Below are 57671 nucleotides of genomic sequence, written 5' to 3' on the forward strand. Positions count from 1 at the left end.
CGTAAAATGCACCCCGCAGTCAAGGAGAGGTGGGTGAGTGGCTGAAACCAGTTCCCTGCTAAGGAACCATACGCATATACGCGTATCGAGGGTTCGAATCCCTCCCTCTCCGCCATTATTCGTTGGCAGTGACGGTCAACAACAAGTTTTGCGCGTGTGTAGCTCAGCTGGATAGAGTACCTGGCTACGAACCAGGCGGTCGGAGGTTCGAATCCTTCCACACGCGCCACTTATTTTAAAGCGTCACCTTTTGAGGTAGTACTCAAAAGTCTACAGATTACGCGTGTGTAGCTCAGCTGGATAGAGTACCTGGCTACGAACCAGGCGGTCGGAGGTTCGAATCCTTCCACACGCGCCACATTGGAAAGCCCACCTTAATGGTGGGCTTTTTCATTTCTAAATCTTTTATTTTCTTTCTCTCCACTTTCGTCTAAGCGCGCTGTTTGAATTTTGAGCTAAACTTAAGGTGTATAACAGCAGTAAAGCGCGAGGTACCCTATGGCACATCCAACCACCACTTTTCGATTTTTGGCTGAACCCACCGACGTTAACTTTGGCGGCAACGTTCATGGCGGTATTGTTATGAAATGGATAGATCAAGCCGCATATGCGTGCGCTGCACAGTGGTCGAAGTGCTATTGCGTTACCGTGTCAGCTAACGGTATTCGGTTTATAAAGCCGATAAAAGTAGGGCAGCTCGTTGAGATAACGGCATGTTTGGTTCACACTGGTGCATCAAGTATGCACATTTACGTTGTAGTTAAATCGGGCGACGCCACGGCAAACACAACATCCGTAGCGAATCGTTGTTTCATTACTTTTATGGCAGTAGATTGTGATGGAAAACCTGTGCACGTGCCATCATATGTACCGGAAGACGAGCAGCATATGCAGTTAGAGCTAGTGGCGATGCATGCGAAAGACTTCGCTAAACAGCTAGACAGTGACTTTACTGAAAATATAGGTGTTCATTAACGTGGGTAGTCAATGAGGCTACTGCGTGTGGAAAAACTGACACCCTAAGACCAATATTAATAACTTGCTATGTTGCAAATATATTAATAAATAGTGCATTAAGTTTCATTTATATGGGTTTTATTGAATTTTAAGTGGTTTTTTATGCTGCTTTGTTGTGTTTTGAAAAACCACGTGATACTTATTCAGGTACAAAATAACAACAGGATTGAATATGAATTCAGAATCCGTCGCTAACCTGCTTATTGAAGCAGGTTCTCTTATGCTCATAGGAATGGTATTTGTATTTTCATTCTTAGGGCTTCTTATAGTTGGTATTCATCTTATTGCCCGATTTTGTGAAGCCTTTCCCGGTGAAACATCAGAGCCATCAGCTCATTTAAAAGAGCCATCAGCGAATTTAAAAGGGCCTTCAGCTACTTCGGCTAACTTGGGCCCAAGCAATCAAGCGGTACAACCTGGCATAGATGGAAGCGTTGTCGCCGCTATTTCTGCCGCCATTCATACTCATCGTCAAAATTCTAAATAATAAAGCCTAATCAGGAGTTATCATGTCCAAGCCTCTGGCCCTTACCGAGCTGGTCCTGCGAGATGCCCACCAGTCGCTTCTTGCTACGCGTATGCGTATTGAAGATATGCTTCCCATTGCAGAAAAATTAGATAAAGCAGGCTTCTGGTCTGTCGAATCTTGGGGCGGTGCTACCTTTGACGCCTGTATTCGTTATTTAGGTGAAGATCCTTGGGAGCGTATTAGAAAATTAAAGGCAGCCATGCCAAATACGAAGCAGCAAATGTTGTTACGTGGTCAAAACCTTTTGGGCTATCGCCACTATGCTGATGATGTTGTAACTCGCTTTGTAGAGCGTGCTCATGAAAGCGGGGTAGATGTTTTTAGAATTTTTGATGCTATGAACGACATTAGAAATTTAAAAACCGCAATAAAAGCGACCATCGACAGTGGTGCTCATGCACAAGGGACAATTTCTTATACAGTAAGCCCAGTGCACAACCTTAAGCTTTGGCTAGAAATGGCGAAACAGCTTGAAGATCTGGGGGTTCATTCCATCTGCGTTAAAGATATGGCTGGCCTTTTAAAGCCGTACGAGTGCGAAGCGTTGATTACAGGCTTAAAAGAAACGGTCGATGTTCCTATAGCCATGCAGTGCCACGCCACAACCGGCTTGAGCACAGCGACGTATCAAAAAGCTATCGATGCCGGTATTGATATGTTGGACACCGCTATTTCTTCAATGAGCATGACTTATGGCCATAGCGCAACGGAGACCATGGTTTCTATCGTGGAAGGTACTGAGCGCGATACGGGTATTTCATTGCCTGAGCTTGAAGACATCGCTAGTTACTTCAGAGATGTAAGAAAGAAATACAGCAAGTTCGAGGGAAGCCTTAAAGGAGTGGATGCACGTATTCTTTTGGCGCAGGTGCCAGGCGGAATGCTAACCAACATGGAAAGCCAGCTCAAAGAACAGGGCGCCGAAGATAAATTCGAACAAGTGTTAAAAGAAATTCCGCGAGTAAGGGAGGATCTTGGGTTTATCCCTCTCGTTACGCCAACCTCACAAATTGTGGGCACGCAGTCAGTGCTTAACGTACTTACTGGCGAGCGTTACAAAAGCATAACCAAAGAAACTGCAGGCGTTCTAAAAGGTGAATACGGCGCTACCGCCGCGCCAGTAAATAAAGAACTGCAGGCTCGCGTGCTTGACGGTGCTGAGCCTGTAACATGCCGACCCGCCGACAATATTGCCCCAGAGCTAGATGCGCTGAGTAAAGAGCTTGATGAACTGGCTGAGAAAAAGAAACTATCATTGTCAGACGATAAAATTGATGATGTATTGACTTATGCCTTGTTCCCGCAGATTGGCCTTAAGTTTATTGAAAATCGTGGCAACCCTGATGCATTTGAACCTGCACCTAGCGTACAAGAAACGCAAAGCTCAAATGGGCTTAATCCTGCCGAAGCGAAGCCAAACTCATTAGAGGCTAGCGCGAGTGAAACTTACGACGTAAACGTAGATGGCAAAGTTTATCGCGTAGAAGTGGCACCCTCAGGTACGCTAACTAGCGTTACGCCTGCAAGCAGCTCTGGTTCTCAAGCACAGACCCAAGCCAGTAGCGCGGCGCCGTCTGCAGCGCCTTCGACCCAGTCCATTGATGCACCACTTGCGGGTAACGTGTTTAAAATTTTGGTAAGGAATGGCGACAGCGTGTCAGAAGGCGATGTAGTGTTGATCCTTGAAGCCATGAAAATGGAGACAGAGATCCGCTCAGCATTTACCGGTACGGTTACCGACATTACCGTTGGCGAAGGCGATGCCGTAACCAGTGGCCAACCGTTAATCTTATTGGGGTAGTACATGGATAAGTTAATGGTACTTTGGGATAGTACCGCGCTTGCGCACTTTGAAGCCGGCCAGATCATAATGATGGCCGTGGGCTTCGGTTTGTTGTACTTGGCCATTGTGAAAAAGTTCGAACCTTTACTACTACTTCCCATCGGCTTTGGCGCATTGCTTACAAACATCCCTATTGCAGGGTTTTCAGAAGCGGGTGGCTTACTTCACTACATCTATAAAATTGGTATAGATACTGGGGTATTCCCCTTGCTTATCTTTATGGGCGTTGGCGCAATGACAGACTTTAGCGCTCTCATTGCTAACCCCAAAATGCTGTTACTTGGCGCAGCAGCGCAGTTCGGTATTTTTGCTACCTTATTTGGCGCTATAGCGTTGAATCTCATACCTGGTTTTGAGTTTACGTTAAAGGATGCAAGTGCCATTGCTATTATAGGTGGTGCTGATGGGCCTACTGCCATTTTCCTCGCGTCGCGACTTGCACCTGACCTACTTGGTGCGATTGCAGTTGCTGCATACTCTTACATGGCATTAGTGCCTATTATCCAGCCGCCAATCATGAAGGCGTTGACCACAAAAGAAGAACGCGAGATAAAAATGGGGCAGCTTCGACCTGTGTCAAAGAGAGAGAAGATTATCTTTCCTCTCGCCGTGCTGTTTATGACCATCTTGTTTTTGCCGGCAGCAACGCCGCTTGTGGGTATGTTTTGCTTTGGTAACTTAATGAAAGAGTGTGGTGTTGTAGACAGGTTAAGCAAAACAGCCCAAAACGAACTCATCAATACAGTTACTATTTTTCTGGGTCTAGCGGTAGGCTCTAAGCTATCTGCAAAAGCGTTTCTTACGGTTGAGACGTTAGGTATTTTGGGCCTTGGCGCTATCGCATTTGGTATAGGCACCGCTGCGGGCGTACTTATGGCAAAACTGATGAGTAAGTTGTCGGGGGGGAGTATTAATCCATTGATTGGCGCTGCTGGCGTTTCCGCTGTACCAATGGCGGCCAGGGTGGTTAATAAAGTTGGACTGGAAGCAAACCCTCATAATTTCCTACTCATGCACGCCATGGGACCTAACGTAGCGGGTGTGCTAGGTAGTGCGGTTGCTGCGGGCATATTGCTGGCGCTGGTCGGTTAATAGGGGGGCTTTGAGCATTCAAAAAAGATAACGTTGCTATCTATGTGACTGTTCTCAAGGGCCTAAATTGGCCCTTGTTACTATGCAATTAAAATCACTCTGTTGCTTAAACTGCGTCTGTGATATGCATTTTTTTACAACAGCATACCCATATCGTTTTCATGCTAGCGAATTGTTGTATTGGGCACGAGCGATTGATATGCCGTGACGAGCTTTTTGGTTCTAGAATGTTGGGGCCATCTGAATATTGTTTCAGTTTTACCTTCTTCAACAATTTCACCGTTTTCCATCACTATTATTCTATCTGCAATGTGTCTAACTATACCGAGGTTGTGGCTGATAAATATAAACGCCAAGCCAAGCTCTTGCTGCAGTTCAAGAATGAGGTTTACAGTTTGAGAACGAATTGAGGGGTCTAAGGCAGCAAATGGTTCATCGGCGACAAGTACTTTGGGTTTGAGAACGATCGCCCGAGCAAGCGCAACACGCTGTTGTTGACCATCAGACAGCATGTGTCGATAAAAATAATAGTGCTCACGCAGTAGCCCTACTTTGACTAACATGTCCTCAACAATGGGCTTGCGCTCGTCTTCAGATAGCCCCGTGTTAAGACGTAATGGTTCATCTAAAATTTTGCCAACCGGTACAGCCGGATTCATTGATTCGCTGCTGTGCTGCAGAATCATTCGAATGTCGTGTGTACGTTTATTTTGAATTTCTTTTGACTGATATTTAGCCAAGTACTTGTGCGTATTGATTTCTATTTCTCCTGCATCGGCAGGTAACGCACCAACCAAAAGTTTTGCTAGCAATGATTTTCCACTTCGATTTTCACCAATAATCGCAATTGTCTCACCACGTTTAACATTTAAGTCTACTGGACCTAGCTGAAACAATTCAGGTCGCTTTAGCCAACGTTTTCTTTCGTTATGAATAAATGTCAGCTGACGTACTTGCATAATATCCATTATAACTTCTCCATATGAAGTGGATAATGGCAACTGTAGCTGTGGTCGTGGATCTTTCTGACTGATGGGGTTTGCACGCAAGCCCGCTGTGCTCTAGGGCAGCGTGGCCCTAGTCGGCAACCAATCGGTAGATGTTGCAGTGTGGGTATAGAGCCACCAAGTGTGGGTAACATGGATTTAGGTGGCAAGTCCTTTCTAAAACTAGGTGCACTGTCAAGTAGCGCTTTGGTATATGGATGAAGAGGGCGTTTTTTGATGTGTTTCATCTTACCAGACTCTACCGTTTGACCGGCGTACAGCACCGTCATAGAGTGAGACATACTAGCGATCGCGAGTAAGTCGTGACTTACAAACAAAATCGACAAGGAGCGTGTCTGATTTAATCGAGTAAACAGTTTAAGAATCTGTGTTTTTGTCGTCGGTTCCATGCCGCGCGTTGGATCGTCAGCAATGAGCAGCTTCGGCTGAGACACCAGTGCCATCGCAATCATAAACTTTTGTCCAATATCTGCAGGGATCTGATGTGGGAAGGCGCTTAAATAATGCTTGTGATGCTTAATCCCCACCTTATGCACGGTACTGATTGCTATTTTTTTGCGATGCTGTGCACGTTGCCAGAACCACTGACCTTGAACGAACTCACTTGGAATACTTTCTTCTAACTGTTCCCCTAATGTAGCAGAGGGATCAAGGCTGGCCTGCGGATTTTGGAATACCACTGCTATTTCTCGTCGCATAACCTCACGACGTTGCTGTACGGACATACTCAATAGATTCTCACCGTTCCAACTCATTCGGTCGGCGGTAAGGTTCCATTGACTGGGAAGCGCGCCGCAAATAGCAGAAACAATCAAGCTTTTGCCTGAACCGGATTCGCCCACAAGCGCTCTAATCTCTCCACTACTCACTGATAAATTGACTTTATCGAGTGCTTTTATCGTAGATTCACCGCTATGCATTTCAAGGGTCAAATTTTTTATATCGAGCATTGGCATTTTAGTGACTCACTCTTTTTCTTAATGCTGAGCGCAATCCATCACCGACGATATTAATAGAAAGGACGATGAAAAACATGGCCATTCCAGGCACTGCAACATTCCAAGGCGCAAGATAAGCCACGTCCAGTCCATCGGCTAAAATCACGCCTAATTCAGGTAAAGGAGATTGGGCTCCCAAGTTAAGAAAGCCAAGTGCTGAAATATCAATAACCGCTATTGAAAGCGCAAGTGTGCCTTGAACAACAAGCATTTCGATCATATTCGGCAGTATCGAGTGGACAAACAATTGCCATTTATTTGCTCCGTCCAATTTAGATGCCACGATATATTCTTTTTTCATCTCGCTGCGCACAAAGCTGCGGGTATAGTGGACAAATTGAGGAATGAGCGCCAGCGTTATTGCCCACATACTGTTGACCAGACCCGCGCCCAAGATTGCAACAATGATGATAGCGATCAGCAATGTTGGAATTGCCATAAGAGCGTCTAGAAGGTGGTTTACTATGCTTGAGCGTACGCCCCGCAGCATCCCCGCGAACGTCCCCAAACTTACGCCCACAATCATTGCCAGAACAACCGTGATGAAAGCAGAACCCAGCGTGACCCGACAGCCATATACGATCCGGGTGAATATGTCTCTGCCGAGGGCATCTGTGCCAAGCAAATGAGAAATAGAGCCACTAGTGACCCAGCTTGGCGGTATTAATAGCCCATCAATATTTTGTTCAATAGCATCATAAGGCGTAATAAATGGAGCAAAAATAGCAAAGAATACGAAGATACCTAACAAAATTAAACCAACCATTGCGATATGACTGGATTTGAAAGCCGACCATGTGCGTTGCCATGGCGACGGGTGAAACTCTTCTTCGTACAAACTAAACTGTGGCACGTTCGTATTTCTCTCTACTAGGGTCGATCATTCTGTTAAATAGATCGATGAGAATAGTCAGTGTGATAACAAGTGTAGATACAGCCAACATTCCAATACGCAGGGCAGGATAGTCCCGTTGATAAATTGCCTGAATTAACCAGTTCCCGATACCGGGCCATGAAAACAAAGTTTCAACAATCATCGCATTTGTGATGAGTGTTGTAATTTGAATAGCCATTAATGGCAATATGGGGAGCAGCGCATTGCGCAATACATGTCTAAAGAAAATTTGCCAACTTGACAGCCCTCGAGATACTGCTGCAGCAATATAAGGACGGTGCTTAACGTCAATAACTGAACGACGCGTAATTCGTACCATTGATGCAGTCGCAATAGCGCCAATCGCCAACGTTGGTAACGCCATGTGTGAAATAGCGTCTTTAAATGCTAATGATTTGTCTGCAATGTCAGATAAAAGAATGTCAATGAGTATAAAACCTGTTGTTGGTTCAATATCGTACAAAAGACTTATACGACCTGATAACGGGGCGACGTCGAGCCTAAGACTGAAAACGAGGATCAGTAGTAAGGCAAACCAAAATACAGGAAATGAGTAAGTGGTTATACTTACACTATTTACAATATTATCTGTGGTCGAGTAGCAGCGAGCACCCGCATAATAACCAAGGGGTACGCCTAAAAATAGCGCCATGAACATCGCATAAGTAGCAAGTTCTATTGTTGCTGGTAACGCTATTCCAACTTCGTCTCTAAGAGGGAGCCCTGAAGTAAAACTGTACCCCCAATCCCCGGTTAACAGGTTTCCTACATAGTAAAAAAATTGAGAAATATATGATTGGTCAAGTTTAAACTGTTGTTCCAGAGCGTGACGTTGTACATCATTTTGTGGGACTAATCCCGTCAAATTCTCAAGTGTATCGCCGGGAAACAAATAAGCCAGCGAGAAGGAAATTATCGCTAATACCAACAAGGTGAGAATAAATAAAGTGCTGTATCTTACAAGTATGTGTATCACAATTTTTTCTCTACCCCACCGAAGCGAACGCCACCAAATGGATTTATATTCATGCCTTCAAGCTCGTATCGATATGCTTGATAGCGATAAGCGTGTGCAATGGGAACTAACGGTAATCGCTCATATAACAGTCTATTTACTTGGCGATAAATAGCGTTTCGTTCATCAATATCATCTGTTTGCAAAGCGTCATTAAGTAAGCGGTCATAGTCTTGATTACACCACATTGCACGGTTAGTACCGGAAGGAATGGCACCACAACTTAATAAAGGACGATAAAAATTATCTGGGTCGCCATTGTCAGCTGACCATCCAATCAGCACGGAGTCATGTAGCCCTTCTTGAAGATGACGTCTGAACGTTGCCCAGTCGTAACTGACAATAGTGGCTTCTACGCCAACTTCTTTTAAATAACGTTGAATGAGTTCAGCCATTTTAGTTGCATTGGGGTTGTATGCTCTTTCTACTGGCATAGCCCAAATTGTCATGGAGAAACCCGGCTCAATTCCCGCATTTGCTAACAGTTTTCTGGCGAGTACAGGATTGTATGCCGTATCGTCGGCGTCGTTTTGAAATGCCCAGCTTGCCGCAGGTAGAAGAGTTTTAGCTCTAGTTGCACTATCAAAATAAACGGCTTCCAATAAGGTATTTTTATCGATAGCTGATGCAAACGCTCTTCGCACATCAGGGTTGTCAAAAGGAGGGCGCTGTGTGTTAAAAGCCCAAAAGCCAATATTCAGGCCCGGCTTTTCTGCTAATATCAAATCATCACGCGAGCGAATCACCTCAAGTTCGGTTTGCGCCGGGAACGCAGTGGCGTCACATTCGCCGGTCATCAATTTGGCGAGGCGAAGAGAGCTTTTCGGCGTGATGTCAAAGATAAGTTGATTAACGGATGCTGTAGTGCTTTGTAAATTTCTATCTGTACTGTCCTCGTTGCCAAGTTCTTCACGCCAATAGTTTTCATGTCGAAGATACTTTATAAAATGGTCTTTACGAAAACTATCAAATTTAAACGGGCCTGTGCCCACTGGAAGTTCGTCAATGCTGCTAGGGCGACCGTCCCTGAGCAGTTCTGCTCCATATTCTTCTGACAATATCACGGCAAAATCTGTTGCCAGGTTAGCAAGGAACGAACTATCACGACGTTTTAACGTAATTTCTACCCGATAACCGTTTATCCTTTCAACAGATGCAATGTTCTTTGCAAGCCCTATGCTCTCGAAATAAGGGTACCGGCCTCCGGAAATGTAATGGTATGGATGAGAGGTTAGGCGCCACCTGTTGATACTGAAAATCACGTCGTCTGCGTTGAATGTGCGCGAGGGTGAGAAGTATTCGGTTGTGTGAAATTGTACATTTTTGCGTAACTGAAACGCGTAAGTTAGACCATCATCACTGGTTAGCCAACTGCTGGCGAGGCTAGGAACAATACGTCCGGTTTCAGGATCAAAATCGAGTAAACGATCGTAGAGTTGATGGGAGGACGCGTCTGAAGTAGTGCTTGTGGTATCTAATTGCGGATTGAAGGTGACGGGGTTGCTTTCAGAGCAGTAAATTATGCCAGAACTATAAAAAGCGTCTTTGTTCCGTTTTACACAAGATACAAGAAGCAGTGGAATGCATAACAAAACCAACACACGCTTCGCCAAACTTTTGGACATGCTTTACGCCTCAACGCCTTCAGCGGAAGAATCTAAGAGATTATATTTTTTAAGGTACCCACGAAGCTGATGATACGTCAGACTTAACTTTTCTGCCGTTTTCTTCTGATTAAACTGACTATCAGCAAGTGCCTGTTTTATCATATCTATCTCGTGTTGTTGAGAGCGTTCTTTCAAATCTATCGGGTAATTTATGATTTCCTGTGAATTAGGGATACTCGGTACTACAGGTTCAACTTGAGCAGTAGGTACGGTTGGTGTTAAAGGTACTGAAGGTGAAGACGAAACTGCCGTCTGTCTATCTTGTGTTTTAATTCTATTTTGCGGGCGAAACGCCGATTCAAACGGATCGAGAACGATTTCATGAACAGGAAGGTGAGGATTGTTGGTTCGATAGACAGCACGTTCTACAACGTTTTTAAGCTCACGGATATTGCCTGGCCAATGATAGTCAAGAAGGGTTTTTCTGGCTTTTTCTGTAAAACCGCTAAATAACTCCATGTCCATCTCTCTCGCCATATTAATGGCGAAATGTTCAGCTAGCATCATTATGTCTTCCCGTCGTTCGCGCAACGGTGGAATTGTTATAACGTCGAAGGCTAGCCGGTCAAGCAGGTCTGCTCTGAATTCACCTGCATCGGCTAACGCTGGTAAATCCTCGTTCGTTGCAGCGATAAGCCTTACATCAGTCTTGACTGACTTACTGCCGCCAACACGCTCAAACTCGCCATATTCAACAACGCGAAGTAATTTTTCTTGAATTAAGCCAGAGGTGTTAGCTAACTCATCTAAGAATAAGGTCCCATTATGGGCCACTTCAAATCTTCCCTCGCGACGCTTTTGAGCACCTGTAAATGCGCCGGCTTCATAACCGAATAATTCACTTTCTAGTAAACTTTCGCTTAATGCTGCACAATTCAGCTTGACGTAGTTTTGGTCCCAGCGCTTTGACAAGAAATGCAAGCGAGCAGCGATAAGTTCTTTCCCCGTTCCTCGCTCGCCAATAACCAATACGGGTTTATCTAACGGCGCTATCTGTGATATTTGCTCTAAAACTTCTAAAAAGCTATTTGCTTGACCAAGCAAATTATCCTGTTGGCGATACCTACTCATTAAATCCCTCAAAAATTGGTCATATCGACTAATTAATAGTGTAGAACAAAAAATATTGATAGACGAGCATTATTTACTACATATTAAAATGCATATAAATTAATGACTTAGAAGATTTGCTAACATGGCAAGTAAATTGAATACTCTTTCACACAGACGTAACACTGTTAATCAGCGGCCAATGATCAAATTGCGCCAGATTCTTAGCAAGAGGTAAATATTATGGGTATCTTCTCGCGTTTCACTGATATTGTGAATTCGAATATAAATGCGCTTTTAGATAAAGCGGAAGATCCTGAAAAAATGGTTAGATTAATCATTCAGGAAATGGAAGACACATTAGTTGAGGTACGCTCTGCATCTGCAAAGACCTTGGCGAGCAAAAAAGAAATAGTAAATCAGATTTCAAAGTTCGAAACCGATGCGCATGACTGGGAGTCAAAGGCGGAGCTTGCTCTTAGCAAAGACCGAGAAGATCTCGCTCGTGCAGCGCTTCAGGAGAAGAAAAAATCGTCCGAAGCCGCTGAAGCATTGCGTAAAGAACTTGCTATAGTAGAAGAGCAGATAAGTAAGCTTCAAGATGAAATAGGTCAGCTGCAAGAAAAACTTGCTGATGCCAAAAACCGTCAAAAAGCCATTATTATGCGTCAAAAAACAGCAAGCTCGCGTCTTGAAGTTAAGAAGACGCTTGATAGCAGCAAAGTTGATAATGCAATGGGGCGCTTTGAGCAATATGAGCGGAAAATTGATGATTTAGAGTCTCAAGTCGAGGCTTATGATTTAGGTAAAAAGACGCTTAACGATGAGTTTGCAGAACTTGAAGCAAGTGATAAAGTTGATGACGAATTAGCTGCGCTTAAAGCAAAAATAAAAGGTGCAAAGAGCACCACTGAAAAATCAGAATAATAATAGAGCAGCGCCCTTTGTGAGGTTAAATTATAGAGGGCGCTAAGATCAGAGTTTTTTGGAGAGTTCATTATGGACGAGGGTACTATTGCAGTTTTGACAGCACCGCTCTTTGTGTTTTTAATTTTCGTTGCTCCTATATGGCTGATATTGCACTACCGAAGTAAAAAGCAGGTAAGCCAAGGGTTGAGTGCGGAAGAGCACGCATCACTGCAGAATTTGGCCGAGCAAGCAGAAAAAATGTCTGAACGTATTGAAACATTGGAAGCGATTTTAGATAGTGAGGCGCCAGAGTGGAGGAATAGAGCATGAGACATGGTAAACAGCTCTATCGCAATCCTCAAAATGCAAGAATTGCAGGTGTGTGCTCAGGGGTTGCAGAGTATTTTGGTCTTGAGACGTGGCTGGTGAGAATTTTAGTAGTAACAGGCTTTTTTCTTCTTGCTGGACCGTTTATCTTTGTCGCCTATATTGCTGCTTGGTTTATCCTTGATAAACGACCTACCCACGTAGAAGCGGCGCCTCCGCCCCCTGTTTTTTCTAAAGGAAAAGGGTGGAGAAACCCAAATGCGGGCCAAGTTAAAAGTACAAAAGTAGAGGTGAAAACGAAGGTATGGCAAGCTGGCGAGCCCCCGAAACAAGCGTTTCATGATATTCGAAATCGTTTCGAGAAAGCGGAAGAAAGACTGCGTAAAATGGAAACGTACGTCACGTCTCGCGAATACCAGCTAAACAAAGAAATTAGCCGATTGTAAAACAACACACTTCAAAAAGCCGCATCTTTAAGCGGCTTTTTTAATTTACATTCAATATGTTACAGGTTCCTGTAAAAATGTTGTTACACCTTTTTGACTCCTCCAAATTTGCCCTCTACTTTTCCATTTTCGCAATTTCATTAGACTAAAGGGTAGTCTTTTTAAGAAATGTTGGTTTGAGATGTTATGCCAAAAGTAACGAAATATCAGTCGAAATCATCCGATGACAAAGGGTATATCGCGTGGTCGACTGAGGAGAATCAAATTTGGTCTGAACTTTACGCTAGACAGCTGCCTTTGGTAAAGGAGCGAGCGTGTGCAGAGTACCTTGAGGGCATTGAGCTGCTCAAATTGAGTCACGACAGCATACCCCAACTCCCAGAGATAAACCGTGTATTGAAAGCGCAAACAGGGTGGCAGACAGCTGAAGTTCCTGCACTTATCAATTTTGGAGAGTTTTTTCGTTTGTTGGCAAACAAACAATTCCCAGTAGCCACATTTATTCGAACTCGAGAGGAGTTTGATTACCTACAAGAGCCAGATATTTTCCACGAAGTGTTCGGCCATTGCCCTCTACTGACTAATCCAGCCTTCGCCCATTTTACGCATACCTATGGAAAACTGGGTTTAGCTGCGAGCAAAGAAGATAGGGTATATCTAGCAAGACTTTACTGGTTTACCGTTGAGTTTGGATTAGTGAGAGCGAACGGTGACTTAAAGATTTACGGGGGAGGTATTCTGTCTTCGCCAGGCGAAACGCTTTATGCACTTGATAGTGACAAGCCACTTCGCAAGCCCCTTACTGCTATAGACGCGCTGAGAACGCCCTACAGAATAGACATAATGCAACCCCTTTACTACATATTACCTGAGTTTGATCACCTATTTGAATTGGCGGAGATGGATATCATGGCCCTAGTTCAAAAAGCAAAATCACTCGGGTTATTTACCCCACTTTTCCCGCCTAAAGAAAAGAAAGCAAGTTAATAGCCGGTTGTTAAAAAAATGTATCAAACAAGATGCTCGTTTAGCGCATTTTGTTTGTACATTACTATGATCGCACGTTGCGCCTCTCGCTGGCTTAGCGCCTTTTTGATTGATAGTATTTATTGATATTTAACCTTCTGTAACAAATCTCTTGTTATCTTTTTGTAAAAGTGTGGTATTCTGTACAGTAATCTTTACAACAATCCTGTAGTACCCTATGCGTTTAGAAATTACTTGTCAGGACCGCCTTGGCATAACCCAAGATGTTCTTGATATCCTTGTGACGAAAGAAATCGATCTACGCGGAATTGAAATTGATCCTGCGGGAAAAATTTTCCTTAATTTTCCCAACATTGAGTTTGCTGATTTTCAGCATCTGATGCCGCAAATTCGCAGAATAGACGGAATAGAAGACGTGAAAACCACGTTGTTTATGCCCGGTGAGCGCGAGAAAAACCAGCTTTCGGCGATTCTAAGAACGTTGCCAGACCCTGTTTTCTCGATCGACACCAAGGGAAATATTTTACTATGTAACGAAGCGGTTTATTCGGGGCTTGAAGTATCAAGTGATGATATTCAAGGTTCTGATGTGAGTGAGCTTGTTAAGGGGTTCAACTTTACCAAATGGATGGACAGCAAAGCACCAAGCCCTCAATCATCTAAAGTAAAGTTTATTCAACAAGATTACTTGGCTGATATGTTGCCGATTACCGTGCCTGATGGTGAGCAACAGATGATTATGGCTGGCGCTGTGGTGATATTGAAATCTGAGATGCGTCTTGGACAGCAGTTTACCGCTTTTCATCAATCGCCTACTAATAGTTTTGACCGCTTCATAGCGCAATCACAGTTAATGAGTCGCGTCATACACGAGGCAAAGCAAATCGCCGATCTTGATGCGCCCATATTGATCTTCGGTGAAACCGGTACAGGAAAAGAGATGATAGCGAGGGCGTGCCATCAATCAAGTCGACGCAGTGACGGCGCTTTTTTAGCATTAAATTGCGCCTCTTTGCCTGATAGCGTGGCAGAAACCGAACTGTTTGGATATGCCGCTGGTGCCTATAATCAGCCAAATGCAAAAGAGGGGTTACTAGAGCAAGCGAAAGGAGGCACGCTGTTGCTCGATGAAATTGCCGACATGTCGTCACAGCTACAGGCAAAACTTTTGCGTGTATTAGAAGATGGAGAGTTTCGACGTGTGGGCGACACCGAACCTGTTAAGGTTGACGTGCGTTTCATCTGTACGACCTGTCGCGACCTCGGTCAACTAGTTGAAGAGGGGCGTTTCAGAAAAGAGCTGTACTATCGTTTGAATGTTTTGAGCTTAGTGATGCCGTCACTGAAAGACAGAAAACAAGATATTGTTCCACTAGCGGAGTCTTTCATTGTTCAACACAGCGCTAAGTTAGGCCGGCGACCCGCTAAGCTTAGTAAGTCTTGCGTCGATTTTCTTCAGCAATACCCGTGGCCGGGTAATGTGAGACAGTTACAGAATGCGCTTTATCGTGCTCTGTCGTTGCTAGATGGCAAAGAAATTACCAAAGAAGATATTCAGTTGCCCAGTTGTGCACCGAGCGTAACTTATATCGATGAAAACTTTGACGGTACGCTCGATGAGGAAGTGAAAAAGTTTGAGAAGGACTTGCTTAAAAGGCTTTATCCATCGTACCCCAGTACACGTCAACTAGCCAAAAAGTTAGGGTTAAGTCATACGGCGATTGCCAATAAGTTACGCGAATATGGCATTAATAAAGCAACGGTTAAGCTTTAATTGCATTGAATTTATGAACATCTTTGAGGGCAATAATCTTGATTAAGCTTGATTGTTGCCCATCAATTCAAGCTAGCTTGCGCTGTGTATATAAATTTACAGTCTCGCAAACAAGCATGGAAAAGGGTGTCGCGCCATTTGAACATGGATTCGCCGTACACCCTTTCTTACAGCAGCATAAATCTTCGTTACACAAAAATTTCTCAATTAGACCTATCTAATGGCATAACTAAAGCATATTACCTACAAATTTTTGAGGCGATGATGAAACTAGCAACTTATAAAAACGAAACGCGTGACGGGTGTTTGATGGTCGTATCTAAAGATCTTTCTCGAGCTTGCAGCGCTCAAGATATCGCTACGTCAATGCAACAAGCACTAGACCATTGGCAAGACGTCGCTCCCCAGTTACAGCAGCGCTACCAAGAACTGAACGACGGTAAATGTGAAAGTGTGGTGTTTGACGCAAGTCGCTGCGAATCTCCGTTACCCAGAGCCTATCAATGGGCTGATGGTAGTGCATATGTGAATCACGTGGAACTCGTTCGCAAAGCTCGTAACGCCGAGATGCCTGAGAGTTTCTGGACTGATCCTTTGATGTATCAAGGTGGCTCGGATGACTTTATCGGGCCAAATGACGACATTATCTTACCGAGTGACGATTGGGGAATCGATTTTGAAGGCGAAGTTGCAGTTGTGACTGATGATGTTCCTATGGCATGTACACCGCAAGCTGCAGCTGAAAGAATTCGTCTAATCATGCTTGTAAACGATGTTTCGTTGCGTGGCCTTATACCAGGAGAACTTGCTAAAGGGTTTGGCTTTTTTCAATCAAAACCAGCTTCAAGTTTCTCTCCGGTAGCAATTACACCAGATGAACTCGGGGATAAATGGAGGGATAACAAAGTTCATCTTCCTCTTCGCTCGACATACAATGGTGAGTTGTTCGGTCAAGTTGCTGCAGGACAAGATATGACATTTGATTTTGGGCAACTAGTGGCCCATGCAGCCAAAAGTCGTAATTTGGGTGCCGGTGCAATCATTGGCTCTGGAACAGTTTCAAATAAGCAGGGTACAGAGCACGGTTCAGCAATTTCTGAAGGCGGCGTGGGATACTCTTGTATCGCAGAGGTTCGCATGATTGAGACAATTAGAGATGGAAAACCATCTACACCATTTATGCAGTTTGGCGACCGTATTCGCATAGAAATGTTTGACGAAAACGGGTGCAGTATTTTTGGTGCGATAGATCAACAAGTGAAACCTCTGAACTAAGCGTCAACAAAAAGCGGATACAAAGTTATGCATATAAAGCTTTATGGATACTGGCGTTCAACGGCCTCTTATCGAGCGCGTATTGCGCTTAATTTAAAAGGCGTAGATTATGAATACGTCCCGGTTCATTTGGTCAATAATGGAGGTGAGCAGCATAGTGAGCAATACACTCGCTTAAATCCCGCGCATCTTGTACCGACATTGGTTGACGAAGACGAGGATATCATTCTAAATCAATCGCTCGCCATCATAGAGTATATTGATGAAAAGTATGATAATGGTGTAAGGCTCGTGCCAGAGCACTCAACAGAGCGTGCTCGAGTACGTGCATTAGCGCAAGATATCGCATCTGATATTCAACCGCTTGGTAATCTGCGAGTTCTCAATCTATTAAAAGAAAAGTACCATGCCGGTCAAGAGGATGTGGCGCAATGGGCTGCACATTGGATAAAGCTTGGCTTTGATGGAATTGAACAGCGCTTACAGACACAAGCTGGAAAGTATTGTTTCGACTTTGACGTTACGCTAGCTGACGTGTGTCTTGTGCCACAAGTTTATAATGCAAGACGTTTCGATATTGATATGCAGACGTATCCGCTTATTAATAGAATTGCTCAAAATTGCGAAAAGTTATCGGCGTTTGAAAAGGCGCGACCCGAAAATCAGGTCGATGCTACATAGCGTACCAACTAGCGAGGAACCACCTTGTGTGTGTTCCTCTTCGCTTGTACTGTTGTCTTACAAAATTGTTTATTGACGCTTAATTGGAAGCTCGGTTGTATTTTTGACTTGCTTGAGCGCAAATGTAGAGCTGATATGGTCCACAAGCGGCAAATGGGTAAGCTTAGTTTTCAGCAGAAATTCATATTCTTCTATACTTTCGACAATGACCTTCAAAAGGTAGTCTTTTTCACCGCTGGTGGTGTGGCACTCTACAATTTCATCGATGTTTTGGACTGCGTTTTCAAAGTCAGTTAACGAGTCACCATCGTGGTTTTTTAGCGTTACATAGATAAATACGGAAACCCCTAAATTAAGCTTTTTGCTGTTTAAAAGCGTTACTTTGCCTAGTATTATGCCGTCTGCTTCCATACGTTTAACGCGTCGCCAGCAAGGTGTATGTGACAGTCCTACACGCTGACTTAAATCGGCCATAGATACGGTCGCGTCTTGTTGCAGAACGCGTAAAATTTCTCGGTCAAACTTATCCAATTTCATTAACATTTATTCCATCGTTTTTATGATGTTTATTATATATCAAAATAAATTCTAGGATAGCTGTCCTAGAAAAAATGTAATCATTTCGACCTTGTTTCAGTTTGTAAATTTCATTAACAAACTAAGCAAAGCTTGTCCTCTGAGTTTCTCGATAAACTCTTTCTAAAATTAAGGTTGGCGCTATTCACTAATTCTCGCGCACATTGGCGACGGCTGGAGCGAGAGAGTCATGCTGCAAACAATTATGCAAGCACGCTACCTTTAGTTCCTTTTCATACCATTTTAAATAGGGAATGTATGTCTGTTTTTGATCACTCAGAATTTGATAAGCACGAGCATGTAGCTTTTTATCACGATGAACAATCTGGCCTTAAAGCCATTATTGCGGTTCATAATACGAATTTGGGTCCCGCTCTCGGTGGATGCCGGATGTGGCCTTATGTAAACAGTAGTGAAGCACTCACCGATGTTTTGCGCTTGTCTAAGGGCATGACTTACAAGGCAGCGATGGCCAATCTGGAGTTAGGAGGGGGAAAGTCAGTCATTATTGGAGACCCCAGAAAAGCAAAAACACCCGACATGATGAAAGCCATGGGCAAGTTTGTAGAGTCATTGGGTGGGAAATACTTCACAGCTGAAGACTCAGGAATTTCAGTAACAGATTTACAAACCATGGCAACTGAGTCCGACTATATAGCCGGTGTAAAAGCACAGTATCATTATGCAGGCGAGATCCCGGATGGAAACCCCGCTCCGTCGACAGCATACGGTGTATTTGTGGGTTTGAAAGCGACAGTTGAGTATGGCCTAAAGCGTAGCTTGGATGGTGTTACTGTTGCCATTCAGGGAATGGGACACGTTGGCTACCGCCTTGCCAAGCACCTTCATGAGCATGGCGCTAAACTTTACGTTGCCGATATATATCCTGAAGGTATAAAAAAAGCGGTGGCTGAATTCGGCGCAACGGCTGTGGCGCCAGAAGAAATACTAAGTTTAGACGTAGATGTATTGGCGCCATGTGCACTGGGTGCAGCCATCAACGATCAAACACTACCGGCGATTAAAGCCAAGGTAATTGCAGGTGCTGCCAACAATCAATTGGCGCGTGAAGATATTGGGGAGTTGCTTCAGCAGAGGGGGATCTTGTACGCACCTGACTACGTTATTAACGCGGGTGGGGTTATCGACATCTTCCATCAGCGTATGGAATCAAGTTCCAATGAAGCGCTGCGTGCACATATTGAACAAATCGGTGAAACGCTAAAAGAAATTTATACCCGCGCAGAGCAAGAGGGTAGGGCAACAAACCGCGTAGCAAACCTTATCGCTGAAGAGAGATTTTCTATAAAGGGTTGAAAACTCAAAGCCAAATAGTCATAATGCGCCCCGCACTCAGGCAGGGGCTCAAAACCTAGCTTTGAATGCGAGTTTCTATGGTGGGCTTTTGGTCCTCCCGCAATGATACTCTGTGAACCCGGTCAGGCCCGGAAGGGAGCAGCCGCAGCAGACGACTCATGTGCCGGGATGTGGCTGGAAGCCCGCCACCCAATTTTCATTCTCCTTCAGATTCCTTTTTACTACTCATATCATCGAGATACCGTATAGCCTTACTTATTGCATGCTCTACATTCATCTCCATTTGATTTCTCTCACTTTGCGGTAAGTAAAAAGCCATATCCACCTCATAGCGAATGTATCTAGGGGGAACTTGATTTAACGCCAAGCAGCAGAGGTCTGCTAAATAGTCTGGGCTCTTTGTTTTATCTAGACCAATTTTACTTATCCGTTCCAGCACAAGGTGTTCATAGTAATTGTGAATATCGTCGTCTAGTTTCATGCTGTGCGCCTTTATTTTAAATATATTAAGTATGAAGCTGCTACTGGACAATAAACTGTACAGATTAAAGCTAAGCTACTCAATGCTTTCCCGTGTTCTTAGTAAGGTATAGCCTGTATTCTGTCAATGTCGAGTACTGAAACGTGCATTGTTTGATTAACCGAAAGAGATAATAGGCCAGTTTCCAATGAAGAAAAATGTAGAGCCCTGCTATTACGGAGATTATTTACAACTGGAAAAAATTTTAGGTGCACAATCGCTGCAGAGCGAGAAGTATGGTGATGCAGCACATGAGGAGATGCTTTTTATCGTCGTACATCAAGTTTATGAACTATGGTTTAAGCAAATTCTCCATGAGCTCAATGCAGTCATAGATTGTTTCAATCAAACGGTTGTCAGAGATCAAGAATTACCACAAGTCGTTCATCGTTTACATAGAATCATTCAGATTCAAAAGTTAATGAATGACCAAATAGCCATTATGGAAACGATGACGCCTCAGCAATTTTTGTCTTTCCGTGACTATTTAGTACCTGCTTCGGGTTTTCAAAGCATACAGTTCAAAAGGCTAGAAATCTCACTTGGCCTAAAAAGAGATTTTCGGATAGATTTTGATAAACAAAGTTTTTATAACCGATTAACGGACGCCGACCGTGCGACACTTGAATCTTTAGAGAGCAAGCCAAGCTTATTTGAGCTCGTTGACAAGTGGCTAGCTCGTATGCCCTTACTAAAAACAGAGGGGTTTGATTTTTGGATATATTACAAAGACGCGGCGGACACCATGTTGGATGAGGATTATCACACAATTTTGACTAATCCAACGTTAACTGAAAAGGAAAAGCGGCAGGAGCTGAAAGAGTGGGAGGCGACAAAACGTAGCTTCGATGCAGTTTTTGATGAAGGGCTATTTGAAACCTTGCGTGCAGACGGAAAATTTCGATTAAGTCATAAAGCGCTCCTCTCTGCCTTATTTATAAAGCAATACTCAGAAGAACCTGTATTTAACTTACCATTCCAGTTAATAACGGCTTTAACAGAGATCGATGAACAACTGACCATCTGGCGATACAGGCATGCGATGATGGTGCAACGAATGTTGGGTACTAAAATCGGAACAGGCGGCTCGTCGGGTCATCATTATTTAAAAAAAACAACGGAGTCCAATCGTATTTATTTGGACTTCTTTAACATGGCGACATTTTTACTGCCGAAGTCGCGCCTTCCGACATTGCCTGTATCAATATGCAAATTATTGGGGAACTTCTATTCAAGCAGCGCTGCAAAAACGAAGTGGCCACAACTATGAAATTTGAATGAATTGTGCGCATGCTTTGAAAAACTAGAAAAATTCTTAAAAAAAACATGTTGTAAATGTCGTGTGCTGGTATGACCTGTTAAACAAGGTTTGTAATTTTCAACTGTTTAAATGTAACTTTTGAGGTGTTTTTGTAAGTAAATGTTAATGCACGCTTTTTTTATTCTATCAGCGTTTTTTTCAAACGGATTAATTCCTCAATTCCAACATTGCTGTAACAAATGCTTTACTAAAATAGGGTTTAATAAAAAAAAATTGAACTTTAAGAGTATCGTGCAGTCGCGACCGCTGTTGACCCCTATCGTTTGATGTGGTTATCATCATTATGAGGTTTAGACCTTTCTAATAACAATTCGTTTTAACGATATCTAACCACACGAGACCAAACGAGAATTTTCTTGAACTCGTGGTCCAGGGAGACAGTTCATGTTTACAACATCTAAGTTGGCTTTAGCAGTAAAGTTAGCTAGTGTGATCGGTGCAGCATCTTTCGCACTTTCATCACCAGTATTGGCTCAGCAAAATCAAGGGTCAGATACGGCTGCGGAAGAATCAGTTGAGAAAATCCAAGTAACAGGTTCGCGTATTCGTAGTCCGAACGCTGTATCTACAAGCCCAATCCAAACTGTGGGCGAAGTGCAAATCGAACAACTTCAGCAACCAGAGCTTGAGCGTGTTCTACGCCTTATGCCTGGTGTTATCCCAGGCGATAACAGCAGCGTAAACAACGGTACTGGCGGTGCTGCTACGGTTAACCTTCGTGGTTTAGGTGCTAACCGTAACCTAGTATTGATGAACGGCAAGCGTCTTGTGCCATACAACACGTCAGGTACAGTTGATACATCAATTATTCCAACAGCGCTAATTAAGAACGTTGATATCGTGACCGGTGGTGCATCTGCTGTATATGGTTCAGATGCGATATCTGGTGCCATCAACGTAATGCTTAAGGACGATTTTGAAGGTGCTGAATTAGAAGTTTCGCATTCTCGCACAGACAGCGCTGACGCAATGACTAAAAATATCTCTTTAACCGTTGGTGGAAACTTCGATGGCGACAGAGGTAACGCTGTTGTTTCTGCTAGCTGGTTAGACCGTGATCCGCTTCTTCTAGGTCAACGTGACCTGGGTAACTACGGTATTTCTACCAGTTCTGGTGCCAACTACCAGCAATTTCTAGACGGTGCTCCACCGGTTGCGCCTCCGGCGAACTGTGGCGACCAAACACCTAACGTTGTTGCGCCAGGTGGTGGTTCTGGTACTACCATGCCAACTCGTATGCAAATTCCAGGTGTACCTGGTGCAAACGGTCAGTTCCGTGATGATGGCACATGGGTAAATGGCCCAACGTGTAGTGCGTTCAACTTCAACCCGTTCAACTACTATCAAACGCCTGCTAAGCGTTGGTCTGCAACAGCTATCGGTCATTACGACATTACCGATGAGCATACAGCGTACTCAACTATTTCATTCACTAACACGAATGTTAAACAGCAAGTTGCACCATCGGGCATATTCGGTAGCGTATTTGACATCCCACTTGCTAACCCGTTCATGAGTGACGCAGCGCGCACAGCGTTCATTACTGCAGCTAATGAAAACATTGGCGCACTGAATGAGCAAAATGCAGTGGCAGCGGCTGCTGGTACTCCGCTAACATGGACTGATGTTAACGGTAACGGCGTTGTTGATGCTGAAGACCGTATGCGTACAACGTTCTTCCGTCGTACATTAGAATTAGGTCCTCGTTCTACTGAGTTCAACACTGATCAATTCCAGATTGTTGTAGGTATGGAAGGTTACTTGAACGACGAGTGGGCATACGACGTATCATTCCAGCATGGTGAAACAAACCGTGTTAACACATTTGCTGGCTACACAAATGTAGACAACATCGCAAACGCCTTGAACGCCGTTGAAACTGACAGATGTTTAACTGGCGGTGACGGCTGTGTACCGCTAAATATCTTCGGTGGTTTCGGTACTATCACGCCTGAAATGGCGGCCTATGCGTCTGCGACTGCTTTGTCACGCACTGAATACCAACAACGTGTGTTTATGGCAAACGTTGACGGCCCAATTGACAGCATCGTTTCTCCGTTTGCTGAAACGCCGCTACTAATGAGCTTTGGTTACGAGTATCGTGAAGACGCTTCAAACTTTACTCCTGACGAGTGTTTGAAACTTGCTCCTCGTAGCTGTCTTGGTGGTGCGGGTGGTAACTCACTTCCAGTAGGTGGTAGCTTCAAAGTTAATGAACTATTTGGTGAAGGCCGTCTAGCGCTTATTGAAGACGCTGATTTTGCTGAAGTACTAGAACTTGAATTTGGTTACCGTCACTCTAACTTCGACACTGTAGGTGACGTAGGTGCTTGGAAACTAGGTCTTGCATGGCGTCCAACTAGCGAGCTTCTTGTACGTGCAATGAATCAGCAAGCGACGCGCGCACCAAACGTAGGTGAGTTGTTCGCGCCTTCTACAGGTTCACTAGACAACGCTGAGTCTGACCCTTGTTCAGTAGCAAATGCAACCGAGCTAGCAGGAAATGCAGAACTTCGTGCACTTTGTGTTGCAACAGGCATGACTGAAAGCCAAGTTGGTCAGGTTGAAGATATCATCGAAGGGCAAATTAATACCTTCTCTGGTTCAAACCCTGCGGCGCTACCTGACGAAGAAACTGCGAAGACATTTACTGCGGGTCTTGTTTGGACGCCAGAAGTGAGCTGGGCGACCTCTGCACTTGTGTCAGTTGATTACTATGACATCGACGTAGAAGGTTACATCGGTACTAACAGCCCTCAAGAAGTACTAGACGGTTGTTACAACCTTGGTAACTTGGCACAGTGTGCTCAAATTAATCGTGTAGGCGGTGGTCTACTGTTAGACGGTTCTGGTATCTCTACGTTTACTACAAACCTAGAGTGGCTAAGAACACGCGGTCTTGAAGTTAGCTACAACTTTAACTTTGATATAGGTGAGTACGGTAACTTAAGCCTGAATGGTAACTTGAACCACTATCTTGAGTCTGAAAGCTTGAGCGCACCGACGTCTGAAGTAATCGACTGTAAAGGTTATTACGGCTCTAACTGTAACCCTCAGCACCAGACTCGCTCGGTTAACCGTGCAACGTGGAGCTATGAAGATTACTCTGTTTCAGTACTTTGGCGCTACCTAAGCGACATCGAGCGTGAACCAGGCGTTATCGATAGCACTTTTGCACCGTTCCAGTCTATCGGTTCATTTAGCTACTTCGACCTGTTCGCTAATTATCAGGTTACTGATTATGCAACGCTAGCATTCGGTATCGACAACATGTTCGATAAAGCGCCGCCAGTTGTTGGTGGTCAGGCTGCTGCTACGTCATACAACGCGGGTAATACATTACCTGCTCACTATGACACATTGGGACGTACATATCGTTTCACACTTACTATGAGCTTCTAAAGTTTAGGTAAGAGCAAATGAGTAGAGAGCCCCGCGATTGCGGGGCTTTTTTTGTTATGTGCGAAAAATATGGTGATGCGAATCGCTCAAGCGGAGTTGTCGGTGGTTTGTTCCTTGATTGATAGATTAAAATAAAGCGTAATCAACGCGTTAACGCGTTGTATAGCGATTGAAAAAAATAACAAAAAAGCGATAGCGTTTTGTGAACGAGAAGCGGATGGCCGCTTTCTTATTCTTATGTAAGAGCAAGGGGCTACTTAATTGTTTATTGAATGAGCAATCAGTTAAATGATTTATAAAGCACAGACCCTGCTAACTTGACTCTAGGCGCTAATCCATGTGAATATACAACGTTCGTAGTGTCTGTTATTAATACGAACGCTACATTCCTGAAACAAAATTGTGAAAGTTTTATACGCCCCTTGCCCGAATAATTTCCTATCGGCGAGGATTCAAATAAGAAATTTGGTTGGGAACTATGTCCAAAATGAGCAAGAGAACTCTTATTGCTTCTACTGTTATGGGTGCCTTCGCACTAACAGGTAGCGCAGTCTCTGCAGATACGCTAGAAGATCTTCATAAAGAAGAAGCGAAAATCCACGCGGCTGCAGCGAAATCTCAAGAAAAAATCAATACGTTGTTTGAGCAGTCTCAAGAACTTCTTGTTGAGTATCGTCAAACAGTCGATGAGACAGAAAACCTTAAAATCTATAACGATTACATCGCAAGCCTTGTTGCTGATCAGCAGCGCGGCATAGACTCACTTCAACGTCAAATCGACAGCATCGAACAAACGAAGCAAGGTATCGTGCCGCTAATGTTCCGTATGATCGATAGCTTAGAAAAGTTCATCAAGTTAGATCGTCCAATCCGTTTAGAAGAGCGCCTTAACCGCGTAGAACGTCTTCGTGATTTGATGGCTAACTCAAACGTGACTGTTTCTGAACAGTTCCGTCAGGTTCTAGAAGCTTACCTTGTAGAAGTTGAGTACGGTACAAAAATCAATTCATATCAAGGCACTATAGACGACGCTGGTACAGAAGTAACGGTTGACTTCTTTAACCTAGGTCGTACAGCGCTTTTAGCGCTTTCTCTTGATCAAACTCACGCGTGGGTTTGGAACAACGAGAGCCGCTCTTGGGAGAAGCTGGGTGACGAGTACCTATCTTCGACTATTGACGCAGTGAAGATGGCCAACGGCACCATTCCTGCAGAACTAATTAAACTACCAATTAGCGCAGCGGAGTAATTGTTAATGAAACCAGTATTCAAAACTCTTTTAGCCGCTGCGGCAGTTGCAGTTGCGGCAACCGGAGCGCAAGCTCAGGAAGCAAAGAGCCTTAAGGACCTTTTAGAGCAAGTGAAACAGAACCGTGTTTCTGAGGCGCGTCTAGACAAGCAGCGCGAAGCTGAGTTCCAGTCAGCGCGTGCTGACAAGCAGGCTCTTTTAAGAAAAGCACAAGCTGACCTTAAAGCAGAGCAGGCTCGTGGTGACCGTCTACAGAAGCAATTCTCAGACAACGAAGTTACACTAAACGAGAAAGCTGCTGAGCTTGATCAAGCAACAGGTACACTTGGTGAAATGTTCGGTGTGGTACGTCAAGCTTCTTCTGAAGCATACGGCCGTATCTCTACGTCTATCGTAAGTGCACAGTTCCCAGGTCGCAGCCAATTTTTAGCTGAAATGTCAGAAGACTCTAAAGGTCTACCTAACATCAAAGAGCTAGAAGACCTTTGGTTTGCGTTACAAAAAGAAATGACTGAAGGTGGTGAAGTTGTTAAGTTCACAACTGAAGTTGTTAATCTTGACGGTGGGTCGTCGCAACAAGAAGTGCTACGTGTTGGTACGTTTAACCTTGTAGGCGAAGCAGGTTACCTAGCTTATGACGCTGAATCTGAGGTTGTTCAACCACTAGGTCGCCAACCAGACGGTCACTATGTTAGCTCTGCAAAAGATCTAATTGATGCTACATCTGGCTTTACTCCGTTCTACGCTGACCCTTCTCAAGGTGGTATTCTTGGACTATTGAAGCAAAAAGCAACAATGTCTGAGCGTTATCATGCTGGTGGCCCAGTAGGTTACACAATTACGCTTATGCTTGCTGTAGGCCTATTGATTGGTCTTTACAAGATGATCACGCTAACAATCACCGGCGGCAAAATGCGTTCACAACTTAAGAACGTGAATAGCCCTTCTGAAGGCAACCCGCTAGGTCGCATCCTTAAAGTTTATCAAGAGAACAAAACTGCTGATGCAGAGAACCTTGAACTTAAACTTGATGAAGCGATTCTTCGCGAGCTTCCAAAAATTGAAAGCGGCATCAACGTAATCAAGATTTTCGCAGCGATTGCGCCACTACTTGGTCTACTTGGTACCGTACTTGGTATGATTGAAACTTTCCAAACCATTACATTATTCGGTACTGGTGACCCTCGTATGATGGCAGGAAGTATCTCAATGGCACTTGTAACTACAGCTCAGGGTATTATTGCGGCACTGCCTCTAATTCTTACTCATAGCATCGTAGCTTCTCGTAGCAAGTCAATCATCCACATTCTTGATGAGCAAACTGCGGGTATCGTAGCTGCTCACACAGAGTCGGAGAAGGCGTAATATGAATTACCTGATTGGATTATTTGAATCGGTCAGGGACTTTATCGCTACCGGCGGTGACGTACTTTATTTCGTTGCTGCCGCGCTCTTTCTCATGTGGGTTTTAATGATTGAGCGTTACTGGTATTTAACCTCGGTCTTTCCAAAGGTGAAGAAAAACATCATCGCAAATTGGGATGCCCGAGCTGATACCACTTCATGGTATGCGCATAGAATCCGTGACGCGTGGATTTCTCAAGCGTCAGACGACCTAAACGCTAGAATGCTGATTATCAGAACTATCATCGCAATGTGTCCTCTAATAGGACTTCTTGGAACGGTGACAGGTATGATCAGCGTATTTGAGACAATGGCAACACAGGGCACCAGCAACGCCCGTCTAATGGCAGCTGGTATCTCTATGGCAACTATCCCTACTATGGCAGGAATGGTTGCAGCGCTATCTGGGCTGTTCATCAGTTCACGTCTTGAAGCGAAAGTGAAGCTGGCAAGAGAAGGGCTAGTCGATAGCCTGCCACATCATTAGAGAGAGAGATTATGGCTCGAAAAGTCAGAACCGAGGAAGAAGATGCACAGATTGATATGACGCCCATGCTGGACATCGTATTTATCATGCTAATCTTCTTTATCGTTACCACTGTTTTCGTTAAAGAAGCAGGGATTGAAGTTAACAAGCCAGATGCGAGCCAGGCCGTTCTTCACAAGAATGCAAACATTTTCATTGCTGTAACCGAAGATGGAAATGTATGGCTAGATAAACGTGAAGTAGCGCCGGACAGCGTTAGAGCGAATATTGAACGACTGCTTACCGAGCAGCCAACTGACTACGTAATCATTCAAGCTGATATAAAAGCGAAGCATGGTTTGGTAGTTGAAATTATGGATCAGGTTAAAGCCGCTGGCGTTAACCGAGTCTCGGTAGCGGCAAGGGGATAAGATGTTACGTATAATTGTATCTATATTATTAGGTGCTGGTGTTGCATTTGCCCTTTTCGTTCTGATGGCTAAGTTGATTGAGAACTCATCTAGACCAGCAGACGAAGTGCCTCCTGCACCGGTCATCGATATTGTAATGCAGGAACCCGACGATCAAACGCAAACGCGTACTCGTGTTCCACCACCACCGCCTCCTCAGCCTCCTAAGATGGAGCAAGTGGAGCCGGAAGCAGCAGAACCTGATGCTGATGGATTTAGTCTAGCTATTCCGTCTATAGACACAGGTGGTGTTGGTATTAACATCGGTGGAGTTGGCGCAATGCAGCGTGATGGTGAAGCTACACCAATCGTTCGTATAGACCCGAAATATCCACCTGATGCGGCTCGTGATGGGCGCGAAGGTTGGGTTAGGCTATCTTTCACTATCAATGAAATTGGTGGTGTTGAAGATATCGAAGTTATTGAAGCTGAACCTAAGCGAGTATTCGACCGCGAGGCACGTCGTGCTTTACGTAAGTGGAAATACAAGCCTAAGATTGTTGACGGCAAGGCGGTTAAACAAACCGGTATGTTCGTTCAACTAGACTTTAAACTGGAGCAATGATCATGATGAAACGTAAATTCAAAATGTCAGCTGTTGCTTTAGTGCTAGGTGCAAGTGCGGTGCTTTCAGCACCTGCTGCCCTAGCGCAAACTGCGCCAATTGTTTGTCCAGGTTATGAAAAAGACAAGACTAACTTGGTTGGCGAGCGTACCGGTAAAAAAGTCCAGAAAGCATTCGAACTCTACAATGAAGAGTTAGTTAATGAAGCGCTAGACGTCCTTTATGAAATTGATCCTTCTGACGATTTTGATAAAGCGTACGTTAACCGCTTCATTGGTAATCTTCTAGCTGCGATGGAAGGTCAGGGCGGAAAGGCTTATACCTATCTTGTTAAAGCAGTAGAAAATAAAGCACTTAACGACCTAGAGCATGCTCAAACACTTAAATTGCTTGGCGATTTGAGTATGCAGGAAGAAAAGTACAATGATGCAGTAAATTGGTATGATCAGTGGATGGACTTTACGTGTAAAGAAGATGCTGATGTGTACACGCGCTTGACCCAGGCTTATTACGAATCCAAGCAATTGGATAAGATGATTGAGCCTGCGGATAAAGCGATTGCATTATACGAAAAGCCCAACAAAAACCCATATGTTTTGAAGCTTACGTCGTATTACGAGCGTAAGATGTATAAAGAAACTGTTGAGGTTGCTGAGGAGCTTGTTCGTAACTTCCCTGAGGAACCACGTTGGTGGACTCAGCTTGGTATGTTTTATCTTCAGGTAGAAGAGTACAAGAAAGCACTGTCAATTTTCGAGCTTGCCGATATGCAAGGGTTTCTTGAAAAGGAAAGTGAAGTTAAGGCCTTATCGCAGCTTTATCAAAGCAATGGTATGCCTTACCGTGGTGCCAAAACACTTGAAAAGTTCATTAAAGCCGGTGTTCTTGAAGAAGACGCTGAAATGACTGCAAGTATTGCTAACGCTTATCACTCTGCGAAAGAGTTCAAAACAGCTGCAAAACTATACGGTAAAGCTGCTGCTGCAAGTTCTGATCCAGAGTATTTCCGCAAGCAAGGCACGTTGCTTTTAGTTGCTGAAGACTACAAGGGCGCGGTAAAGGCACTTGAAAAAGCGCTTGAGCGTGGAATTGAAGATCCGGAAAAGATTCACTTCACGCTTATGGAAGCGAATTTTTATGCTGGTGATTATCGCGCCGCATATGCTCATGTTAAAGAGGCAAGAAAGGACCGTTCTTTACGCAGAAATGCGGATGCATGGGAACCTTACATTAAAGAAAAAGCTAAAAATCGCGGAATTAAATTATAATTCGCCGATGATTAGTCTAAAAAGCCTCCAGTTTGGAGGCTTTTTTTTGTGGGGGACCGGCAAAAGCGGAAAGCCCGCACTTTTTGTAGAGTTCTAATTTGGAGAGGAACTACTATAGTAATGGTAACCCACAGTGAATAAGAACTTTGTATGTCTCCTCTAGCGCATAATCACAGTAGCTGACTAGCATGTTTATGTTATTAAGTCCCTGAACTTGGTGACAGTTTGTTTATATCCTTGCACGTCTAGCAGCTTAGCTAGTACTTGCATGTCTGGTTCTTGTTGTGTAAACAGCGCTGCGATTTCTGGATGAGATTTAAAGACTGAAATGATTTTTTCGATTTCATCAGTGTAGAGCGTTAGTCTAGAGTTTTTGCTTGCTAATGCTTCTATGGATATTGCTTTCAGTGTGGGCCAAACGTCATCTATTGTTCGTGTGCCGCGCAAAAATTGCGAGAGCTTTTGCGTATGAATGTAGGCAACGTCTCTACAAAGTTCGCCAAAACGGACATGGGTAAGATTAGACGACAAAAGCGACGCGAGTTGTTGCGTAACATCGACTGCGCGTTGTGAAATAGGATAGATAGCAAGCGCGCTGGTCTCTCCGCTGGCTTTGTTTGGTTTTCTGCCATTATCGACAATAGAAAAATCGTTTTTTGACCAAAATGAATTCAACGATTTTGTTTTTCCATATGAAGTTGTAACAGCATCAATACCTTGTTCACTCGCACATTTTTTTATCTCGTCAACAATGCGACAGCCAATACCTACACCTTGAAAATCCGGCGAGACGGCTATTCTGTTAATTCTCCAATAACGATACGATGCATGCCTAGCGTTTGCTGTAAGCAACGCAATACGTTGCGCACTCAAGTGTCCTTTTGGCCTGCGCTCTCCAGAAGCAATTTTTTCAGCTAAGTTCTGTAATCGCTCAGTTCCTTCTATATTAATTACCGCGGCACCCAAAATCATATTGTTATGTTCAACAATCTGCAAAATCACATCTGGGCTATCTATTATCCGCATAAGGTCATCGGGTGTAGTTTGGTAATGAGCAAGAGAAAGTATCGACATGACTTGTTCGATAGCGTTGTTTTCAAGCTCTTCAAACCCGGTTTGCCTAAGTGCTGGAGCGTTGTTATTTATTGTTGTAGCGGATGTGGGAAGTGCTTTTTCCATTAAAAATACAGAGTTGATAAAGTGCTCTAGCACGTCATCAGGAAACCAGCGAATTGGGGTTAATAGAGAGTATTGTTTAACCGTGTTGCCTGCGCTTTGACAGTCAGTTTGTTCTAACAATCGGGGAAGTAGCTTTTGAACAAACCCTTTTCCACTGCCTTCATAGCCTTGCACTGTTGTGCTTAGTAACCATTGCTTATTTGCTTGCACTATATTGTTAACAACGTTGATTGGCAAAGAAGCAGCTTCATCGACAATAACTATGTCGAATTCTTTATTGGTCTTTAAGAGTATTGGGTTATCGGGAGCCACCCACTTTACGGCTCCAAAATTGTCAAGATGATCGCCCTTTGTCGGTGCGCTAATTGCGTCGGATGCTTGTGTTTGATTTACTGGATATAGGTGTTCAAAAACCTTTGAAACATTTTCACGTAAACTACTCGTTATAAGTACATGTTTACCTTGCTGCAGCAAATGTTGTGTGAATAATGCGAGTAATGTGGATTTGCCCCGTCCTCTTGGTGCCGTCAAAGTGGCTTGCAGCGTGTTGGCGTGTTCTTCCTTTACAAGCTGTTCAAAAACATGTTTTTGTTCAGCAGATTTAAACATTGTGCTACAAAATTTGGTCACGTCATCACGATGGTACGTCTTAGTTTTCGGGCGAGTAAATGCGCCATTCTCATACATCGCAATCCATTTGTTTTGCTTAATAAGTTCGATTAAACGCAAAATGTATCTGCTTTTTTGCTGTGAAAAGCCATGTGACGTTGATAGTGGAGTAAAATGAAAGGGCCACTTTGAAAAGTCAGGACATACGATTATTAAGCAGCCTTCTGCTCTTATGGTGCCAGCGACTGCTGTAATGATACTTGGGCTGAATTTTTCACGACAATCTATTATCGCAATATCATTTTCACTGCCTAACGCCCGCTGGCGCTTTTTGCCTGACAGTTCGTCGTAACTAAAAAGTTTTAAACATACACCAGAGGGTACACAATCTGTGACGGTTTTTATTGTGTTATCGCAGAACGTATTAGAACCGGATATAACTAAGAGCCGTCGATGGTAAAACGCAGTTTGTGCTATTCGTTTAGATGAGTAGGGCTCAAAAAGCCATCTAGTATATTGTTCTAGCGCCATGTAAGAAATTTTTCGGTATAATATTGAGATATAGTAGCGATTTATACAGAGGAATTCGAATGCGCTTTCTTTCTCGGCGTCTTGTTATGCCAAACGACCTTAATTACGCCAACTCTTTATTCGGCGGCCGCGCGTTAGAATGGATAGACGAAGAAGCTGCAATTTGGGCGATTTGTCAGCTAGAAACTAATTGCTTGGTTACCAAGCATATTGGTGAAATTAGCTTCGAATCTCCGGCTATGCAGGGCGATATTGTCGAGTTTGGACTTCAAACTAAAGCAGTTGGCCGCACATCCATTACCGTCAGCTGTCTGGTGCGCAACAAAGCGACGAAGAAAACTATCTGTTTTGCCGATGATATCGTATTTGTTAAGGTTGACCCAGAAACACGTCAACCAACGTCACACGGCAAAACATTAGAAGGCCTAAAAGCCCAGACTGATGATGAAGTACGTCGTCTGAATATGAATACTGAAGCTTAATAGACTATAAACCTCAAAGCCTTATATCATATAAAAATTATGACGTTAGCTTAACGTCTTATCCGCTTGACGGCGTATATCTAACTGGTAGACTCCGTCGCAGATGTTGACGTTGCTAGTTTTAGTCGCTCAACGCTATACCAAGGGGTGTCCGTTTTCGGTCTGAGATCCACATTCGTGGGAACCCTTAAACCTGATCCGGATAATACCGGCGTAGGGATGGTTCACAACATAGCCTTATCACCTGCCGTTAGACCCGGATCCTTTTTCTTAAATAAGAACAAGAGATCCCATGTATAAAACACTTTTCACTCTTTCACTGCTCGCTAGTTCTGTTGCGGCTTATGCGCAAGAAACTGCAACAAGTGACACTACAAATAGTGCACCTTCGGATATAGAACGCGTCGTCGTATCAGGTGATTTTCGTCAAACCACTTTGGATCAGTTAAGTGCTAGCGCGACTATTTTAGACCAAGAACGTCTTCGCAGCAGACAGCCTTCTCATATTGACAGCGTGCTAAACAGTATTCCAAATGTGAACTTTGCTGCTGGCGCATCTCGTGGCCGCTTCATACAAATACGTGGTATTGGCGAGCGTAGTCAGTTCGCCGAGCCTATCAATCCTTCGGTAAGCTTTATCGTCGATGAATTCGATTTTTCAGGTCTAGCTGCAGCAGGCCTCATTTTCGATACCAAGCAGCTAGAGGTCTATCGAGGCCCTCAGGCTACCTTGTATGGTACAGGTGCATTGGCTGGTGCAGTTAAACTCTCTAGTAATGATGTGGGTAGCAACTCCCCAGACTATGTTGAAGCCCGCATTGGGAACAAAGACAGTTACCGTATTGAGGGGGCCACTGGAGATGATATAAGTGCTGATTGGGGATATCGCGTTGCACTTGTACATAACCGAAGCGATGGCTTTGTAGAAAATACCTTTTTAGATAGAAGTGACACCAATAATATTGACGAAACCGCGTTGCGGTTCGCTTTAGAAGGTAACATAGACAAGCGGACTACGCTTGCGCTTACCTATCGCTGGTACGATATTGATAATGGCTATGATGCGTTTTCGCTCGATAACGACAATAAAACGCTTTCAGACGAGCCTGGTTTTGATGAGCATCAAACCCACGCGGTAAGTGCCCGTTCTACCACGTCGACATCAGGTGGTGACTTTATCCTTATAGCCACCCATGCTTCTCACAATATTGCTTATGGCTACGATGAAGATTGGACATTTACAGGTTTTCATCCCGATGGTTACACGTCTTTTGACGCGTATTACCGCGATGTTGAAACGCAAACTGGCGAGATCCGTTTCGTATCGTCCGAAGAAGCGGCGCTTTTTGGCGGCATGACTGATTGGACATTAGGTATATTTTACAAAAGTACGGAAGAGAAGCTACGTCGCCAATACACGTATTTAGACGGTGATTTTGCGAGTAAATATTCGCCAACCACGACTGCTATTTATGCCCAGACAGAAAGTGATCTGAACGATAATTTGGTACTCGTTGCCGGATTGAGGCTAGAAAACTACGACTTTGACTACGCGGATAACAATCAACTAGCACGCGCGTTTGATACAACTATGGTTGGCGGTAAAGTTGCGCTTCAGTATACGCAGGGCAACCACTTTTATTACGGCAGTATTTCACGTGGGTTTAAAGGTGCGGGCTTTAACCCTGACAGCCGAGTAAACGATAATCAGCGATTCTTCGACGAAGAATACAATTGGAACTATGAGGTAGGTGTAAAAGGACCGCTGCTTACGCCTGATCTTATTGCTCGAGCTGCAATTTTCTACATGGATAGGACAGACACGCAGGTGAGTGATTTTGACGTTATCACCCGTGATGACGGCACGGCAGGATTTGTAGACATTATAGATAATGCAGACTTAGGCACAAACAAAGGGGCGGAACTTGAGCTTACTTGGTTTGCTAGCGATGCATGGCAGCTAGATGCAAGCGTTGGTTACCTAAGCGCTACATTTGAAGGATATACACTCGCAGACGGAACTGAAGTGACTGAGCAAAGACAGGCTCAATCACCTAAATGGACGGCAAACGTTTACAGTGAGTACGCATTTACAGACACCATGCTTTGGCGTGTAGATGTAGACTATAAGAGCGAATACCGTTTTTCTGACGGACATAATGTAACCGCGCCAAGTACAACACTGGTTAATTCTGAAATTGTAGTGTTACACGGCGATTGGCAGACCTCACTTTGGGTTCAAAATGCATTTGATCGCGAATACTATACTCGTGGATTTGGTGGTTTCAGCAACGACCCTCGCGATGGGTATGCTTTTGAAGAGCCGTATTACCAAATAGGTAACGGTCGTCAGTTTGGCGTTACTGTTAAGTACGCGTTTTAAAATAAAAGGAAACAGGCATGCAAGTTATGGTTGAACTGTCGTTGTACCCTTTGGTTAACGAATATATTCCACCTATTCAAAATTTTATCGATAGGTTAAATGGCTATAGTGATATCACGGTTTCAACAAGTTCAACCAGCACGCAGGTTACGGGTGATTACGGTGTGGTTATGAAGGTACTTGGTGAAGAAATGCAAAGAACCCATGAAGAAGTGGGGCAGGCTATTTTCGTGGCTAAGTTCTTAAACTTCGATGCCATGCAATCACGAAAATCCTCGTAATGGCTAGCTTCTTATCTGAGTTTACCTCACAAATTGCCGCTACTTCGCTTTTAGAGTGGGTAGCGGTTGTCCTCGCGATTGCCTACGTATTATTGGCTGCAAAACAAAATAGCTGGTGTTGGCTGTGCGCTTTTGTAAGTACTGCAATTTACACTTGGCTCTTTTGGCAGGTAACCTTGCCATTTCAGTCGGCGCTAAACTTCTTCTACATGATAATGGCGGGATACGGTTATTATCAGTGGTCGAAAGGCGCGGAAGACGGCGATGTTAAGCCAGTGCTGCATTGGCCGCCTTGGGCACATTTGCTCATTGTTCCGAGTATGTTATTGCTCGCTTGGGTTCTGTCTGAGGTGGCAGGCTCACAGTTCAATAGTGAGTACCTACTACTAGATGCGAGCATTAATTTATTGAGTGTAGTCACAACATTTATGGTGGCGCATAAAATTCTGCAAAACTGGGTTTATTGGTTTTTCATTAATTTAGCGTCCGCTTATTTATACCTGCAAGTGGGTTATGCATTATCTGCTTGCCTGTTCTTAGGCTACGTAGGTTTTGCGGTATTTGGGTATTACCAGTGGCTGGTACAATATAAAAAACAAGGTGAACAGGTTGGGTATCATCGCCACGCTGCAAAAGGCGCTTAATCTTAGTGACAGTGCGAAAATATCGGTACACCCTGCTGGTGCGGTAAACCATGTTTACCGTGTTCAAGACCCGTTGAACAATCTATTACATGTAATTAGTGAAGATAACCTTCAAAGTCGTTCTCAGTATCTTACCGACACCCCTGTCGATTTGGCCGTTAAATGGATGGGTAATGATGACTTTAGTGGAGTTAATCGTGAGCACCAATTTGCGTTGCAGCAACAGCTTTATAGGTTGGGAGTAGCGCCGCAACCTATATGGTTAAGCGATGATGAAACCATCTGGGTTGAGCAGTGGCTAGAGCACAGTGACAGTGCGACGCTTTCCATGCTTGAGCTGGCCAACATCCTCGCTCGTATTCATTCTTTGCCCATTACCGCTAGGCCATTAGATTTAGCATCAAGATGGCAGCACTATATTGATGTTGCTCAGTTCGATATAAGCAGTGAGCTTTATTCAAAAGCCCAATCATTGCACAAAAAAGTAATAAAAAGTGAACAAGACGATGACGACTATGTGCTATGTCATAATGACTTGCTAACTAATCACGTATTACTGAGCGTAGATAACTCACTCAAAATTATTGATTGGGAATATGCCGCCATGGGAAACCGCTACTTCGATTTAGCAAGTTGCTGCCTCATCAATAAACTTGAAATCAATGAAAGTAGAGAGCTCGTTAAGCATTACGCCAAGAGCATGAACATTGATGAGCACAACGCGATAGCGAAATTTGATCTGCACAGCGAGATTGTCGCTGTCACTAATGACCTGTGGTTTGCTGCGCTTAACGCCCATAAAGTTTAATGGTCATAAACTGCTCCGCACTTAAAACTGACATAATATAAAAGTCAGTGTAAAGCGGGCAATAAGACAAAACACAAGTTGTGGATAACGCCTATTTGGTGTTATTCGATTGAAAAAACAGCGCATTGCGTGTTAATTAAGCATGCAGTGCATGGTAGTGATAAAAAGGCTTTACCTTTTTAATGTCATCCGTATAATGCACAGCGCGCTAGGGGTGTAGTTCGAATTGGTAGAACAGCGGTCTCCAAAACCGATGGTTGGGGGTTCGAGTCCCTCCACCCCTGCCACTTTCTCTTCTTGTGAATGTTTACGTTCCAATCCTAAATCGTTTCTTTTGCTAAAATCTTCTTAAATTTTCTTGGTTTCTGTTGCTAGTGCTTGAGTTTTCGCTGCAGCTGTTTCATTTCTTTTTATACCAAAAGCTGAGTATTCTAAATTACGTGAGTAACACTGAATAATTAAGGCTTGTGAAATAAAGAGCGAGTACAATCCAAGCAAAAGAGCGCGATAGTTATTCAACCAAGCCTGCAACTTTAGTAAACTAATCAAATATAATGAACTATCCACGTTAGGTTTTGTTACGCAATGTCTCTTACTTCATATCAGCAGGCGGTTTTACAGGAAATGGAGATCCCGGTTTGGATCACCAAAGACGCCCACACTGAGCTAAAGCGGGAAGACCAAGCGAAACAACATAACACTAATGCAGCACAACGCAACGTTGGCACTGCTAGTAGTTCAGCGACACAATTACCCCACAGCCAAAACGCTCAGACTAATAAGCCGCCTTCAACGCCAATTTCTCAAGAAGAAAAACAGTCACGGCTTGCTCAGTTGAGGGCAAATGTTGGCAGTAGTAGCGCGAAAGATAAAGCTAAGCCTAAAAACAGTGGGGCAGCTAAACTTTCTACGCATGGCACGTCGCACAATGAAGAGAAAGTAGGGCAAACCGAAACAGGTGCTTCACAGTCACACAATATTTCACCGTCTTACGACAATGCAGTTGCCTCGCATGAGTCTTTAACAAAATCTACTGGCGCAAAAGGGCCGGTATCGCCAGAGGGTATCCCGTTAAGTGCTGAACAGAAAGCGAAATCACAGCAATGGCTCAAAGACTTGCAGCTAGCCTGTGTTCAGTTAGGTATACCGTCACAGTGGGCTAGCACCATAATGATTGGCCGTACGCTATCGGTAACCGAAACCGCCATTATATTGCCAGCTACACCGCTTAAACTCACAACTGCGCAAAAGCGTGAGCTGTGGGCGCAGCTTATCAGCGCAGCAGGCGCATTAAACCACTCCGCTAACGGCCAGTAGTCTTGTCGATGAAATTGACCATCGTACCGCCGCAAGGCTTTAACGAGCACATAGAACAAGCGCACGCTATCCATCAAGAGGCGCAAGTGTCGCCTTGGAAACTAAGTACCTTCGCAAACTGTTTCACCAAACCCTATTACGGGGTATTCGCCTTTGATAACGACAAGATTGTTGGCTATGCCATTATGCTTGAAGTCGTGGATGAAGCTACGCTGATGGATATTGCGGTAGACAGTGGCGCTAGGGGCAAGGGTATAGGTCGCGCTTTAGTTGATTTTGTCATTGAGACATCGGTGAAAAATGCAGTGCGTGAAATGTGGCTAGAAGTGCGTGAAAGTAATCATACTGCTATAGCGCTTTACGAGAGCTCGGGGTTTGAGCATATAGAAACCCGCAAAAACTATTACACCGTAAAAAGTAATGATAGCGGTAATGACAAGAGTAATGGAAACAGCGCGCAAAAAGAAAACGCTAAAATCATGAAGTGGACAAACCTCACCTTAGCTTAGTTATTGTATCCCTAGGCATATACGTTTCGCGAATATCAAAGCACTATCTGAACTCAGCATACGCTTTCAGACCATAGCGGCCCGTGTTTAAATTAAAACACGCCACCATCAAGCAAGGTAGAAATAGCATGGCTAAAGTGCTCAACAAAGCGATAGTCTCATCAAAGCGATTTGCTATTAATGTGGTTACCTACAAAGAGGGTCATAGCGTGTTAGAACACAACGACCCTATGGGCAGCGGGCGTTACTTTAAATTTAATGTGGTACTAAAAAAGCCGAATCGCGGTGGTCAATTTTGGGCAGAGAAAGTCATCTTTAATCTCTTCAACCGCATCTACTTTTTTCGGCCAGATAAGTACATGCACAGCGTTAGCAAAATAGAAAAAGGGGAGCGGAAGCTGCTGTCTGTTGCATTGTATCTGTAAGCCAACGTGTTTATCAGTGATTAACCTCCCGTATAGCAAAGTTTCCACAAGGTTTTAAAAAGTTGACCATTTGGTCGATAAGTTGGCGTGTTTGCACGTTCAGGAAGGTTTTAATCCCTTGCTAATTCACTTATATTTGCGCCCGTAAAATTCTCCGCCTACATTCAGCTTACCGGGCGGTAGAAACTTCTCTCAACGCAGTTCGTGTAATTGGATTTTTTAAAACGCATGTCTTCATCATCGGTGGCGGAAAAAGAGCAATCAAAAGGCATTAAAATGCTATTGGTTGCGGTGTTGTGTTTAGGACTTAACTGGCCAGGCATGAAATTAGGGCTTGAGGTTGTAGGGCCTGTATGGATGGTGTGCTTGCGCTTCTTGTTAAGCCTTCCCGTACTCGCGCTGTTTGTACTTATCACCAAAAAACGTTTACCAGTGCTTAATCGTAAAGATCGCTCGGTGGTGTTTGTGGTTGCCTTTTTCCAGTTTATCCTATCAATGGGGCTTATTACTGTCTCGCTGCAGTTTATCCCCGCGGGCACGGCCAGTATTCTTATTTACACCACACCGCTTTGGATGCTGCTTATCGACACCCTATGGTATCGACAACGCCCGCCCTCTAAGCGGTTAATTCTTACCGGTATATCTACCATTGGCTGTGCAATGATTTTATTTGCTTCGGGGCAACCAGGCGCATGGCTACCGCTCTTTGGTATGTTGCTGGCATCTGCATTGTGGGCGGTAGCTATTCGAAGAGTGTCTTTTCACAAGTGGAAGGGAAGCGTCATTGAAGCTGTATTCTGGCAGTTTACCATTGCAGGTTTCGCCATGCTCGCTATTGCGCTTATGATTGAACCAACACCTAATTTTGGGGCTTATGATATAAGCGATTGGTTGTTACTGACGTATATTGGCCCTGTGGCAACGGGTCTAGGCTTTGGGCTTATGGTAGCAGCGGGGCCTAAATTACCCCCAGATAAAATTGTTCTTATTAGTACACTCACTCCGATAGTGGGTTATGTAAGCTCTGTAATATTGCTTAAAGAAACGCTACTGCCTATGGTTATGGCCGGTGCAATATTGATGATAGCCGCGCTAATAGTAAATGGCCTTCCTCAAAGCACACTTAAAAAGATATTAGGCAAAGGCCACGCGAAATAAAGGTAGCTTAAAGGGTTAGTCGGGGCTGTATAAAATCTAAAAACGCAGAGATACGAGACGATACCGCGCTATTTTTATAGTATACCGCTTGTACTGACTCTCTACGGTTTGGACTGACAATATCATCGCTAAATAGCTCAACCAGCGAGCCTGCACTGATATCTTTGTGTACCATAAAGTGAGAAAGTAACGCGATACCTTGACCTGCCAAGCACAGCTGGCGAATAGTTTCGCCGCTTGACGCACGAAGACTGTACTGCAAGTTGATATCTTGCTTGAGCGGCCATTTATTTAAAATCGGTGAGTCACTAAAGCCAATCAGTTTGTGTTTGTTTAGCGTGCTAATTCCACTTTCGTCTTCAGATATGGGATATTTTTCAAGATACTGTGGGCTTGCCACAATATGCAGCTTACTTTTTCCTAAACGTCTAGCGTGCAAGTTAGAGTCGCTTAAATCACCAATACGTATTGCAATATCGGTTTTGTGCTCTAACAGGTCGATAATGCTGTCATGACTGGTGATATCGAGCGTTATGTCAGGAAATGCTTCTCGAAATTCACCCACTAACGGCGCTAGCTGGTGGAATACAAACGGGCTCGCGGCATCAACCCGAAGTTTTCCAGAAGGGGCGCGCTTTAATAGCCGTAATGCTTCTTCACCTTTTTCTAATGTATTTAGCCCGTCTCTGGCATATTGCAGGAAAAGCTCACCTTCTTCTGTTAGTTCCAGCCGTCTGGTAGTGCGATTCAACAGGGTTACATCTAAGCCATCTTCAAGACGAGTAACCGCCCTGCTGACCTTCGCAACTTGCTGATTAAGTAGATTGGCGGCACTGGAAAAACTACCTGTATCCACAACGGTTAGGAACGCTTCTAAATCTTCAGTTTTTGATGAGACTGGCATCGCACACCTTATATTTTCAAATATCGCAAAAGTATTTTGTCATTAGTGCTGTTTTTTGCAAATAAATTTATCGTCAAACTGTACGCACTTTATTAATGGCTTTCAAAAAACGGTGTAGTTGTTCGTTCTAGAGGCCAATGGTGGCGTTGTTAATCAAGCCATCTCGTTAATTACTTTTTGAGGATAATTGAAATGCCTATTGCATTATTTGCGTTAACGTTAAGTGCGTTTGCTATTGGCACAACAGAGTTCGTGATAGTGGGGCTTGTCCCCACCATTGCTACCGATCTTGGCGTTACGTTACCGAGCGCAGGCTTACTGGTAAGCTTGTACGCCGTTGGTGTTGCCGTTGGCGCACCGGTTCTTACCGCCCTTACGGGAAAGTGGAATAGAAAGCATGTTCTGCTTAGCTTAATGGCGCTATTTGTGGCTGGTAATATTCTTGCTTGGCAAGCGCCTAGCTACGAGAGCTTAATTTTAGCTCGCATTTTGACAGGCTTAGCGCACGGTGTGTTCTTTTCCATAGGATCAACTATTGCTACAGGGCTAGTGGCGAAAGAAAAAGAAGCCAGTGCTATTGCCGTTATGTTTACAGGCTTAACCGTAGCCTTGGTTACTGGCGTACCTTTGGGTACCTGGATTGGTCAAAACTTCGGTTGGAGAGCAACCTTCCTTGTGGTTTCTGCGCTTGGCACGCTTGCGCTAATTGGCAGTGCGTTGCTGGTACCGAATAATCTTAAACAAAGTAAACCGGCCACCATGAGTGAACAAATGAAGGTATTGGTTCAGCCTCGTCTGGTATTAGTGTATCTAATGACGATTTTGGGCTATGGCGGTACGTTTACGGCATTTACGTATCTAGCGCCTATATTGCAAGAAGAGGCGGGGTTTGCGCCCTCAGCCATCAGCTTAATTATGCTGGTTTACGGTGTATCTGTTGCGGTAGGCAATATTTATGGCGGCAAGCTTGCTGACAAAAAAGGTCCAATTAGCGCGTTAACAATCATCTTTTCAGCCCTTGCGGTCATCTTATTTGCCCTGACGTTTACCATGGGCAGTAAAGTTGCCGCAGTGATCACTGTTTTAGTATGGGGCGCCTTTGCCTTTGGCAATGTTCCAGGACTTCAGGTGTACGTTGTTCAATTAGCAGAGAAGTTTACCCCTAATGCTGTTGATGTGGCGTCAGGTTTAAATATCGCGGCATTTAACATTGGCATAGCAGTGGGTTCAATTCTAGGCGGTGCAATTGTAGACGGCATGCAGTTATCTGATACCGCGTGGATTGGTGCAATCATTTCTGTTGCAGCGTTACTTGTTACACGTTACAGCGGCCACTTAGACAAGCGCGCACTCAGTACGGCGGCGAATAACACAACGAGCGCGTAGGGAGGTCACAATGACGACAAATACCTTTGATAAGCTTGCACAACATACGTTCTCAGTAGGTGTAGAGCTTCCGCTAGATAACGACTGGGCGCATTTCGACGCCACAGAAGGTACGCCATTCGGCGTACCTGATATGACCGAGCATCACAGCCGTATTCAGCTAGCCGACAAACTAGGGTTTAAAGCAGCGTGGGTACGAGATGTACCAATTTACGACCCTAGCTTTGGTGATGCAGCTCAGGTTTTCGAAACCTTCACTTACTTGGGCTATTTAGCGGGTATCACAGACAATATTCTATTAGGCACAGCCGCTGTTGTTTTACCTCTTAGGCAGCCATGGCTTGTTAAAAAGGCGGCAGCAACGGTGCAGCAGCTAAGTAACGACCGCCTTATACTCGGTGTAGCCAGTGGGGATAGACCGGTTGAGTATCCGTTGTTCGATGTCGATTTTGACAGTCGTGGCGAGCAATTCAGGCAGTCACTTGAAATTGTAAAGCACGGTGAGAATTCCCTTAAGCCTGGCATGTCGCTGTTACCACGTTCAACCACGCCGCCATTGTACGTTGCAGGGCTCGCTCAGCAAAGCCCTCAGTGGGTTGGAGAAAATATGGATGGTTGGCTGGCGTATCCAGGTACACCGAACGACCATGTAAAGCGCGTAGAACTATGGCGAAATGTCGCAGGCAATAAGCCGTACGTTAGTTTTATTCATCTGAACTTGGTTGAAGACGATGAAGCGCCCATAAAACGCCACCGATTCGGGGTTGAAACTGGTGTAAATGGGCTTATCAAAGAACTCAATGCAATGAAAGAAGCGGGGGTTGATCATATTGGCCTGCACTTCAGACGTAATACGCAACCAGTAGAAGACGCGATGCAGCGCATTGCTGACAACGTATTACCTCACTTTCATAAATAACGGAACCAACAAGGAGGCATCATGCCGAATGTAAATCAGTCACAATCTAAAATTCCTTCGCTAGGTGTAGGCACGTTTCGCTTAAAAGACGATGAAGCCTATAACAGCGTGACAATGGCACTTGAAGTGGGTTTCCGTCACATTGATACGGCGCAAATTTACGGCAATGAAGAAGCGGTAGGTCGCGCTATTAAAGACGCTATTGCAAATAATCTTGTTGCACGTGAAGACCTTTACGTCACCACCAAGGTGTGGAATGACAAGCTGAATAAAGCAAGCTTTGTGGATAGCGTAAAAGAGAGTTTGGAAAAGCTTCAACTGTCGTACGTTGACCTGCTACTTATTCATTGGCCGTCACCGGAAAACGGCGAAAGCATGGAAGAGTACCTAGGTGAATTGCTGCGCGTTAAGGAACTGGGACTCACAAAAGAAATTGGTATTTCTAACTTTACCGTGGCACAAATTGAAGAAGCGGTGAGTATCTTGGGTGAGGGCGTTATTTCCACGAATCAGGTAGAGGTACACCCTTATCTTACTAATGAAAAAGTGCGTGCAGCGTGTGAGAAACACGGTATCACAGTGACAGGATATATGCCGTTTGCTGTTGGTAAAGTGTTAAAAGATGAGACCATCATTGCAATTGCAGATAAGCACGGCGTGAGCACTGCTGAGGTAGTGGTAGCTTGGGAGCTGGCCCATGGTTTAGTCACTATTCCATCGTCGACCAAGCGCAAGAACCTAGAAACCAATTTCAAAGCGCTTGAACTTATCTTAAACGCTGACGATATCGCAAAGATTGACGCGCTAGATTGTGGCGACCGTCAAGCTAACCCAGATTTTTCACCTGCGTGGGACTAATTGGATAAATCACCGTGTTAAGGAGCTTTTATGCAAGCTAACGTTTGGCAATTTGAACAAGCTGGCGCACCACTGATACAAAACGTACGTGAATTCTCTGAGCCGAAGGCAGGGCGTATTGTCGTGCGCAACTATGCTATTGGCATTAACCCAGTTGACTGGAAGTTTATCGATGATAACCCGCGCGACTGGGAAAAAGGGCATATTCCCGGTGTGGACGGTGCGGGTGTTGTTGTCGCTGTAGGTGAGGGCGTTGATAACAGTCTATTGGGTAAGCGTGTGGCTTACCATCATAGCCTAGGTGAAAACGGAAGTTTTGCCGATCATAGTGAAGTGTATGCAAGCCGTGTAATGGTGGTGCCAGAAAGCGTTGATTTTGCCCTAGCTGCTGCGTTGCCATGCCCAATGCTTACTGCTTGGCAAGCGTTTAGTAAAGTGCCGGTTCGAGAGGGGGCTAACGTGCTAGTCAGCGGTATGGGCGCCGTTAACAAATTGCTGGCGCAAATGCTTTATCAGGCTGGTTTTAACGTGCATGTTATCTCAGGTAGCTTTACGCAAGAGCAAGCTGCTGAGATGGGCGTAACAACCATTCATCGCAATAAGCCTGAAGGGCAAACTTTTTACGCGCTTTTTGACGCGAATGGTCCAGACTATGCGGCGTCACTTGTACCGCTTCTTGAAGCTAATGGTCACGTAGTGAGTATTCTAGGTCGTATTGAAGTACCTGTTGATGCGCCTTTCACGCGCACTATTTCTTATCATGAAATAGCCCTAGGCGCGCTGCATGATTATGGCGATTTATCACAGTGGCAGCGATTGGTGAAAGACGGTGAGGCTCTACTTGAGCAAATTGCTGCGCAAACGCTGGTTGTCGAAATACCTAGCGTGTTTGACTTCGATAATTTGAACAAGGCGCTGCAATTTTCAAAAGAAGACAAACGAAAAGCTGTGGTTACGGTGTCATAAAGCCGGAACGATTAGGTTTCTTCCTTTATCTTTGGCTACGTAAAGGGCTTTATCAGCTCGCCTAAAGGCTTCGACAATATCGTCGGAGCCTTTACATAACGTCCAACCTATACATGCACCTATCTTCCTGTCATCAAGTGAAGCGATGTCTAATTGGTTTATTCTGCCATGCAATACAAAGAGTTCGTTCGCAAACGCTTCAGTTTGTTGTTGGGTATTCGCTGTAGGGTCGAAGCGTCTTACAATCGCAAATTCTTCTCCACCGTATCGAGCGGTGAGTTGGGTTGGGGTATTTAGGGGCAAAAGAACGCTGGCAATGGCTTTTAGAACATCGTCACCGACCTCATGGCCAAATGTATCGTTGATGCGCTTGAAATGGTCTAAGTCGATAAGGGCTAGGGCAAGTGTTCTATCAGTCTGTGAGTGCTTGTCAAAGGAGTTGTCCACAAATAAATCCAATGTACGTCGATTGGATAACGCAGTTAAGCTATCTTTCGATGCAAGCTCAGCAAGCGCTTTGTTTGTTTGCTCTAATGCAAGCGTTCGCTCTTTAACCAAAGCTTCTAGTTTTGAGGCTTGTTGACTTTTCAGTACCGCAGTTTCTCGCTGCGCGTCTCTTTCACGTTGGACCATTTTCACCATATAGCGTGCCGCGAGCGAAACCATAAATAAGCAAGTCATTACTAACCCAGTCATAAATGTGGCGATTGGATCAATAAAAAGCTCGACGTCAAAAAGAGCAACGACTGTAAGTATTAGCGTACTTAAAACAACGGGAAGCATGGCAGCGGCAAGCCATTTAGCCCTATCTGAGCCGCGTTTATGCTCGATGTAAATGACCACGCCCGCCATACATGTGTAGGGGAAAAACATCAGTACAGGCAGTTTCAATGCGATATCTAACCCTGCAGTATGCCAAAGTAAAAGGCCAACGAAGGGTAAAGAAATGCAAACTATTTTGGCTGTTGTGGTGCCGTAAACAGCGTGTTTTTCTCTAGCAAGTGTTTGAAAGAGGATCCAAAAAGCGGTGATCAGTACAAGATAAACACTTACCGCATAGCTTATGTCGTTGATGTCAGGTGTATTAGGCCACAGTAATTCAAAGGCATATCCAAACACGCGGAAAAACCAAAATGTCGTAGCAAAAATAAATGAGGCAAAACTTAAGAAAACAAGATTACGACTTGCAATGTAACCCAAAATGCTCAGCGCTGTTAAAAGCCACATTGCGCCAAAGAAAGTCATGTCACGTTGAAGCGTTTTTACATATAGGTTGTTAAAATATTCTGGTGTAGCAATAGAGAAGTTATATCTGAGGATTTCGCCAGACATGTAGCCACTAAATTCGGTATAACTTTTAGGCGACAGAATAGTTGGAAAATGGTAATTAGGTGCAGCGACTGGTCGCGAGTGGTAAGGCAAGCTATCACCCGATATCCACACTTGTTCGCCATCCGTTACCATCAGCTTTTTTACTGCAGGAAAGCTTATTGAGAACCAGACAGGAATCGGTTTCTCGAGTTGATTGTCAATGCGAACTTTAAAATGTAAATACTGTAATGGTGAACGTTCAAGCAAGCTTGCATCGCTGACCCATTTTTCATTGCCAGTGAGTATTGGCCCTTCGGAAACCGCAAAAGTTACATCTTCATTCAATTCAAGCGGTTGGGTTGGGTCAGTGAAAGCAACTGCAGAAGCGAATGGACTGTGTGTTAGCACTATAAGCAGCAATATTAGTAAACGCAGCATCTTACATCCTTGTGAGCTATACAGTCGACTTGGCCTAAAGGCAATATACTACAATGTATTAAATTTTAAGAGAATACTATCTGAACTGTGAAAGTCCTCAACGTTTATTGGCTGTTGCCCAACTAATACTAGTTCAAAAAGACAATTACACTCTCAACGAGTTGTTATCCATGCGAATTGGTATGAAGAGTCTTGGCTTTAATAAGGATTAGATAAATAAGTGATTCGCTCTACTGTTACTGAGCGTAAAATGCTAAAATCCGCGCAATTATTTACCAAGCCGTATCAAGCGTTTTACCGCATTACTGATTTTGCGCGGAGAAGCATTGCTTATCCGTTATAAAACGCGCCTGTAAGTAATTGGTTTACAGGGATAATAGATAACGAAGATAAGTATTGATGTCAGATAAGAAGCTTCTAGAAGAGATTAAAAAGCGACGCACGTTCGCAATCATATCGCACCCGGATGCGGGTAAAACCACGATTACTGAAAAAGTATTGTTATTCGGACGTGCCCTGCAAACTGCCGGTACCGTAAAGGGTAAAAAATCAGGTCAGCATGCTAAGTCTGACTGGATGGAAATGGAAAAAGAGCGTGGTATCTCGGTAACCACCTCGGTCATGCAGTTTCCATATAGCGATCACTTAGTAAACCTGCTGGATACCCCAGGACACGAAGACTTCTCTGAAGATACCTATCGTACACTGACGGCGGTTGACTCATGTCTTATGGTTATCGACGCAGCGAAAGGTGTAGAAGACCGAACCCGCAAACTTATGGAAGTCACACGCTTGCGCGATACGCCAATTGTAACGTTCATGAACAAGCTTGACCGCGATATTCGCGACCCTATGGAACTACTCGATGAAGTAGAGACCGAGCTTGATATCCTGTGCGCGCCAATTACTTGGCCAATTGGCTGCGGTAAGAGTTTTAAAGGTGTATATCACCTTCACCGCGATGAAACGATTTTGTACCAAAGTGGTCAAGGCCACACTATCCAAGACGTGCGAATCATCAAAGGGTTAGATAATCCTGAGTTAGATACTGCAGTAGGAAGTGATCTTGCTGAAACCTTGCGCGACGAGCTAGAGCTTGTACGCGGTGCATCTAACGAATTCGAACAAGAGCTTTTCTTGGAAGGCCAGCTAACGCCAGTATTTTTCGGTACAGCATTAGGTAACTTTGGTGTTGATCATATGCTTGACGGTTTGGTTGAGTGGGCACCTGCGCCACTTGGCCGCGAAACCGAAGAAGGGACTATCGAAAGTACCGATGGTAAGTTCAGTGGCTTCGTATTTAAAATTCAGGCCAACATGGACCCGAAACACCGTGACCGCATCGCGTTTTGTCGTATTGTGTCGGGCAAGTACGAAAAAGGCATGAAAATGCGCAACAGTCGTTTAGGTAAAGATGTGCGTATTTCGGATGCATTAACCTTCTTGGCTGGTGATCGTTCACTGCTAGAAGAAGCCTATGCCGGCGATATCATTGGCCTGCACAACCACGGTACCATTCGAATCGGCGATACTTTCACGTCAGGCGATAACTACCGCTTTACTGGTATTCCAAACTTTGCCCCTGAGCTATTTAAACGCATCCGCTTGAAAGATCCGCTGAAGCAAAAGCAGCTGCTTAAAGGGCTTATTCAGCTTTCTGAGGAAGGGGCAGTACAGGTGTTTAGACCCCTTGCCAACAACGATTTGATTGTGGGCGCAGTAGGTGTGCTTCAGTTTGACGTGGTAGTCGCTCGCTTGAAAGCCGAATACAACGTAGACGCGCTTTATGAGCATATTAACGTGAGCACTGCCCGCTGGGTTTACTCTGACAATGAGAAGAAGCTTGATGAATTCCGTCGTAAAGGTGAGCAAAACCTTGCACTAGATGGCGGCGATAACTTGACGTACATCGCACCTACTATGGTGAATTTACAGCTAGCGCAAGAGCGCTATCCTGATATTCAGTTCAAGAACACGCGCGAAAATTAAGCTAATAAAGATTAAACAAAGACACAATATATTATGAATATACATGCACTATTAGTTAACCGTTTCACTGAAGCTCTTAAAGAAATGGGGGTAGAAAATGCACCGGTGCCAGTTTCGCGCAGCGCTCGACCTGAATTTGGTGAGTATCAGTTTAACGGCGCGATGGCGCTAGCCAAGCAGCTTAAGCAAAAGCCGCGCGATATTGCAGAGAAAATTGTTGAGACTGTAAAGCTCGACGATATTGCCAGCAAGCTAGAAGTGGCGGGCCCTGGTTTTATCAACGTTCATTTAAATGACGGATGGCTGTCTAATCAGTGTGAGCTGTCGCTAACCGACCCACGTTTAGGTATTGCTAAGTCAAAAGAGCAGAACATTGTTGTTGATTACTCATCGCCTAACCTGGCCAAAGAAATGCACGTGGGCCACCTGCGTACTACTATCATCGGCGATGCCGTGGTTAAAGTGCTTGAGTTCTTAGGCCACAACGTTATTCGTCAAAACCACATGGGCGACTGGGGCACACAGTTCGGCATGCTACTTGCCCACCTTTCAGACAAGCTTCAAGACGAAGTAGCTGAAACGGCGCTCTCTGATCTTGAAGACTTTTACCGCGAAGCCAAAGTACGCTTTGACGAAGAAGAAGGTTTTGCCGACCGCGCCCGTGAATACGTAGTTAAACTGCAGGGTGGCGACGCTCAGTGTTTGGCGCTGTGGGAAAAGTTCATTGACGTGTCTATTGCTCACTCTGAAGAGGTTTACGACAAGCTAAACGTAAGCCTGACTCGTAAAGATATTATGGGTGAGTCGGCTTACAACGACGATTTAGCCAACGTAATCAGCGACCTTAAAGCGAAAGGTCTTGCAGTAGAAGACCAAGGTGCACAGGTAGTATTTATACCTGAGCTTGCTGATAAAGAAGGGAACCCAGCGGTTTACATTGTTCAAAAATCCGGTGGTGGATACCTGTACGCAACGACTGACCTCGCGGCAATGCGCTATCGCAGCGACAAACTAAACGCTGATCGTACGCTGATTCTTACTGACGCGCGTCAGGCACTGCACTTCAAGCAAACTGAAATTGTGGGCCGTAAAGCAGGCTTTATGAAAGAAGAGCAAACTTACGAGCATTGCCCATTTGGAATGATGCTAGGCAGTGACGGTAAGCCATTTAAAACCCGTACTGGCGGTACGGTTAAACTGGTCGAGTTGCTTGATGAAGCCGTTGAGCGTGCGGGTAAACTTATTGCAGAGCGCGACAACGATTTAAGTGAAGACGAGCTTAAAGAAGTCGCTCACAAGGTGGGTATTGGCGCTGTGAAATACGCTGACCTTTCTAAAAACCGCACAACGGACTACATGTTCAATTGGGACTCCATGCTAAGTTTTGAAGGTAACACAGCGCCTTATCTTCAATACGCCTACACCCGAGTGAAAAGCTTGTTCAGAAAAGCGGGTGTGGATATGGCCAACATGCCGGTAGATATCAATATTGTTGAGAAACAAGAGCATGCGCTTGCCGTGTTGCTTATGCAGTTTGAAGAAGTGATTGGTACAGTATCTCGTGAGGCCACGCCTCATGTACTGTGTACGTACCTCTACGATGTGGCTTCGGCATTTATGTCATTCTACGAAGCCTGCCCAATGCTAAAAGACGGTATTGAGCCAGCGGTACGCGATAGTCGTCTGGCGTTGTCAGCTCTGGTTGCCAAAACGTTAGAGCAAGGATTAACCCTACTTGGTATCGAAACACTAGAAAAAATGTAGTGTTCGCGGTACAACATAGGCATTGATATTGAAAAGGCTGACATTGATTGTCAGCCTTTTTTTTATGCGAAACACAAGCGTCAACTATACAGCGCTCGACTGCGCAAATCGTGATCCTTATACCAGTGGGCACAGATAATAGCGTACTCAGCGCGATTTGAAATGTTTGTAATCGCGGCGTGTTACCGCAGGTATAGCGGTATTACATTTCAATTTGCACCGATAGAGCAATAGCACCTTATAAACTAAACAAGTAAAAACTATTTTAATTAACGACAGGAAACTCAAATGACTAAGATCCTTGCTTTTGCAGGTAGTACCCGTAAAGGTTCATTCAACCAAGCGATTATGGAGGTTGCCGCTGACGGCGCACGCGAGGCTGGCGCCGAGGTTACCGTTATAGACCTAGCCGACTATCAAATGCCGTTGTTTAACGAAGATGAGGAAGCCGAGTTTGGCATGCCTGAAAAAGCGCAGGCGTTCAAAGAATTACTAATGAATCATGATGGTTTTCTCATTGCTTCACCAGAATACAACTCAAGTTATCCTGCATTACTAAAAAATGCTATTGACTGGGCATCGCGTATGGGCGAAGGCGAAAAGCCATTACAGGCATATCGGGGTAAAGTAGCTGGTATTATGGCTGCGTCGGCTGGTGGGCTAGGTGGCATGCGCGTGCTAGTGGTACTCAGAATGTTGCTTGAAAACCTAGGTACCATGGTACTGCCAAATCAAAAAGCAATCGCGAAGGTAAACACGCTTATGGAAAACGGCGTTATTACAGATGAAAAGACTATCAAGCAGCTTAAAAACTTGGGTAAAGAAACGGCAGAACTTGCGGCTAAAATACGTGATTAAAGCTTCATTCTTACTGGAATTATAGAGATATGCGAGCCCCTTATGCTTGCGCTTGGGGCTCGTATTTATCAATTCCGCAGGGGTTAACGTTTCGCAGGTTTACGATAGTAGAATAAACCAGCTAGCATTAATCCAGCGAGTATTGCTGTACTAGGCGCGCTGACCGATGCTGTTTTTATTTCAGGTGTACCTACGCTAACGCCTTCTAATTCAAAGCTGTCTATATTGCTAAAAACAGCACTGAAGTTCGCGGTGCCATCATCTTGAGCTAAGAAGTTAAGCGATGCTAACAGAAAGCTTCCGCTATACGTAATGCCGTCAAAAAAGCCATCTAGGCTCAGGTACAACGCGCCTGATAATGGCGCATCGAAGTCATCAGCGAAAAAACCATCGACAGAGTTTGTGTTATCTACAAAAGCGAGAAGCGTATTGTCAAACGCGAAATTAAAAGTAAGGAAGTCAAATTCCACCGCATCTAGAATATTGATGTCGATAGTAACGTTATCGCCCTTTGAAACATCAACGCTATCTGTGCTTAGTTCAATAATTCCTGCTGATGTGGTGCAAGAAAAAATAATAGCCAAAGTTAATAATAGAGATTTCATTTTTTATTCCTTAATTAGCTGCGCAACGAGTGCGAGTACACAAGCGGGTTAATGCTCTTGCATCAGATGTAGTAATACGTCCGTCGTCGTTAATATCAAAAGCAATGTCTACGGTTTCACCGCGCTGAATTGCACGTAGTAACCCACGGTAATCGTTGATATCCACATCGCCATCTGCATCCCAGTCACCCCGAACGGGTTCCTGTATGCCTGCAGATAAATCGAGACCTATTACAACCGGATCGTGATCTGAGTAGCGATAAGCGTCCGCGCTATAAAGGTTGGTATTATCAGGCTCTTCTTCGAAGCTTGCTTCACCTTGGTCGCGAATGTCGTCGTTGTAATCGAACAGGTTAATTTCGTCAGCATTCACATGCCACTCAGTTACGCCAGTAACCACAGTTTCCATATTTAGACCTAGCGCATGGTCTAAATAGCCCCGTTGACCGTCGAATACATAGCTGTAAGCGTTGTCACCGTTAAACGCCTCAATAAGGTCAATATATCCAGCGTCTTTAAATGCCATGATGGGGTCTTCCATTTTGTACGCATTCATATCACCAATAGCCAAAACTCTGTTAGTTTGAGCATTAGGCAGCACGTTGTTCAAAATAAAGTCCGTGATGACATTGACTGCGCCAGTACGGGTTAGATTACAGTTAGCTTGACCGTCACCTAAATCATTGTCACCGGTACTGCTGCAGCTAGAGCCTTTTGATTTGAGATGGTGAACAGCAACGATAACGCTTTCACCACTGGAAACCTCCTGAAACTCTTGAACCAGTGTGGGGCGGTTGCGTTGGTCCTGATACGCAGGGTTTACGCTGTCGTCAATAATGTAAGTATTACCAATAGGTAATACTGTATCTTGATATAGCAGTCCAACTTTGATGGCATCTGTGCCAATGGGCGCCGTGTTAAGAACGTTATACTGTTTTTTGCACGTGCGGGTCAGTTCTGAGGCAAGGGTATTGATTGCGTTGTTATCAGCATCATTTTCAATTTCAATGAGACCGACGATGTCACCGTTCATGGCGCATAGCGCACTTACTGTCTTTGCAGTTTGCCGTTCCAGCTCTAGTGCTGAATTTGCACCTCTGCAACCGCTGTTTTCATTCGGGCCACAAACACTGGCGCCATTGTCAATGGTAGTAAAGTAGTTAAGCACATTGGTGTTTACTATGCGCAGCGTGCCGCCCACCTCATTTGGCTCTACCAACCTCGGGTTACTAGGTTCAAAGGAATAATTATAAGCTTGTGTAACAGGGCGAACACGCCAGTTACTAAAGCTGTAGTCGAGTACGCCCGTTAGACCATTAATAGTATCGCCGCCGCGGAAAAAGTTACCGGTACTTAGTCCAGGGGTAGGGAAAAATACATTAAGATCTTCAAATAAGGCTTGATTGCTGCCATTGGCGTCGTCATCAAGAATAATACGTCGCAACGCGAGGCTTTGATTGTATGCTTCTGCGCCTGTCACGCTCGGTGTATTTGTGTGAGTGTATTGGTAAGGACGCTCTCCTTCGTATAAGACAACTTCACCGAACCGGGAGAGTTGAAAGTATTCCGCTACCGTTAGGGTATCAGTGAACGTTACTAGCATACCCTCGACTTGTTCATAATCGTCAAGTGACGAAACAGGAAGGTCGATTGTCGCCGGAGGTGGCAATGTTTCAACTGTTCCGTTTATGGTGGTTTTGGGGTTAATTATAGAGGTCATGCCGAATCGTTCATCTACCGTACCCGATACGGTTACAACATCACCTACCTCTACGTTTGCTTCACCACAGCTATTGGCGCAGTATACAAATAGACCTTGCGATGTTAACGGGTTGGCATCTGCGTTAGCGTCTGTTGTTTGAATAAAGAAGCCTGAAAGCTGTTCTGGGTGAAGTGTAGTGGAGCCTGTCGCACCTTGAAAATCGCCTACGACTACGCCAGTTGTGACAACCTCAAAACCGTTTAATACGCTGCTATTGCCCTCACCCTGTATATCGTGAATGGGCGTTATTTCTTCCACTGGGGGATCGATGGGGTCTGTTGGATCAGTAGGGTCAGTTGGGTCTGTGGGTGAATCCTCAGTGACAAAACTACCGAAGGGAACCGCTGCTCGCATTTCTTCAGCTGATGCACCGTCTAATGCGTTGTTATTAATTGCTGACCAATTTGACGCAACGAAACCACCGTCAGGACCGGTATTGTTTAACCGATACAAGAAGCTATCTTGATAGGTATTTTGTCCATCCTCAGCAAAATCTACCTGGTCAATAACGACATCATCTGCAATTCTTACAATGCGAAAAGCATCATTACCGTTGCCGGAAAAACTGCCATTTGCGATGACATTAGCGTAGTCTCCAGATGTACCAAATACGGTCCTAAAATCTTCAACACTGCTGCTGTTTACCAGGTAAACGAACTCATTTTCGTATTCACCTGACAATGAAATATTAGTGGTAAAGCTTCCGCTATTGGCAGAACGCTGCACTTTATATTCGCCGAACGTTTCTTTACCAGAAACATAGAGCTCGATAGCCTTCGGATTACCGCCCGAAAATGTACCATCAAGAATTCCTGTTATAATAACGTCTGCGTGGGCACTCGTTGCAGATAGAGCAAATAGCGCGCCTGCGATTAGTTTCAATTTCATGAACATTCCTAGATTGTTAGTTTTATTTCATGTCTGCACTGAGTTATTTGTGTGTATGCGGCAGTGCCCGACACGCCTCTATACTTTTGCTATGTGTGAGAGGCTTTTAGCGTTTTGTACACGTACTGACCAAAAGTACAGGTTTGATGTGTCAAATATATGACTGCTTATGACAAATGTATGACGTTTGTTTATGGGCCTGAATTGACGTGATATGCCACGTTACGAAGCATTAATGAGCGGTAACTATGAAAGTAAATCAGTGGCCGAAGCGCTTCCTATGAAAGCGGAACAGAATTTATGAAAAGAGCTAAACGAGGAAAAGTAACGAAAATTGGCTTGCGATGTAACGGTGAGCGTTATGACAATGTAAGATCAGCATCAGTTTTTGCTGAGAAAAACCTGTAATACATAGCGTCAATGTCAAAATGAAAGATGCTTTTGGAGAGGCAGATAATACTTCCAACATTTTCAGTAAATGCAAAAGGCAGTAAACATCTTTAGAGTACAAAAAGCATCGTCGTGTCTTTTAGCAGTACAGCAAAACTTGCCGTGCAGTTAACCTTACTACGCTGTGGTCGCAACAGGTACGCGGGAGGCAGAACGCCCGTTGATTGCGGCGCTCCCCCCACATATTCAGATTGCTATAAGATACCGCGTTTTGTTTCTAAATAGCTTGCGAAACTTCCCAACCAGTGACTTCCCATATAGTGCATGTCACCAAATACAGCGTTGAGCCCAGCTTTACGATGTGCAGTTAGGGCTTTTTCCAATACGGGCAAACGTTTGTCATTGTCAGGCAAGGCTTGCATTATACCTTCTATCATCCACGCTCGGCTGATGTTCAGCCCGTCCAGGTGGGCGAGTTTTCCGTCTGTTTTGTCTGTCACCGTTGCAGGTATGAGCCAATTAGATGTACTTGCATTTAAGTTCGGAAAGAATGCTGAGAGCCATTGGCTATAGGCTTTTTTAGGCATTACACGGCGCATTAGGTCCGCTTCGGCCAAACAAGGTGATAGGAAATCCTGCCCTGAAGGCTCGTAGGCTAGTGGGCACGCTTTGTCAGCCAGATAGTAGTCTTTCACCCTAGCCGTTAGCTGTGCTTCAAATTCCTTATTGCCTGACGTTTTCGCCCAGTCTAGCATTAGGCCAAAAGCAAAGGCGGTTTGGCTGTGTTCACCCGTTCGAATAGGGTAAGCCAATTTAGGTAACCACGCGCTTACTCTTGAGATAATTTCTTGCTCAAGCGGAAGCAAGGTGTCTAGCCATATCTTTGCTTCTGGAATAGACGATTGACGTAGTTCAGCAGTTAACTGCAAGAACCAGGCAAGACCATAGGGGCGCTCAAACGACGCATTATTTTCTCGGTTAAGGCTTGCCAATTCACCTTGAATGTTCTCAGTCGTAAAGCTGATATTTAGCTTTTCAATGATCTCATCTCTATTCACCGCGTCTTGCGCAGTATTTAGCATTCTTACTAAAAGCCAATGGCCATGAACCGATGAATGCCAATCTAAACAACCGTAAAATGCAGGGTACAGTTTATTAGGTGCTTTAACGTCGTCGGCGCTATTCATCATGTGTTTTACTACATTCGGAAACTCTTGATGAATGCAGTGAAGTGCAAGATTGGAAAAAACACTTTCGTAATTGTTGTTAGAAGTACCTATTGAGGAACTTGCAATTGCATCAGTACTGCTGGTGCTAACGGCTTCAGCTGTCGATGTACTAGTGGCGAAGGCGTTGTGGGTAGCGATTATCGCAGTTAACGCAATACTGCTGCGAATAAAGTTCTTTATTTTCATCTTTTTTTTCATCATAGCTTTGTGAGCTTTTTCAATTACAAATCTATCGCCAATGTATAGTGAACCGTGATTTGAATAAAGTGTTGCGCGACATATAGCGTGCCAGCACTTTAAGTAGCAGATTAAAGTGTAAACCCAGCTGCCTTAGTTTTAATTAAGCTTTCGATACCCTCTAGTTTGTAAGTAAACACTTTCGTACAACCAATATTGTCTAGTACCCACTGAGCGTTGTAATAGGTATCGCCATACCTTTCTCCGCTGTCGCACATAAGGGTAACTATTGAACCCGCTTCGCCTCGTTGCTTCATTTGTTCAGCAATACTTAGTGCACCCCATAAGTTTGTGCCAGTAGAAGGGCCGGCTTTAATTCCCATGGTGTTGTTTAACCAATGCATGGTTGCAATACTGGCGGCATCGGGAACGGCAATCATGTCATCTATAACGTCGTGCTGAAAAGAGGCTTCAACTTTTGGGCGTCCAATCCCCTCTATGCGGCTTCCACGGGTAGCGGTAAGTGTACAATCCTTATTCTTGAAGCTATCAAAAAACACGCTGAATTCTGGGTCTACTACAACGAGTTTTGAATTGAGGCCTTTGTATCGTATGTAGCGACCTATGGTTGCTGATGTTCCGCCAGTACCTGCACTCATAACCACGGTGTGTGGAACAGGGTGGGGCTCGGCTTTCATTTGCTCAAAGATACTCTCAGCAATATTGTTATTTCCACGCCAGTCTGTAGCGCGCTCAGCGTAAAGGAACTGATCCATAAAGTAGCCGTTAATTTCTTTCGCTACCTTAGTGGCTTCGCTGTGCATTTGAGTA

The 57671-nt window shown here is 44.4% G+C and carries 51 protein-coding genes, 4 tRNA genes, 1 other RNA gene and 1 riboswitch (1 of these 57 only partly in view); of the genes, 41 read left to right on the top strand and 15 right to left on the bottom strand.

Annotation, left to right across the window (positions count from 1 at the left end; genetic code table 11):
* The first annotated feature begins 23 nt into the window (after positions 1-23).
* From BK026_RS00525 to BK026_RS00555, 7 genes are all read left to right on the top strand, one after another.
* A tRNA-Ser gene (locus BK026_RS00525) sits at positions 24-115 on the top strand.
* A 37-nt stretch (positions 116-152) separates the two neighbouring features.
* Positions 153-229, top strand: a tRNA-Arg gene (locus BK026_RS00530).
* Positions 230-281: 52 nt separating this feature from the next.
* A tRNA-Arg gene (locus tag BK026_RS00535) sits at positions 282-358 on the top strand.
* A gap of 140 nt (positions 359-498) precedes the next feature.
* On the top strand, positions 499-975 hold the full coding sequence (locus BK026_RS00540; protein WP_071814048.1) for an acyl-CoA thioesterase: 477 nt from the start codon (positions 499-501) through the stop codon (positions 973-975).
* A gap of 214 nt (positions 976-1189) precedes the next feature.
* A complete protein-coding gene (locus tag BK026_RS00545) occupies positions 1190-1504 on the top strand; it encodes an OadG family protein (RefSeq protein ID WP_071814049.1) in 315 nt (104 codons plus the stop codon).
* 22 nt (positions 1505-1526) lie between these two features.
* Positions 1527-3347 (top strand): sodium-extruding oxaloacetate decarboxylase subunit alpha, encoded by a 1821-nt coding sequence (gene oadA / locus BK026_RS00550; RefSeq protein WP_071814050.1) that lies wholly within the window; start codon positions 1527-1529, stop codon positions 3345-3347.
* A 3-nt stretch (positions 3348-3350) separates the two neighbouring features.
* Positions 3351-4481 (top strand): sodium ion-translocating decarboxylase subunit beta, encoded by a 1131-nt coding sequence (locus BK026_RS00555; RefSeq protein ID WP_071814051.1) that lies wholly within the window; start codon positions 3351-3353, stop codon positions 4479-4481.
* Between the two features lie 164 nt (positions 4482-4645).
* Here the strand turns inward: BK026_RS00555 and BK026_RS00560 are convergent, their stop codons facing one another.
* Genes BK026_RS00560 through pspF form a run of 6 tightly spaced genes read right to left on the bottom strand, consistent with a single transcriptional unit; the run spans position 4646 to position 11134 of the window.
* Complete coding sequence (locus BK026_RS00560) at positions 4646-5449, bottom strand: ATP-binding cassette domain-containing protein (protein WP_071814052.1); 804 nt, start codon at positions 5447-5449, stop codon at positions 4646-4648.
* Positions 5449-6444 (bottom strand): oligopeptide/dipeptide ABC transporter ATP-binding protein, encoded by a 996-nt coding sequence (locus tag BK026_RS00565; RefSeq protein ID WP_071814053.1) that lies wholly within the window; start codon positions 6442-6444, stop codon positions 5449-5451. The genes BK026_RS00560 and BK026_RS00565 overlap by 1 nt, the downstream gene beginning before the upstream one ends.
* Position 6445: 1 nt before the next feature.
* Positions 6446-7339: an ABC transporter permease subunit gene (locus tag BK026_RS00570; protein WP_071814054.1), complete on the bottom strand. Its 894-nt coding sequence runs from the start codon at positions 7337-7339 to the stop codon at positions 6446-6448.
* A complete protein-coding gene (locus BK026_RS00575; protein ID WP_071814055.1) occupies positions 7326-8357 on the bottom strand; it encodes an ABC transporter permease in 1032 nt (343 codons plus the stop codon). The genes BK026_RS00570 and BK026_RS00575 overlap by 14 nt, the downstream gene beginning before the upstream one ends.
* Positions 8354-10021, bottom strand: a complete 1668-nt coding sequence (locus BK026_RS00580; RefSeq protein ID WP_071814056.1) for an ABC transporter substrate-binding protein — start codon at positions 10019-10021, stop codon at positions 8354-8356. The genes BK026_RS00575 and BK026_RS00580 overlap by 4 nt, the downstream gene beginning before the upstream one ends.
* Before the next feature lie 3 nt (positions 10022-10024).
* On the bottom strand, positions 10025-11134 hold the full coding sequence (gene pspF / locus BK026_RS00585; RefSeq protein ID WP_071814057.1) for a phage shock protein operon transcriptional activator: 1110 nt from the start codon (positions 11132-11134) through the stop codon (positions 10025-10027).
* Between the two features lie 222 nt (positions 11135-11356).
* On the opposite strand from pspF, the gene pspA reads away from it, so the two are divergent.
* From pspA to maiA, 7 genes are all read left to right on the top strand, one after another.
* Positions 11357-12040: a phage shock protein PspA gene (pspA, locus tag BK026_RS00590; protein ID WP_071814058.1), complete on the top strand. Its 684-nt coding sequence runs from the start codon at positions 11357-11359 to the stop codon at positions 12038-12040.
* 72 nt (positions 12041-12112) lie between these two features.
* Complete coding sequence (pspB, locus tag BK026_RS00595; RefSeq protein WP_071814059.1) at positions 12113-12352, top strand: envelope stress response membrane protein PspB; 240 nt, start codon at positions 12113-12115, stop codon at positions 12350-12352.
* Positions 12349-12795: an envelope stress response membrane protein PspC gene (gene pspC / locus BK026_RS00600; protein ID WP_071814060.1), complete on the top strand. Its 447-nt coding sequence runs from the start codon at positions 12349-12351 to the stop codon at positions 12793-12795. The genes pspB and pspC overlap by 4 nt, the downstream gene beginning before the upstream one ends.
* 186 nt (positions 12796-12981) lie before the next feature.
* Positions 12982-13782: a phenylalanine 4-monooxygenase gene (gene phhA / locus BK026_RS00605; RefSeq protein ID WP_071814061.1), complete on the top strand. Its 801-nt coding sequence runs from the start codon at positions 12982-12984 to the stop codon at positions 13780-13782.
* Between the two features lie 217 nt (positions 13783-13999).
* Positions 14000-15556 (top strand): transcriptional regulator TyrR, encoded by a 1557-nt coding sequence (gene tyrR, locus BK026_RS00610; protein WP_071814062.1) that lies wholly within the window; start codon positions 14000-14002, stop codon positions 15554-15556.
* Between the two features lie 264 nt (positions 15557-15820).
* Positions 15821-16831 (top strand): fumarylacetoacetate hydrolase family protein, encoded by a 1011-nt coding sequence (locus tag BK026_RS00615; RefSeq protein ID WP_071817409.1) that lies wholly within the window; start codon positions 15821-15823, stop codon positions 16829-16831.
* A gap of 27 nt (positions 16832-16858) precedes the next feature.
* Positions 16859-17512: a maleylacetoacetate isomerase gene (gene maiA / locus BK026_RS00620; RefSeq protein WP_071814063.1), complete on the top strand. Its 654-nt coding sequence runs from the start codon at positions 16859-16861 to the stop codon at positions 17510-17512.
* Positions 17513-17581: 69 nt separating this feature from the next.
* On the opposite strand, the gene BK026_RS00625 is transcribed toward maiA, so the two are convergent.
* Positions 17582-18049: an Lrp/AsnC family transcriptional regulator gene (locus BK026_RS00625; protein ID WP_071817410.1), complete on the bottom strand. Its 468-nt coding sequence runs from the start codon at positions 18047-18049 to the stop codon at positions 17582-17584.
* 297 nt (positions 18050-18346) lie between these two features.
* Between BK026_RS00625 and BK026_RS00630 the strand changes: the two genes are divergently transcribed.
* Positions 18347-19405, top strand: coding sequence for a Glu/Leu/Phe/Val dehydrogenase dimerization domain-containing protein (locus BK026_RS00630; RefSeq protein ID WP_071814064.1), 1059 nt, complete (start codon positions 18347-18349; stop codon positions 19403-19405).
* An 86-nt stretch (positions 19406-19491) separates the two neighbouring features.
* Positions 19492-19588: signal recognition particle sRNA small type (gene ffs / locus BK026_RS00635), an RNA gene on the top strand.
* Positions 19589-19601: 13 nt separating this feature from the next.
* Here the strand turns inward: ffs and BK026_RS00640 are convergent.
* Positions 19602-19886 (bottom strand): late competence development ComFB family protein, encoded by a 285-nt coding sequence (locus BK026_RS00640; protein WP_071814065.1) that lies wholly within the window; start codon positions 19884-19886, stop codon positions 19602-19604.
* A gap of 187 nt (positions 19887-20073) precedes the next feature.
* Between BK026_RS00640 and BK026_RS00645 the strand changes: the two genes are divergently transcribed.
* The 8 genes from BK026_RS00645 to BK026_RS00680 all read left to right on the top strand — a co-directional run bounded on the left by BK026_RS00645 (position 20074) and on the right by BK026_RS00680 (position 30070).
* Positions 20074-21195 carry a tryptophan 2,3-dioxygenase family protein gene (locus BK026_RS00645; RefSeq protein WP_071814066.1) on the top strand — a complete coding sequence of 374 codons (1122 nt, stop codon included), beginning with the start codon at positions 20074-20076 and terminating at the stop codon, positions 21193-21195.
* Positions 21196-21630: 435 nt separating this feature from the next.
* The gene (locus BK026_RS00650) at positions 21631-24648 is read left to right on the top strand and encodes a TonB-dependent receptor domain-containing protein (protein ID WP_071814067.1); all 3018 of its coding nucleotides are present in this window, start codon (positions 21631-21633) and stop codon (positions 24646-24648) included.
* Positions 24649-25135: 487 nt separating this feature from the next.
* Positions 25136-25897 carry a DUF3450 domain-containing protein gene (locus BK026_RS00655; protein WP_071814068.1) on the top strand — a complete coding sequence of 254 codons (762 nt, stop codon included), beginning with the start codon at positions 25136-25138 and terminating at the stop codon, positions 25895-25897.
* A 6-nt stretch (positions 25898-25903) separates the two neighbouring features.
* Positions 25904-27262 (top strand): MotA/TolQ/ExbB proton channel family protein, encoded by a 1359-nt coding sequence (locus BK026_RS00660; RefSeq protein WP_071814069.1) that lies wholly within the window; start codon positions 25904-25906, stop codon positions 27260-27262.
* A 1-nt stretch (position 27263) separates the two neighbouring features.
* Positions 27264-27788, top strand: a complete 525-nt coding sequence (locus tag BK026_RS00665) for a MotA/TolQ/ExbB proton channel family protein (RefSeq protein ID WP_012517736.1) — start codon at positions 27264-27266, stop codon at positions 27786-27788.
* 11 nt (positions 27789-27799) lie between these two features.
* Positions 27800-28198: a biopolymer transporter ExbD gene (locus BK026_RS00670; protein ID WP_071814070.1), complete on the top strand. Its 399-nt coding sequence runs from the start codon at positions 27800-27802 to the stop codon at positions 28196-28198.
* A gap of 1 nt (position 28199) precedes the next feature.
* Positions 28200-28802: an energy transducer TonB gene (locus tag BK026_RS00675; protein WP_071814071.1), complete on the top strand. Its 603-nt coding sequence runs from the start codon at positions 28200-28202 to the stop codon at positions 28800-28802.
* Between the two features lie 2 nt (positions 28803-28804).
* Entirely contained in the window at positions 28805-30070 is a 1266-nt protein-coding gene (locus BK026_RS00680) for a lipopolysaccharide assembly protein LapB (RefSeq protein WP_083575139.1), read from the top strand.
* A gap of 192 nt (positions 30071-30262) precedes the next feature.
* Here BK026_RS00680 and BK026_RS00685 read toward each other — a convergent pair whose 3' ends face one another.
* Entirely contained in the window at positions 30263-32389 is a 2127-nt protein-coding gene (locus BK026_RS00685; RefSeq protein WP_071814072.1) for a GNAT family N-acetyltransferase, read from the bottom strand.
* A 59-nt stretch (positions 32390-32448) separates the two neighbouring features.
* Here BK026_RS00685 and BK026_RS00690 point away from each other — a divergent pair, with 59 nt between their 5' ends.
* From BK026_RS00690 to BK026_RS00740, 10 genes are all read left to right on the top strand, one after another.
* Entirely contained in the window at positions 32449-32871 is a 423-nt protein-coding gene (locus tag BK026_RS00690; RefSeq protein ID WP_071814073.1) for an acyl-CoA thioesterase, read from the top strand.
* A 133-nt stretch (positions 32872-33004) separates the two neighbouring features.
* Positions 33005-33108: riboswitch (TPP riboswitch) on the top strand.
* 55 nt (positions 33109-33163) lie between these two features.
* The gene (locus BK026_RS00695; protein ID WP_071814074.1) at positions 33164-35254 is read left to right on the top strand and encodes a TonB-dependent receptor; all 2091 of its coding nucleotides are present in this window, start codon (positions 33164-33166) and stop codon (positions 35252-35254) included.
* Positions 35255-35271: 17 nt separating this feature from the next.
* Entirely contained in the window at positions 35272-35535 is a 264-nt protein-coding gene (locus tag BK026_RS00700; protein WP_071814075.1) for a hypothetical protein, read from the top strand.
* Complete coding sequence (pnuC, locus tag BK026_RS00705) at positions 35535-36179, top strand: nicotinamide riboside transporter PnuC (RefSeq protein ID WP_071814076.1); 645 nt, start codon at positions 35535-35537, stop codon at positions 36177-36179. Before BK026_RS00700 ends, pnuC begins: the two co-directional genes overlap by 1 nt.
* Entirely contained in the window at positions 36136-36987 is an 852-nt protein-coding gene (locus tag BK026_RS00710; protein ID WP_256253548.1) for a phosphotransferase, read from the top strand. Before pnuC ends, BK026_RS00710 begins: the two co-directional genes overlap by 44 nt.
* Before the next feature lie 210 nt (positions 36988-37197).
* Positions 37198-37274: transfer RNA gene (locus tag BK026_RS00715), tRNA-Trp, on the top strand.
* Positions 37275-37572: 298 nt separating this feature from the next.
* The gene (locus tag BK026_RS00725) at positions 37573-38304 is read left to right on the top strand and encodes an alanine acetyltransferase (protein WP_071814079.1); all 732 of its coding nucleotides are present in this window, start codon (positions 37573-37575) and stop codon (positions 38302-38304) included.
* A gap of 8 nt (positions 38305-38312) precedes the next feature.
* Positions 38313-38813: a ribosomal protein S18-alanine N-acetyltransferase gene (gene rimI / locus BK026_RS00730; protein ID WP_071814080.1), complete on the top strand. Its 501-nt coding sequence runs from the start codon at positions 38313-38315 to the stop codon at positions 38811-38813.
* A 128-nt stretch (positions 38814-38941) separates the two neighbouring features.
* Positions 38942-39238 carry a hypothetical protein gene (locus BK026_RS00735; protein WP_071817412.1) on the top strand — a complete coding sequence of 99 codons (297 nt, stop codon included), beginning with the start codon at positions 38942-38944 and terminating at the stop codon, positions 39236-39238.
* Positions 39239-39466: 228 nt separating this feature from the next.
* A complete protein-coding gene (locus tag BK026_RS00740; protein WP_071814081.1) occupies positions 39467-40396 on the top strand; it encodes a DMT family transporter in 930 nt (309 codons plus the stop codon).
* Between the two features lie 7 nt (positions 40397-40403).
* On the opposite strand, the gene BK026_RS00745 is transcribed toward BK026_RS00740, so the two are convergent.
* Complete coding sequence (locus BK026_RS00745) at positions 40404-41300, bottom strand: LysR family transcriptional regulator (protein ID WP_071814082.1); 897 nt, start codon at positions 41298-41300, stop codon at positions 40404-40406.
* 192 nt (positions 41301-41492) lie between these two features.
* Here BK026_RS00745 and BK026_RS00750 point away from each other — a divergent pair, with 192 nt between their 5' ends.
* Genes BK026_RS00750 through BK026_RS00765 form a run of 4 tightly spaced genes read left to right on the top strand, consistent with a single transcriptional unit; the run spans position 41493 to position 45429 of the window.
* The gene (locus BK026_RS00750; protein ID WP_071814083.1) at positions 41493-42686 is read left to right on the top strand and encodes an MFS transporter; all 1194 of its coding nucleotides are present in this window, start codon (positions 41493-41495) and stop codon (positions 42684-42686) included.
* Positions 42687-42696: 10 nt separating this feature from the next.
* Complete coding sequence (locus tag BK026_RS00755) at positions 42697-43605, top strand: TIGR03571 family LLM class oxidoreductase (RefSeq protein ID WP_071814084.1); 909 nt, start codon at positions 42697-42699, stop codon at positions 43603-43605.
* A gap of 21 nt (positions 43606-43626) precedes the next feature.
* Complete coding sequence (gene dkgB / locus BK026_RS00760) at positions 43627-44463, top strand: 2,5-didehydrogluconate reductase DkgB (protein ID WP_071814085.1); 837 nt, start codon at positions 43627-43629, stop codon at positions 44461-44463.
* 30 nt (positions 44464-44493) lie between these two features.
* Complete coding sequence (locus BK026_RS00765; protein ID WP_071814086.1) at positions 44494-45429, top strand: alcohol dehydrogenase catalytic domain-containing protein; 936 nt, start codon at positions 44494-44496, stop codon at positions 45427-45429.
* Here the strand turns inward: BK026_RS00765 and BK026_RS00770 are convergent.
* The gene (locus tag BK026_RS00770; protein ID WP_071814087.1) at positions 45424-47178 is read right to left on the bottom strand and encodes a diguanylate cyclase; all 1755 of its coding nucleotides are present in this window, start codon (positions 47176-47178) and stop codon (positions 45424-45426) included. The two genes, BK026_RS00765 and BK026_RS00770, sit on opposite strands and share 6 nt — an antisense overlap.
* 399 nt (positions 47179-47577) lie before the next feature.
* Between BK026_RS00770 and prfC the strand changes: the two genes are divergently transcribed.
* The 3 genes from prfC (at position 47578) to BK026_RS00785 (ending at position 51789) form a co-directional block, all read left to right on the top strand.
* Complete coding sequence (gene prfC, locus BK026_RS00775) at positions 47578-49167, top strand: peptide chain release factor 3 (RefSeq protein WP_014948726.1); 1590 nt, start codon at positions 47578-47580, stop codon at positions 49165-49167.
* Between the two features lie 33 nt (positions 49168-49200).
* Entirely contained in the window at positions 49201-50931 is a 1731-nt protein-coding gene (argS, locus tag BK026_RS00780; RefSeq protein ID WP_071814088.1) for an arginine--tRNA ligase, read from the top strand.
* A 288-nt stretch (positions 50932-51219) separates the two neighbouring features.
* Positions 51220-51789: an NADPH-dependent FMN reductase gene (locus tag BK026_RS00785; RefSeq protein ID WP_071814089.1), complete on the top strand. Its 570-nt coding sequence runs from the start codon at positions 51220-51222 to the stop codon at positions 51787-51789.
* 83 nt (positions 51790-51872) lie between these two features.
* Here BK026_RS00785 and BK026_RS00790 read toward each other — a convergent pair whose 3' ends face one another.
* The 4 genes from BK026_RS00790 to BK026_RS00805 form a co-directional block, all read right to left on the bottom strand.
* Positions 51873-52394 carry a cohesin domain-containing protein gene (locus BK026_RS00790; protein WP_071814090.1) on the bottom strand — a complete coding sequence of 174 codons (522 nt, stop codon included), beginning with the start codon at positions 52392-52394 and terminating at the stop codon, positions 51873-51875.
* 10 nt (positions 52395-52404) lie between these two features.
* Positions 52405-55044, bottom strand: a complete 2640-nt coding sequence (locus BK026_RS00795) for an ExeM/NucH family extracellular endonuclease (protein ID WP_177247864.1) — start codon at positions 55042-55044, stop codon at positions 52405-52407.
* 644 nt (positions 55045-55688) lie between these two features.
* Positions 55689-56945 (bottom strand): DUF2891 domain-containing protein, encoded by a 1257-nt coding sequence (locus tag BK026_RS00800; RefSeq protein ID WP_071814092.1) that lies wholly within the window; start codon positions 56943-56945, stop codon positions 55689-55691.
* 26 nt (positions 56946-56971) lie between these two features.
* Positions 56972-57671: the 3' portion of a PLP-dependent cysteine synthase family protein gene (locus BK026_RS00805; RefSeq protein ID WP_071814093.1), read on the bottom strand. The gene runs 377 nt beyond the window's last position; only the last 700 of its 1077 coding nucleotides appear in the window; its start codon lies beyond the right edge, outside the window; its stop codon occupies positions 56972-56974.

Origin of the sequence: Alteromonas sp. V450 (assembly GCF_001885075.1) — a bacterium.
GTDB lineage: Bacteria > Pseudomonadota > Gammaproteobacteria > Enterobacterales > Alteromonadaceae > Alteromonas.

What these genes read in the sequence shown, in the direction of transcription:
- BK026_RS00540 (WP_071814048.1), top strand. Translation starts at nt 499, where the DNA reads ATGGCACATCCAACCACCACTTTTCGATTTTTGGCTGAACCCACCGAC.
- BK026_RS00545 (WP_071814049.1), top strand. Translation starts at nt 1,190, where the DNA reads ATGAATTCAGAATCCGTCGCTAACCTGCTTATTGAAGCAGGTTCTCTT.
- oadA (WP_071814050.1), top strand. Translation starts at nt 1,527, where the DNA reads ATGTCCAAGCCTCTGGCCCTTACCGAGCTGGTCCTGCGAGATGCCCAC.
- BK026_RS00555 (WP_071814051.1), top strand. Translation starts at nt 3,351, where the DNA reads ATGGATAAGTTAATGGTACTTTGGGATAGTACCGCGCTTGCGCACTTT.
- BK026_RS00560 (WP_071814052.1), bottom strand. Translation starts at nt 5,449, where the DNA reads ATGGATATTATGCAAGTACGTCAGCTGACATTTATTCATAACGAAAGA.
- BK026_RS00565 (WP_071814053.1), bottom strand. Translation starts at nt 6,444, where the DNA reads ATGCCAATGCTCGATATAAAAAATTTGACCCTTGAAATGCATAGCGGT.
- BK026_RS00580 (WP_071814056.1), bottom strand. Translation starts at nt 10,021, where the DNA reads ATGTCCAAAAGTTTGGCGAAGCGTGTGTTGGTTTTGTTATGCATTCCA.
- pspF (WP_071814057.1), bottom strand. Translation starts at nt 11,134, where the DNA reads ATGAGTAGGTATCGCCAACAGGATAATTTGCTTGGTCAAGCAAATAGC.
- pspA (WP_071814058.1), top strand. Translation starts at nt 11,357, where the DNA reads ATGGGTATCTTCTCGCGTTTCACTGATATTGTGAATTCGAATATAAAT.
- pspB (WP_071814059.1), top strand. Translation starts at nt 12,113, where the DNA reads ATGGACGAGGGTACTATTGCAGTTTTGACAGCACCGCTCTTTGTGTTT.
- pspC (WP_071814060.1), top strand. Translation starts at nt 12,349, where the DNA reads ATGAGACATGGTAAACAGCTCTATCGCAATCCTCAAAATGCAAGAATT.
- phhA (WP_071814061.1), top strand. Translation starts at nt 12,982, where the DNA reads ATGCCAAAAGTAACGAAATATCAGTCGAAATCATCCGATGACAAAGGG.
- tyrR (WP_071814062.1), top strand. Translation starts at nt 14,000, where the DNA reads ATGCGTTTAGAAATTACTTGTCAGGACCGCCTTGGCATAACCCAAGAT.
- BK026_RS00615 (WP_071817409.1), top strand. Translation starts at nt 15,821, where the DNA reads ATGAAACTAGCAACTTATAAAAACGAAACGCGTGACGGGTGTTTGATG.
- maiA (WP_071814063.1), top strand. Translation starts at nt 16,859, where the DNA reads ATGCATATAAAGCTTTATGGATACTGGCGTTCAACGGCCTCTTATCGA.
- BK026_RS00625 (WP_071817410.1), bottom strand. Translation starts at nt 18,049, where the DNA reads ATGAAATTGGATAAGTTTGACCGAGAAATTTTACGCGTTCTGCAACAA.
- BK026_RS00630 (WP_071814064.1), top strand. Translation starts at nt 18,347, where the DNA reads ATGTCTGTTTTTGATCACTCAGAATTTGATAAGCACGAGCATGTAGCT.
- BK026_RS00640 (WP_071814065.1), bottom strand. Translation starts at nt 19,886, where the DNA reads ATGAAACTAGACGACGATATTCACAATTACTATGAACACCTTGTGCTG.
- BK026_RS00645 (WP_071814066.1), top strand. Translation starts at nt 20,074, where the DNA reads ATGAAGAAAAATGTAGAGCCCTGCTATTACGGAGATTATTTACAACTG.
- BK026_RS00650 (WP_071814067.1), top strand. Translation starts at nt 21,631, where the DNA reads ATGTTTACAACATCTAAGTTGGCTTTAGCAGTAAAGTTAGCTAGTGTG.
- BK026_RS00655 (WP_071814068.1), top strand. Translation starts at nt 25,136, where the DNA reads ATGAGCAAGAGAACTCTTATTGCTTCTACTGTTATGGGTGCCTTCGCA.
- BK026_RS00660 (WP_071814069.1), top strand. Translation starts at nt 25,904, where the DNA reads ATGAAACCAGTATTCAAAACTCTTTTAGCCGCTGCGGCAGTTGCAGTT.
- BK026_RS00665 (WP_012517736.1), top strand. Translation starts at nt 27,264, where the DNA reads ATGAATTACCTGATTGGATTATTTGAATCGGTCAGGGACTTTATCGCT.
- BK026_RS00670 (WP_071814070.1), top strand. Translation starts at nt 27,800, where the DNA reads ATGGCTCGAAAAGTCAGAACCGAGGAAGAAGATGCACAGATTGATATG.
- BK026_RS00675 (WP_071814071.1), top strand. Translation starts at nt 28,200, where the DNA reads ATGTTACGTATAATTGTATCTATATTATTAGGTGCTGGTGTTGCATTT.
- BK026_RS00680 (WP_083575139.1), top strand. Translation starts at nt 28,805, where the DNA reads ATGATGAAACGTAAATTCAAAATGTCAGCTGTTGCTTTAGTGCTAGGT.
- BK026_RS00685 (WP_071814072.1), bottom strand. Translation starts at nt 32,389, where the DNA reads ATGGCGCTAGAACAATATACTAGATGGCTTTTTGAGCCCTACTCATCT.
- BK026_RS00690 (WP_071814073.1), top strand. Translation starts at nt 32,449, where the DNA reads ATGCGCTTTCTTTCTCGGCGTCTTGTTATGCCAAACGACCTTAATTAC.
- BK026_RS00695 (WP_071814074.1), top strand. Translation starts at nt 33,164, where the DNA reads ATGTATAAAACACTTTTCACTCTTTCACTGCTCGCTAGTTCTGTTGCG.
- BK026_RS00700 (WP_071814075.1), top strand. Translation starts at nt 35,272, where the DNA reads ATGCAAGTTATGGTTGAACTGTCGTTGTACCCTTTGGTTAACGAATAT.
- pnuC (WP_071814076.1), top strand. Translation starts at nt 35,535, where the DNA reads ATGGCTAGCTTCTTATCTGAGTTTACCTCACAAATTGCCGCTACTTCG.
- BK026_RS00725 (WP_071814079.1), top strand. Translation starts at nt 37,573, where the DNA reads ATGTCTCTTACTTCATATCAGCAGGCGGTTTTACAGGAAATGGAGATC.
- rimI (WP_071814080.1), top strand. Translation starts at nt 38,313, where the DNA reads ATGAAATTGACCATCGTACCGCCGCAAGGCTTTAACGAGCACATAGAA.
- BK026_RS00735 (WP_071817412.1), top strand. Translation starts at nt 38,942, where the DNA reads ATGGCTAAAGTGCTCAACAAAGCGATAGTCTCATCAAAGCGATTTGCT.
- BK026_RS00740 (WP_071814081.1), top strand. Translation starts at nt 39,467, where the DNA reads ATGTCTTCATCATCGGTGGCGGAAAAAGAGCAATCAAAAGGCATTAAA.
- BK026_RS00745 (WP_071814082.1), bottom strand. Translation starts at nt 41,300, where the DNA reads ATGCCAGTCTCATCAAAAACTGAAGATTTAGAAGCGTTCCTAACCGTT.
- BK026_RS00750 (WP_071814083.1), top strand. Translation starts at nt 41,493, where the DNA reads ATGCCTATTGCATTATTTGCGTTAACGTTAAGTGCGTTTGCTATTGGC.
- BK026_RS00755 (WP_071814084.1), top strand. Translation starts at nt 42,697, where the DNA reads ATGACGACAAATACCTTTGATAAGCTTGCACAACATACGTTCTCAGTA.
- dkgB (WP_071814085.1), top strand. Translation starts at nt 43,627, where the DNA reads ATGCCGAATGTAAATCAGTCACAATCTAAAATTCCTTCGCTAGGTGTA.
- BK026_RS00765 (WP_071814086.1), top strand. Translation starts at nt 44,494, where the DNA reads ATGCAAGCTAACGTTTGGCAATTTGAACAAGCTGGCGCACCACTGATA.
- BK026_RS00770 (WP_071814087.1), bottom strand. Translation starts at nt 47,178, where the DNA reads ATGCTGCGTTTACTAATATTGCTGCTTATAGTGCTAACACACAGTCCA.
- prfC (WP_014948726.1), top strand. Translation starts at nt 47,578, where the DNA reads ATGTCAGATAAGAAGCTTCTAGAAGAGATTAAAAAGCGACGCACGTTC.
- argS (WP_071814088.1), top strand. Translation starts at nt 49,201, where the DNA reads ATGAATATACATGCACTATTAGTTAACCGTTTCACTGAAGCTCTTAAA.
- BK026_RS00785 (WP_071814089.1), top strand. Translation starts at nt 51,220, where the DNA reads ATGACTAAGATCCTTGCTTTTGCAGGTAGTACCCGTAAAGGTTCATTC.
- BK026_RS00790 (WP_071814090.1), bottom strand. Translation starts at nt 52,394, where the DNA reads ATGAAATCTCTATTATTAACTTTGGCTATTATTTTTTCTTGCACCACA.
- BK026_RS00795 (WP_177247864.1), bottom strand. Translation starts at nt 55,044, where the DNA reads ATGAAATTGAAACTAATCGCAGGCGCGCTATTTGCTCTATCTGCAACG.